The following is a 57,671-nucleotide window of genomic DNA, read 5'->3' as shown; positions in this document are numbered from 1 at the left end:
ATTCGCGTACTACGGCAATCCTGCCGTCACTCGATCGCGTCCATCCGCTAAGGTGTGCCTTAGTTAGGCATGCCTTACTGGCGCGACAGCGGTACGCCTCTCGTCAGATATCTCGATGTCGAGATAACTCTAGTACATGGCCGAGGAACGGTCATGCCCGGATGGGCCGCGATGACGCTCATCCGATCGCGACGTTTGATGAGGAAACCGGGCGTTTCGGTGCCCGTCGCCGCCCGGCCCGGCCGCTCCCGGGCCGGGCGGAGGTTCGACCGGGTGGGTGCACCCGGAAGCGTGCCGGCCGCGGGAGCGGAGCCGGGGCGCGGCGCACCACTGGCGGGACGCGGCGCGGAGTCGGGACGCGGGCGCTTACGCCGCGCTCGCCGCCTCGGCGGTGCGGACGAGCGCGGGTACCTCGCTGTTCAGCACGGACACCGGGAGGCCGTGCCCGGCGCCAGGGACGATCACACCGCGCGCGTGCGGCAGGCACCGGCGCGCCCTGGCCGCCGCGCGGGCGCAGTCGATGGCGCGGCTGTGCTCGCCCAGCACCAGCGTCGTGGGCACGGCGACCAAGCGCAGTTGCTCGTCCGTCATCTTCCTCGGCGGCAGCAGGCGCCAGCGGAAGCCTCCGCTCAGGGCTTCGAGGCCGACGCGGGTCTGCGCCGCCGCCACGTCGGGGGCCTCGCCGGTGTCGCCGATGAGGCGGCCGAACCAGCGGCGCCGGAAGTCGTCGGACTTCGTGACGGTCGCGACGACGGCGCCGAGCAGGAAGCGGGGCTTCACGGGGGACAGCGCCGCGACCGGTTCGACCAGGAGGAGGGAGGCGATCCGGGCGGGAGCCCGTACGGCCTGGTTGAGGGCGACCCAGGCGCCGTAGGAGTGCCCGACCAGGTGGACCCGGTCCGCGCCGAGCGCGGCGAGCACCTCCTCCAGCCAGGCCGCCATGGCCTCGGGCGTACGGATCGGGGCCGTCTGGACACTGCGCCCGGGTTCACCGACACGCTCCACCGCCACCACCGGATGCCCGTCGGCGGCGAACGCGGCGACGCAGGAGGCCCAGACGGCGGGTGTCGCGTTGGCCCCGCTCAGTAGGACGACGGGAGCGCCGTCGCCGGTCCCGTAACGGTGAATCCGGGTCGTGCCGAACCCGGTCTCGACGTCCCACTCCTCACGCGGCCCGGGCCAGAAGCCCATCGCGTGGTCGTACGCGGCGAGGAAGCGCTCGCGCGCCTCGTCGCCGGTGAAGCTGCTGATCTCGCTTCCCATGGGGAACACCCCTCCCACGGCCGGCCCCCCGGCCGACTCGGGGTGATCTTCCCAGGGCGATGGGGCGGGGCGGCGGGCGGGGCGGGTGGTGCCGTGACGGCGCACCGCTGGGGAACACACGAGGAACGTTCCCCAGTTCGAGTGAACGGCCTGTGGGCAGGTCCGCAGTGAGCAGTGATTGCAGTAGAAACGAGGCAGTCGTCATGCTGCTGTCACGATGTCCTCGGGAGGACCGAATGAGCGCACAGCCCCACATGTACGCGGCCGACGACCCCGAAACCGCGCTGAAGTATGCGATCCAGCACATCCGGGGGGACAACCGGGCGCAGATCGTGGAGGGGGTCATCGAACAAACCGTGCCGACATGGGACCACGAAAACGCAGCGGACCTGATTCGTGAACAGATCGGGCCCGCACTACGCAAACTCGGCTGCAGGGCCGGCTCGGGGAATCTCGACCTACCGGGCAGCCCCAACTGGTACGTCCCGGACCTCGCGGTAGTGCCTCAGGAGCTCGCAAAAGGCGGAGACGCTCTGGTCCCCGACCAGACCTTGCTCGTCGTCGAAGTCACCTCCGACTCCAACGGGGACACGGACAGGATCACGAAGCGCCGCCGGTACGCCGATTACGGGGCGCCCCTCTACCTGCTGGTCGACCGCCAGGACAAGACCTGCACCCTCTTCGCCGAGCCGGGCGAGCTCGGTTACACGAAGTCGGACGGACCCCACCCGTTCGGCACTCCCATCCACCTCCCCGAGCCCTTCGACCTCGACCTGGACACGTCGGAGTTCTGACCCGGCACTCCTGCGGATCAGCGGTCCGCCAGCCCCGTCCGCACGAGGGCGACCACCTGTTCGTCCGAGAGGCCGAGGGCGCGGGCATCGGTGATCAGGCGGCGGACGCCGTCCATGAGGCGGGCACGGTCGGGGGCGGTGGCGCCGGCCGTCACCACCGCGCCGCGGCCCCGGCGCAGTTCGATGAGGCCCTCCTCGCGAAGCCGCTGGTAGCCGCGGAGCACCGTGTGGACGTTGACGGCGAGCGAGTCGGCGAGGGCGCGGGCGGCGGGCAGGCGCTCGCCGGGGCTGACGGAGCCGTCGGCGATGGCGCCGCGTACGGCGGCGGCGATCTGGTCGCCGAGGGGCAGCGGCGAGGCGGGGTCGAGGCGGAGCAGCACGGGGTCAGCCTCCCTGGCCGGTGGGATCGTTCTCACGGTGGTCCGCGCGGACGGCGGCGTGGTCGCGGGCGACCGGCGCGTCGAGCGGCGCGGCGGCGGCCGAGTCGTCGGCCGTGACGGCGGATTCGCCGCCGGCGGTCCGGTGCGCGACGCGCGCCTCCCCGGAGCGCGGGACGAGCCCGCCGCGTCCGGGGCGCACAGAGTAGCCGCAGCGGCCGGAGTCCGCGATGTCGAGGAGGCCGGGCACCCCGTGGGCGAGGAGGATCAGGGGGCGCGCCGTGCGGGCCTTCGCTCCGGCGCGCCCGGCGCCGAACGCGCCGACGCACACGGCGAGCGCGGCGCCCGGTGGCAGCAGGAGTGTGGCCGCCACGTACGGAAGCGCGGCCGGGCTCGTGCACTCGTCGGCGCGCCCCGCGGTGCCGGAGTGTGTGGCCACAGGGTCCGGCGGCCGGCCGCGCGGGGAGCCGGACACGGCGCGGGAAGCCGCGGGAAAGGCCAGGTGGGGCGCCGGAACCACGACGCCGCGGCGTCGGCCGGGCGGGGAATGTGCGGGCACGTTCACCATGACCTCCAAGTTGTTCGCATAGTAGTAGAACAACTCCCTACGAGGAAGTAATCTCATATCTGAGATACCGTCTGACCCATGACAGACGCCTACCTCGCCCGAATCGGCAAGCTCATCCGCGATGCGCGACAGCACCGTGGTTGGACTCAGTCGCAGCTGGCGGACGCCCTCGGCACCAGCCAGAGCGCCGTCAATCGCATCGAGCGCGGAAATCAGAACATCAGCCTTGATATGATCGCCCGCATCGGTGAGGCGCTGGACAGCGAGATCGTCTCCCTGGGTTACGCCGGGCCCATGCATCTGCGCGTGGTCGGCGGCCGCCGGCTCTCCGGCTCCATCGACGTCAAGACGAGCAAGAACGCCTGCGTGGCGCTGCTCTGCGCGACGCTCCTCAACGCCGGCCGGACGACCCTGCGCCGGGTCGCCCGGATCGAGGAGGTCTACCGGATCCTGGAGGTCCTGGGCAGCATCGGCGTCAAGGCCCGCTGGATCAACGACGGCAACGACCTCGAGATCGTCCCGCCCGCCGAGCTGGACCTCGCCGCGATGGACACCGAGGCCGCCCGCCGCACCCGCAGTGTGATCATGTTCCTGGGTCCGCTGCTGCACCGGATGGACCACTTCAAGATCCCGTACGCGGGCGGCTGCGACCTCGGCACCCGGACCGTGCAGCCGCACATGACGGCCCTGCGCCACTTCGGCCTGGAGGTCACGGCCACGGACGGCACGTACCACGCCCAGGTCGACCGTTCGGTCGCACCCACGCGGGCGATCGTCCTGACCGAGCGCGGCGACACCGTCACCGAGAACGCCCTCCTCGCGGCGGCCCGCCACGCCGGCGTCACCGTCATCCGCAACGCGAGCTCCAACTACATGGTCCAGGACCTCTGCTTCTTCCTGGAGGAGCTGGGCGTCAAGGTCGAGGGCATCGGCACCACCACCCTGACCGTGCACGGCGTCGCCACCATCGACCGCGACGTGGACTACGCGCCGTCCGAGGACCCGGTGGAGGCCATGAGCCTGCTCGCCGCCGCCGTGGTCACCGAGTCCGAGCTGACGATCCGCCGGGTGCCGATCGAGTTCATGGAGATCGAGCTCGCCGTCCTGGAGGAGATGGGCCTCGACCACGAGCGCAGCCCCGAGTACCCGGCGGACAACGGCCGCACCCGCCTGCTGGACCTGACCGTCCGCCCCTCCAAGCTGCGCGCGCCGATCGACAAGATCCACCCGATGCCGTTCCCCGGCCTCAACATCGACAACGTCCCCTTCTTCGCGGCCATCGCCGCCTCCGCGCAGGGCCAGACCCTGATCCACGACTGGGTCTACGACAACCGCGCCATCTACCTCACCGACCTCAACCGCCTCGGCGCCGACGTCAAGCTCCTCGACCCCCACCGGGTCCTGGTCGAGGGCCCGACCCGCTGGCGCTCGGCCGAGATGATGTGCCCTCCGGCCCTGCGACCGGCCGTGGTCGTCCTCCTGGCGATGATGGCGGCGGAGGGCACGTCGGTGCTGCGCAACGTCTATGTGATCAACCGGGGTTACGAGGACCTGGCGGAGCGGCTCAACTCGATCGGCGCGCAGATCGAGATCTTCCGCGACATCTGAACGACCTCTGCCGCCGCACACCGCCCCGCCCGGCACCCGGCCGGCGGGAGGTGTGCGGCGGCAGAGGTTTCAGGTCACCGGCCGCCGGTCGCGGATTCGGCCAGTTTGGCCGCGTGGGTGAGGAGTTCTTCGTAGATCTCCGGGCGGTCGTCGTCGATGTACGGGTAGCCGACGCCGAAGTCGCCGCCGATCCAGTGGGCCGTGACGCCCGGGTTGGCGCTGTGGGTGCCGTCGCGGAGGAAGACGTGGGGGCTGCAGACGACTCGGTCGTCGCGGGCCGCCTCGTACTGCGCCATGACGGCCGCGCGGGCGGAGCCGGTGTCCAGGGCGGTGGCCAGGAGGCCCACGTCCACCGCGCCGGTGCCGCGCGCCACGTCGAGGATGACGTGGCGCAGCGAGACGCACCGGCCTTCGGCCCAGAAGGCGCGGCGCAGGGCCCGGTCGAGCTGTTCGCTCGCGGCCCAGCCCTGGGCCTTGGCGGCCTCGACGGCCTCCAGGGCCGGCAGCGTGGTGACGGGGTAGGTCCAGTCCGGGCCCTGCCACAGCCGCCAGCCCGCGTCGGGTTCGACGGCGCCCAGCACCGCGATCTCCGAGTCGACACCGGGGCGGGCGTTGACCTCGCGGTTGAAGAGCTCCAGCGGGAAGGCCCGTAAGTCGAACCAGATCCGCCCTTCGAGGCCGAGGCGGCGCCGGGTCTCGTGCAGCCGGTGGACGGCGACGTGGGCGAAGGAGCAGTTCAGATCGGTGAAGACGACGATCGTGTCGTCGCTGTCCGGCAGGCGCGGGTCATCGGGGGCCGTGTCGGTGGTGTCGAGGTGTGTGGTGCTCATGGTGTCTCCGATACTCGGATCAGACCCCACCAGCCCTCACTGACGCCCCAGTGCAGGTTGCCGGTGCGGTAGGCGTAGTCGCCGGGGTACTGGGCCCGGAGACGGATGGTGCGCGTGCTGCCCGTGGCCAGGGCGCCGATGGTTGACACGTACGTCCCCCGTCCGGTTTCGGACGCGTCCCACACCTGCCCGTGCACGGTAAAACATTGGTTGCGCATCCGGGAAGCCCCGATCGCCAGGTGGAGGGCCAGCCGGTCGCCCGGGCGGCAGCGCAGCAGTGGTGTGGGCGGCTCCGGGTCCGAGAGGGACGGAGTGAGCGGGTGCAGGGCGGCGGTGCGGTAGTTGTACGCCTTCTGTCCCATGTCGTCGGGGCTGTCGGAGAACAGGTCGGTCACCGGCTGGGTGAGGTCGCCGTCGTGGTAGAGGCGCAGTCCGTCCTGGGCGACGAGGACGAGTTCGCGCACCGCCTCCGCGTCGGGCCTGCGGACGACGGACTGTTCGCCGGTCCAGCGCTCGCGCCCGGTGACCGGGTCGAAGGGGGTGGCGTCCGACTCCTCCACCACCAGGGCGCCGACCAGGCCGCGCCGCATATGGCTGACGACGTCGGCCTGGTCGCGCAGCAGGACGACGCCGGGCTCGTCGGCGTACCAGCGGTAGGTACGGGCCCCGCCCGGCTTGACGGTGCCGTCCTCGTTGCGGCCGACGTGGGCGCCGTCGTGGTGGCGCACGTCGTAGCGCAGCAGGGTGGGGTGGAGGGAGACCCGGCCCGAGACGGTGCGGGTGCCGGGGTCCTCCTCGTTCATGACGGCGGGGTCGAGGGGGCTGGCCGGTGGCGGTCCGTCGAGCTCGTTGATCAGGGTGACCTCGACCCACTCCCCCGCGCGGCAGCGCAGCACCAGGGGACCGGCGTCGTCCGGGGCGCCGTCCACCGTGTACACGAGCCCGTAGGGATCGGTGCGCCGGTCGTTGTAGGCGATGACGCGGGAACGCGCCCGTACGGTGTACCGGCGCACGGCGCGGCGGGGCGGCAGCGGGTCCCGGCCGAAGAGGGCTCCCGGCAGGGCGGGCAGGTCGCGCTGCGGCCGGTCGTGCAGGCGGAGCAGGCCCCAGCAGCCCAGCCAGAGGTCGTTGGTCGCGCCGAAGGCCCACAGGTGGTCGCCTGGGCCGGTCCGGCGGTCGAGCCGCAGTTCGGCGACGTTGGAGATGCCGAAGGTCTGCTGGTCGCGCCAGGGCGTGTCGGGACGGCCGGCCCATTGGCGCCAGCGGCCGCCGTTCACGGTGAAGCTGTGCTGGAGGTCGTGCGAGCCCTGCAGGACGTGCAGGCGTACGTCCTCGCCGGGGTACGCGCGCAGCAGCGGGGTGCCGGGGTCGCCGTGGACATCGCTCGCGAACCAGTCGGCGGGGTCGCCGCCGCGCTCCGACAGCGGTTCACAGCGGTAGTTGACGCCCATCACGCCCTGGTCGTCCGGGGCTCCGGGGCGGGGCGGCGGGTTGATGGGCCCGCTGCCGTGGTCACCCTCATGGCCACCGGCCGCGACGGCGGAGGCCGTCGCGTGCCGCACCATCGGGACGAAGTCGCCGACGGCGAGCACGGCCTCGCGGTAGGCGGTGCCGTCGGCGCGCTCGACGACGGCCCGGGTGCCGCGGCGCAGCGGGGTGCCGCGGTCGTGGGGCGAGAACCAGGTGGCGTCCGCGGGCTCGGCGATGAGGGCGCCGAAGAGGCCGTGCCGCTGCCGGTAGTTGGCGAGCAGGTGGTCGTGGAAGAGGACGGTGCCGAACTCCTGGTCGACGTACCAGCGGTACGTCCAGGAGTTGTACCGGCCGAACGCGTCCTCGCCCTGGTCGGCCGTGGTGGTGGCGGAGATGTAGTTCCAGCCGATGGCCGAGCCGTCGGAGACGAGCGGGTCGTACTTCACGAGGTGTGTGTGCAGGCCGCATTCGGGCTGGAAGGGCAGCTCGTAGTCGAACGCGGACGCCGCCTGCTTTCCGGCCGGCAGGGCGTTGGTGAGGGTCATCTCCAGCACCTCGCCCTTGCGGGCGCGGATGACCAGCGGTTCCAGGGTGCGCTCGCCCCGGGCGAGCTGTCCCTGGAAGGCGGCGAGCCCGCCGGCCTCCTCGGTCTCCTCGGCGAGTGCGTAGAACATGCCGCGGTGGTCGTGCCAGGTGGAGCTGTGCGGCTTCCTGGGGTCGCCGTGGTAGTACAAGGTGCCCGTGGCGGCGACGAGGTGGAAGCGGCGCACCGGGGCGCCGGGCGGGCCCACCTTGGTGAACGCCTCGCCCGGCTGCGGGTCCGGGCAGAAGGCCGCCGCCTCCAGGGCGGTGGGTTCGCGGCCCATGCCGGCGGGCTGGTGCGGGGTGCGGGGCGGCCGGGGGTTCTTCTGCGGGAACGTGGCGGTGTCGGCCAGGAACGCCGGGAAGCCGGGCCGTTCGGGTGTGGGCGCCGGGGGCGCCGTGCGGCGCGGCAGCGGTGCGAGGGCGGTGACGGGGGTGCCGTCGGGGTAGGTGCCCGAGCCGTCCTGGAGGGTGTCGAAGATGCGGAACATGCCCCACATGCCCATGTGGAAGTGGACGTACATGTGGCAGTGCCAGATCGAGTCGCCCACCGCGTGCTGCGTCGAGCCCAGCCCGCCGACGAGGTCGAGGGTCATGCCCTCCTGGGGGCTGATGCTGACGGAGTCCACGATCGGGGAGTCGGCGTCGGCCGGGTCGAGCCGCCACTGGTGGAGGTGGGTGTGGAAGACGTGGGTGTCCCGCATGCCGCCGTGTACGAGCCGGATCACGGCCGGGTCGCCCGCGTAGCCGCGGAAGACGGGGGTGGCCGGGTCGCCGAACAGCCAGGAGCTGTGGTGCAGTTCCTCGCCGGTCTGGGCGTCGCGGACGGGGTCGAGCACACCGTCGGCGAGCATCTTGTGGTACTGGTACATCCGCCATTCCATCGGCTCGATGCGCAGGTTGACCGGCAGCATGGCGTTGTTGGGCAGGGTCAGGTCGTCGAGCGTGTCGGACCCGGAGGCGTCCGGGGGCGACCCCGCCGGCACGGCGGCGCCGCCACGGGCCCCGGCGCCGTGGCCGCCGTGGCCGCCGCCCCCGCCGTGCGAACCGTGCGAGCCGTGCGCCGGGGGCGCGACGGGGTTGTCGTTGCTCGGGTACTCCATCATGAACACGACGTATTCGCGGAAGCTGCGGTCCGGCAGGTGGACGTCGGCTTCCAGGCCCGTCGCCAGGGGGTCGCCGGTCACCGGGTCGGTCCAGGTGGCCCCGGGGGCCTCGACGACGACCGCGCCGACGAGGCCGTGGCTCTGCGAGCCCTCGCCGCGCGGGTCCGCCATGTCACCGAAGTGGAAGACGCCCTCGTGCTCGCACAGCCACTCGTACTCGCGGGTCAGGCCGGGCGGGACGCTGCTGTCCGGGTTGGCGCCGACGGCCGCGCCGTCCGTCGTCCGGGCGTCGTAGCGCACGCCCTGGAGTGTGATGCCGACGGGCCGCGGCAGTTCGTTGGCGAGCCGGACCCGCAGCCGCTCGCCGCGGCGCACGCGCAGCACCAGGGGCCGCGCCTTGGGGTGCGGGGCCGGTACGCGCTCGGGTTCGCGGGTCCAGTCGGGGAACGGCTCGGGCCACGAAGAGGCGACCTCGCGCAGTTCCTCCGCGTCGGCGGCCAGGACGTAGAGGGCGCCGTTGCGGTCGTGGTCGCCGAATCCGTTGTAGGCGATGGGGACGTTGAGGGCGACGACGTCGTAGGCGCGTACGCGCGCTCTGTCCGCGTCGGTCCCGGCTGGAATGGTGCTCTCGGTATTCATTTCTCCCCCGTCGGACTGGTTCTGTTCAGTGGATCCGTGCGGTCACGGCCCGGTGCGCCGGACGGCCGTGCTCTGGGCGAAGCGGGCCACGGTCGCGCCCGCCGAGACGACGGCGCCCTCCCAGCGGTAGACCTGGCCGAAGGCGTGCCCGTTACCGGCTCCGTTACCGGCTCCGCCGCCGGGCCGGGAGCGGCTGAACGACACGGCGATCCGGTCGCCGCGGCGCAGCGGCACGGGCTCGGCGATCGGCAGGTAGCAGTGCTTCCAGCTGTCGGACGTGGTGCGGGAGCCGATGTCGTCGCCGGAGATGTCGAGGGCCACGGTGTCGGACAGCGTGGCGACGAAGTAGCCCTTGAAGCCGGTGAGCACACCGTCCCGGCGGGCGGTGTAGACGAGCGGCACCCGGTAGTCGGTGCGCTCCGCGCCGCCGGGAGCGGTGAGGTCGTACGTCCTGACGACCCGGGGAGCGGCCAGGTGGCAGCGGATCGGGACGATCACGTCGTAGTAGAGGTCGAAGGGGCTTTCGGCGCCCCGGCGCCGCAGCAGTCCGGCGAAGGCCGCCGGGCCGCCGGCGTCCTGCGGGCCCGGGCCGGTGAGCTGGGCCTGGGCCCGCTCGGCGGCGACGGGGACGAGGTAGCTCTCGATCTGCCGGGGCAGCATGGTGCCGCCGGGCCGCAGGAAGCGGCGGCGCGCGTCGTCGAGGATCGCGGCGGCGTTCTCGTTGTCCGCGAGGTTTCCCATGATCTCGGAGAGGACGACGTCGACCCGCTCGGGCAGGTCGAGGTCGAAGGAGAGCCCGCACAGCGGGTGGAACCGGTCTCCGTGGCCGGCGGCCTTCAGCCGGTCGACGGCGTCCGCCAGCACGCTCTCGTTGAGGTCGATGCCGTAGACCCGCGCGGCGCCGGCCTCCAGTGCCCAGCGGGCGAGGATGCCGGTGCCGGTGCCCAGGTCGAGCACGGTGGCGCCGGGCCTCACCGCCTCGGCGATCGCCGCGCGGTAGGCGTTCATGCGCAGGTCGTCGCCGAGCATGAGGGAGTGGAAGTCGTCGCCCCATTCCAGGAGCTGTTCGGAGGCCGGGAGCCACACCTGTTCGGGCTCGTACTCCGGCGCACCGGTGGTGATCGTCATCGTTCCGTTCGTCCCTTCCGCGGGGCGTCCTCGCCGTCCGCCGGTCCGTCGCTGTACACCGTGAGCGCCTCCGTGGTCGGCCCCGCGACCGGGCAGCCCGTGGTGAGGTCGAACGAGGAGCGGTGGAGGGGGCAGATGATGCGCAGGGTGCGCGTATTGACATAGCCGTGGACGAGGCGGCCCTTGCGGTGCGGGCAGGCGGCGTCGATCACGAACTCCCGCCCGGCGACGCGGACGCGCAGCCGCTCGCCGTCCGCGAGCTCCCGGAGCACGGCGTCGTCGCTCACACCGCCTCCCGGGCCCGCTCGACGGCGGTGTCGAAGGCCGTGCCGATCAGGTCGGACATCAGCAGGGCGCCGGTCCACAGCTTGGAGGGGTCCAGTCCGCGCGCGTCCTCGTACTCGCGGATGGCGATCTGCATCTCCTTCATATGGAAGGTGTCGATGTGCAGGTGCTCGGTGTAGTAGCGGTCGTGCGCGATGCCCAGCCGCTCGCACGCCCTGGCCTGGGTCCGGAAGGCGTGCGGGATGCTCGCCTCCAGGTAGGCCAGCGCGCCCAGGAAGTACTCCGTGTGCGGGGCGCGCTGGGTGAGCCAGTAGAAGGAGTTGAGGAAGGCGTACGTCTCGTCGGAGGTCGTGTCGAGGAAGTCCTCCGGCTCCTGCGGGAGGCCGAGTTCCGCCAGCAGGTCCAGGTAGAGCTTCGAGTGCGCCTGGCGGAGGTTGCCGCAGCCGAACTCGTCGATGAGGACCCGCATCACCGCCATCTGCGCCTTGAGCGGCAGTCGTGGGACGGCGGGGAAGAAGTTCTGCGCCTCGGTCAGTCCGTCCAGCGCGAACTCGCGCACCACGTACCGGAACTGCGCGTGGGTGGCCTCCTCCGCCAGGTAGCGTGCCGTCGCGGTTCCCTCGCGCTCCCCGGCCAGGAGTCCTTCGAGCTCCTCGACCCACCGGGCGCGCGAGGGGACGGCGGGTGTACGGGCGTCGAGCGCGTCGACACGGGCGACGATCCAGTCCCGCTCCAGCTCCTCGACGGCCGCCGCGACACGGGCGTTCTGCACCGACCTGTTGTGGACGAACAGCGTCTTCTGCGCGCTGTCCGCGGGCGTGTCCATGGGCGTGGTGAGGGGTGTGGGCATGGGCGTGGTCACGAGACTCCTCCCGTCCCGGTGGTCCGTTCGGTCGTCAGCACGCCGCGGCGGTACAGCTCGCTCTTGAGCGCGCGGTACCAGTCGGGCCGGTCCAGACCGTGCCGCTCGCAGGCGGCGGCGAGCGCCGCGGTGTGGTCCGACACCGGCCCGGTGTGCAGGGCCGCGCACAGCGCGGGCTCGACGTTGGCGAGCGCCGCCACATGGCCGGCCACCCCCTCGGTCTCCGGCAGCAGGTGTTCCAGGCCCTGGAGCACGGGCACCCCGGGGCGCGCCGCGACGAGCGCGCGGGTGGCCGCGGGGTCGCCGGCGGAGTCCTTGACGGCGACGACCGAGGGCAGGGCGCAGATCCTCCTCAGGGTGTCCGGTCGCAGGTCGTTTCCCGAGACCTCGCGCTCGTGGTAGACGACGACGGGCAGCCCGCCCTCCCCGCCGAGCGTCTCGTAGTGCCGGTACATCTCCTCCTGGGTGACGTCCGGTCCGTACGGGGTCGGGGCGACGACCGCGGTGACGCCCAGGCCGGCGGCGGTCCGCGCGCGGGCGACCGCCTCCTCGGTCGTGGGGCGCTGGATCCCGGCCAGCACCGGCAGGCCCTCGCGGCAGCGGACGGTGGCGGCGACCATGTCGTGCCACTGCCGGTCGGTCAGGGCCCAGCCCTCACCGGTGCTGAGGGCGGGCAGGAGGGCGTCGACGTACGGCCGTACGGTCGCGACCAGCCGGCCGACGTCCTCCACGGCCACGTCACCGGTGCCGGTGAGCGGTGTCACCAGTGCCACGGTGACCCCTGTGTATCCGCTCGGGTGCCCCATGGCTTTCCCCGCTTCCTCCCGGTGGCCGTTCACAGCGCCTCGGTGGGCAGCCGCAGGGCCAGCGAGGCCCGGTAGAGCCGTTCGAGGGGCTCCGGGAACAGCGGTTCGATGGAGGGCGGCGCGGGCACGCGGACCGGTACGTCGTCGCGGCCGCTCAGCCGGGGGCTGACCGAGTAGAGGACGCCGCCGCTGCCGTGCACCATGCCCAGCAACAGCCTTTCGTGCGTGGGCAGATCGGACCAGGCGGCCGTGTCCAGGCCGTGGCGCAGGTCGGCCGGCTCGTAGGCCCGGCGTTCGATGCGCATGTCGGTGTGCAGGTTGTCCATGAAGGGGTAGTAGGCGTCCTGCGCCTCACGGGGGAAGTGCCAGACCAGGTCGTCGCAGCGGCCGACCTGCTCCCAGCTCATCCGTACCCGGCCGCCGAGGCGCTCGGCGAAGAACGCCTTGCAGGCGACGCGTACCCGGTCGTCCGCGCTGTTCATGCCCATGAACAGCGCGGCGTCGGCGTAGGCGGCACCGGCTCCGGCGTCCGCGCCGGAGGGCGCGGTGCGGGTGTCACCGGGCATGGCGGTCGAGGACCTCCCGCGTGCGGACCATGGCCTCGGCGAAGAGCCCGGGCTCGCGGGCCAGGGCGATGCGCACATACGCCTCTCCCTTGCCCGGCTGGCTCCAGAAGAAGTAGCGGCCGGGGAGCACATAGACGCCCTCGGCCGAGAGGAGACGCTGGAGTTCGCTGGCCGTGAGCTCGGGGTGGTCGATGCGGAACCAGGCCACGCTGACCTTCACGGTCGGTTCCTCGTAGCGCAGGATCGATCCGTCCAGGGCCTTCCGCGCGACGTCGCGGTTCTCGTCCAGCAGCCCGCGCACCGACGCCAGTTCGTCGCGCGTGGAGTCCTCGACGTACTCCGTCAGCATGTTCAGCACGAACGGCGAGACGTTGAGCAGGACGCTGGTGTGGAGGTTGTAGACCTCCTCGCGGATGTCGTCGCTCGCGGTGATCATGGCGCACTTGGCGTCCTGCACCGGCCAGGTCTTCCCGGTGTCCTCGATCGCGAGGTACCGCACTCCGGAGCGCTCCAGGAGCTCGTACACGTCGAAACGGGCGACCTCCGGGTCAAAAAGCGTGAAGGCGGCGAAGCAGAAGTCGATGAGCAGGAGTTTGTCGTGGTCCTTGCAGAAACGCACGACTTCTTCGAACCCCTTGTGCCCGTGCTTCAGAAGGCTGAATCCGGTGGGGTTGTTCGGGTCGACGAGGAACAGCGCGTCGGTACGGACCTGACGCCGGAGCCGGTCGTAGAGGGAATCCGGATCGTGCAGCACCGCTTCATCGATGGGATACAGCGGGACGTCCATATTCCGCAGCACGTCATAAAGGTTGTCGAAGCACGGCTCGATGAGTGTGACGTCCATACGCTGCTTTTTCAGGTACATGCCGGCGACCATGGTCGATATCGACGCGGCGTAGGACAGCATGGTCTTGTTCCTGGCGAGCGCGGTGGGCTGGCGGTGGAGGCGGAAGAACGCCTGCGTGAACCGCTGTTCGTAGGTGACCTGGAGGCCGTTCTCCGCCTCGTACCACAGGTCGGGGAGGCGCTCGACGATTCCGCGCTGGGTGGCGGACTGCCGCTGGTGGGTGTGGGCGTCGGCGAGGTTGAAGCGCGTGCGCAGGGCCTGGATCTCGTGCTGCGTCAGGTCCGGGAGCAGGCCGGAACCCTGGGCGGTGCCAGGGCCGGCCGTGGTGCCGTGCGGTGTCATTGCTTCCTCCGGTCACACGTCGGTCACACACGTCGTGGTGGTGGGCTGGCTGGGAACCCGCCGGGCGCGCGGCGGCCGTGAACGGCGGCCGGTACGGCGCGACTTGGGGCGGAAGTGGATCGGGGCGCGCTCGCGCCTGCGGGGCGCGCGCACCCCGCGGAGCGGGGCCGGGCGCGGGTGTCGCGGGCACGGGCGGGCGTACCGCCGGGGCCCGCACGGGGCGGGCGGGCGGAGCGGCGCGTGCTACGCGGGTGGTTCCGGCGTGCCGGAACGCGAGCCGGCGACCATTCGGCCGGCCAATGCGGTGCGGTGCGTGCGGGAATTACGAGCCCATGACGTGGGCTTACCGATCAGCGGGTCTCTCGGCGGCGGTACGGACCGGCATATGCCCCTGCCAATACTGTGTCGGCATATCGGTGGCAGCGGTTCCCCGCGCGTCGTTCACCGCCTTGCTGTGCACACGAATGTTCCGTGCAGACAAGGTGCTTCCTCCCCCGTAAACAGGACCGTAGGTCCGTTGACCGGGACTATGGCACACCCGTCAGCGCGAAACAAGGATGAAATGCGGGGATGAAATACCGGTGACAGGCGGCGAGTTGGGCACCCGCGAAAAGCGGAACACGGCACCCGGCACGGCGGACTCGGCCGGACTTGCGGCGACCGAGCTGACGCGGCGCACATGAGGAGGACCGCGCGGCGGCTCGCGCGAGCCGGTATGAGATGGAACACGCGGGAGCCGGGCAACCTGACGAAGTCACCGGGCGAAGAGCGCGGACATGACGTGGTCACGGGACGAAGGTGGCGGACATATGGACATGACGTGGCCGGACGGAGGCCGCGGGCCCGGCGTGACCACCGGACGAGGGCCCGGGCCACCGGACGGAGGCCGCGCATACGACAAAGGTGTGCACGGCGGGAGTCCCCACCGTGCACACCTCGGCCCGCGGCCGTACGGACCGCCCCCACCGGCGGGTCCGTACGGGCCGTGGATCCGGCCCGTTCCTCACCCGGCCCCCGACCACCTGTCGGACGACCGGCCTCCGGACGCGGCCCCGGGACTTCCCGGCCCCCCCCTCGGGCCCGCCCGGCCCTCAGACCTGCCTGATCGTTTCGAGATCCAGGCTCAGCTCGATCTCCTTGGACACCAGGATGCCGCCGGCCTCCAGGGCCATGTTCCAGGTCAGCCCCCAGTCCTCGCGGTTGACCTTGCCGCTGGCCGAGAACACCGCGCGGTCGTTGTCCCACGGGTCGCGGGCGTAACCGAGGTAGTCCACGTTCAGCGTGACGGAGCGCGTCACGTCCTTGATCGTCAGGTCACCCGTCATCGTCCCGGTGGTGCCCTGCCAGGTCACCGAGGTGGAGGTGAAGGTGGCCTTCGGGAACTTCTCGACGTCGAAGAAGTCGGCCGACCGCAGGTGGTCGTCGCGCGTCTTGTCGCCGCTGTCGACGCTCTTCATCTCGATGACGGCGGTGACCCGGCTGTCCTCGGGCCGCTCCCCCACCTCGACCGTGGCGTCCACGGACGTAAAGCGCCCGCGGACCTTGGTGAGCATGAAGTGCCGTCCGACGAAGCCGACTTCGGTGTGCCCGGCGTCGACCTTCCAGACCCCCGCGGACGGCAGCGGTACCCCGCCCACCTCACGGGTGGGCGCCGTGTTTTCACTCATGAGTTCACTTCCCCCTCATCGCCACCGGGTGCGACGGACTCAGGCGCCGGACTCGGTCGGCAGGCCGGCGCCGATCCAGTCCTGCTTGCCCTCGGTGTACTTGTAGACGTTCTGGTAGCCGAGCTCGGTGAGGCGCTCGGCGGCGATGCCCGAGTTCGCGCAGGTGTCGTTGGAGCAGTAGACGATGACCTCCGCCTGCTTGTCGGGCAGCAGGCCGGGCGCCAGCTGGTCCACCGCGTCGTGCGGCAGGTTCAGGGCGCCGGGCAGGTGCGCGTCCTCGTAGTACTCGGCGGGCAGCGCCTCGACGACGGCGACCTTGCCGCCCTTGATCTTCTCTTCCACCTCGGTACGCGTGATGTTGCGGGCCATGCCGGGACTCCTCACGGATGCGCTTCGTTGCGTGCATACGCACATTAACAGGTGCGTGCGCCCGCACACAAGCGCGGTTACACTTGTCCACGTGAACGACAGGGGAAGCGGACTCAAGGCCTGGCGAGCACTGCTGCTCGCCCACAGCGCGGCGGTGCGCGCCATCGAAAGCGACGTGCAGCGGGACGCCCGCGTCCCCCTGACCTGGTACGACGTCCTTCTTGAGCTGAAGGGCGCCGGCCCGGACGGCCTGCGGATGAACGAGCTGGCCGAGCGCGTCGTGCTCAGCCGCACCCGCGTCAGCCGGCTGGTCGACGAGATGGCGCGCTCGGGCCTGGTCCGTAAGGAGCAGGACACCGCGGACAAGCGCGTGGTGTGGGCCCTCATCACCGACGACGGCCGCGCCGCGCTGCGCGAGACGGCCCCCGTCTATCTGGAGGGCATCGAGCGGCACTTCTCCACGCACCTCACGGACGAGGAGGCGGAGGTCATCGCCTCCGCCCTGCTGAAGGTCTCCCGGGGCGGCCGGGACGAGCTCGGTTTCCGCTGACGCCGGGCGGGGGCCGCCGGCGGCCCCCGCTCCCCCGCCCCCTCGGACGGCCAGTTCCGGCTCGCGGGGGCGGTCGGGCCGGACGAAGCTGGCTGCATGAGCGAACCCTTCCCCCATCCGGACGACGCGGCGCACCCTCGCAGGCGGAGGCGCAGGAGATGGCCCTGGGTGCTGCTCGGTGTCGTACTGCTGCTCGCCGGCGGATGCGCGGCCCTCGTCATCGGGATCGCCCACGAGACCGACAAGACCGTCAAGGTCGTCTACGAGGTCACCGGGGACGCCAAGACGGTCAACATCGCCTATTCGACCTGGCGCGACGGCAGCCTGGTGACGGAGTCGGCGTCCTCGCAGGCGCTGCCCTGGCGCAAGGAGCTCTCGACGAAGGGCTTTGTGAAGGGCGGGCTGCTGGCCGTCACGATCGGCGGGGGCGGCGGCTCGGCGACGTGCGAGGTGACCGTGGGCGACGACGCGCCGAGGACCGCCCGGGCCACGGGTGCCGACGCGACGGCCACCTGCACCGGGTTCTGAGCCCGCGGCCCCACCGCGTACGCTCCCGGACCGGCAAGGTCTGGGCCGAGGGCCTGGGCCGAGGGCCGGAGCCCGAGGTCAGGGCTGAGGACCAGGGGCCGAAGATCAGAGCCGAAGGTCAGGGCAGCACCGCGAGGCCGTCCAGTTCGACGAGGGCGCCCTCGTCCCAGAGGCGGACGACCCCGATGACCGCCATGGCCGGGTAGTCGCGCCCGGCCAGCCGCCGCCAGCGGAGGCCGAGTTCGCGCGCGTGGGCGCGGTAGGCGTCGACGTCCGTGGTGTAGACGGTCACGCGCGCGAGGTCGCCGGGTGCGCCGCCCGCCGCGCGCAAGGCCGTCAGGAGGTTGGCGAGGGCCCGCTCGAACTGCTCGGGGAGGCCCGCGCGCAGCAGTTCGCCGTCGGCGTCCAGGGCCGTCTGGCCGGCGAGGAGGACGAGCCGGGACCCGGTGGCGACGACGGCGTGACTGAAGCCTGTGGCCGGGGAGAGCCCGGCGGGGTTGAGGCGTTCGAGGCTCATCGGTACAGCTCCTTGGCGATGATCGTGCGCTGGACCTCCGTGGCGCCCTCGTAGACGCGCGGGGCGCGCACCTCGCGGTAGAGGTGTTCCAGCAGGTGACCGCGCTGGAGGGCGCGGGCGCCGTGGATCTGCACGGCGGCGTCCACGACGTACTGGGCGGTCTCGGTGGCGAGCAGCTTGGCCATGGCCGCGCGGCCCGCGATGCCGGGCTCCCCCGCGTCGTACGCCGAGGCCGCCGCGTAGACGAGCAGGGCCGCGGCCTCCGTGCGGGTGGCCATCTCGGCGAGCTGGTGCGAGACGGCCTGGAGGTCCTTGAGGGGACCGCCGAACGCCCGGCGGCGGCCCGCGTGGTCGACGGCGGCGGCGAGCGCCGAGCGCGCCATGCCGACGGCGAAGGCGCCGACGCTCGGCCGGAACAGGTCGAGGGTGCGCATGGCGACACGGAAGCCGCCGCCCGCCTCGCCGAGGACGTCGTCCGGGCCGACCGGCACGGCGTCGAAGGTGAGACTGCCGATGGGGTGCGGGCTGAGCATGTCCAGGGGGGCGCCGGAGAGACCGGCGCGGTCACCGGGGACGAGGAACGCCGTGACGCCCCGGGCGCCGGGGGCCTCGCCCGTACGCGCGAAGACGGTGCAGAAGTCGGCCTCGGGGGCGTTGGATATCCAGGTCTTCCCGCCCGAGAGCCGCCAGCCGCCGCCGTCGGGCTCGGCGCGCAGCCGCAGGGCCGCCGCGTCGGAGCCAGCCTCGGGCTCGCTGAGCGCGAAGGCCGCGACCGCGCGGCCCGCGACGACCTCGGGCAGCCAGCGGGAGCGCTGCGCGGGAGTGCCGGACTGGGCCACGGGGCAGGCCCCCAGCCCCTGGAGGGCGAGCGCCGTCTCGGCCTCGGTGCACTCCCGGGCGAGGGATTCGCGCAACAGGCAGAGGTCCATGGCCTTCACGGGCCCGTCGGCGGGGAAGAGGCGGGCCAGCAGGCCCAGTTCGCCCAGGGCGGCGACGAGCGGGCGGTTGACCCTGCCGGGCCGCCCCTGTCCGGCCAGCGGCCGCAGCCGTTCCGCGGCGAGGCCGCGCAGTTCGGCGCACCAGGCGCGCTGTTCCGCGTCGAGTGCGAAGGGAGTGGTCAACGGTGGCCTCCTGTCTACCGATCGGTCCTCGACGGTCCGCGGCCGGGTCGCGCCGTGCCCGCCGTGTCGCACCGCCGTGCTGGTGCCGTGTTGTCGCACGGTGCCGTACGGGTGCCGCGCCGCGCCGCGCGGGTACCTTCCGCGCCGTGCAGGTGCCTGCCGTGCCGCGCGGGTGCCCTGCCCGGCCTCGCCGTGCCGGCGGACCCGTCCCGCCTTCCCCCGCCGACCGCTACGTTTTACGTCCGTTCCGTGTTCCGCCCGCTCGTCCCGCCACTCCCTCCGCGTCGATCACCTATCGCGCTCTGTTGACTGCCGTCACCAAGTCGCTACGCTGACAGCGGACCCGCATGGCTGGCAAGACCCCCGTTCACCTCCATTTTTTCCTCGGCGCGAGGGGGCGCATCCGCGATGGAGCTCAAGCCGTCGGCCCACGTCGACACCTTTCCGCGCGACCACCTCCCGCCCCCCGGACAGTGGCCGGACCTCCGCTTCGACCTGGCGGGCGCGGACGGCCCGCGCTACCCCGACCGGCTCAACTGCGGCACGGAGCTCCTGGACGCGACCGTGGCCCGGCTCGGCGGCGGACGGCCCGCCGTCCACGACGGCGCGGGCGGCGTCTGGTCGTACGGCGAACTCCAGGGTCACGTCGACCGGATAGCCCGTACGCTCGCCGACGACCTCGGCGTGGTGCCGGGCAACCGCGTCCTGCTGCGCGGGCCCACCACGCCCTGGCTGGCGGCCTGCTGGCTCGCGGTGATGAAGGCGGGCGCCGTGGCCGTGACCGTACTGGCCGCGCAGCGCCCGCAGGAGCTCGCCACGGTCTGCGAACTCGCCCGCGTCCGCCACGCCTTGTGCGACACGCGGTCGCTCGACGACCTCGTCAAGGCGTCCATTCCCTCCTTACGGATAACCCCGTACGGAGGAAATTCACCGGCCGACCTTCTGCGGCTCGCGGCGGAAAAACCCTCATCGTATGTGCCGGTGGACACCTCCGCCGACGACGTCGCCCTGATCGCCTTCACCTCCGGCACCACCGGCCGCCCGAAGGGCTGCATCCACTTCCACCGCGACGTGCTGGCCATAGCGGACACCTTCTCCGCGCGCGTACTGCGCCCCGGTCCCGACGACGTCTTCGCGGGCAGCCCTCCGCTCGGCTTCACCTTCGGCCTCGGCGGCCTGGTGATCTTCCCGCTGCGGGTGGGCGCGGCCACCCTGCTGGCCGACTGGTCGGGCCCGGAGGGTCTCCTCGACGACATCGAACGGCACCGCGTCTCCGTGCTGTTCACGGCGCCGACCGCCTACCGCGCCATGCTCAGCCGCGTGGGCGCCTACGACGTCTCCTCCTTACGGCGCTGCGTGTCCGCGGGCGAGCACCTGCCCGCCGCCCTCTGGCACGCCTGGCGGAAGGCCACCGGCCTGCGCGTCATCAACGGCATCGGCGCCACCGAGATGCTGCACATCTTCATCTCCGCCGCCGACGACGCCATCCGGCCCGGCACCACCGGCCTGCCCGTGCCCGGCTACGAGGCGCGCGTCCTCGGCCCGGACGGCCGGCCCGCCCCGGACGGGGAACCCGGGCGGCTGGCCGTCCGGGGCCCCACCGGCTGCCGCTACCTCGCCGACCCGCGCCAGCGCGACTACGTGCGCGACGGCTGGAACCTCACCGGCGACACCTACGTCCGGGAGCCGGACGGCTACTTCCGCTACGTGGCCCGCGCCGACGACATGATCGTCTCCGCCGGGTACAACATCGCCGGCCCCGAGGTCGAGGAGGCCCTGCTGCGCCACCCCGACGTCCTGGAGGCGGCCGTCGTCGGCCGCCCGGACGAGCGGCGCGGCGAGATCGTCGTCGCCCACGTGGTGCTGCGGGAGGGGGTGCCACGCACCGAGGAGACCGTGGCGGCCTTACGGGAGTTCACCAAAAAGGAGATCGTTCCGTACAAGTGCCCTCGCGAGATCGAGTTCACGGACGCCCTCCCCCGTACGCCCACCGGCAAACTCCAGCGCTTCCGCCTGCGCAACGGAGCTTTACAGTTTCCCCGTGACTGACCAGCAACCACTCCACACCCCTCGGTCCCTCATCGTCACTTTCTACGGCGCGTACGGGCGCGGGAGCGCCGACCGTCCGGCCGGCCGCCCGGTGCCGATCGCGGCCCTGATCAGGTTGCTGGGCGCGGTGGGCGTGGACTCGCCGTCGGTGCGGTCCGCGGTCTCCCGGCTCAAACGCCGCGGTCTGCTCGTCGCGGAACCCGCCCCCGACGGCGCGGCGGGCTACGGGCTGTCGGCCGCCGCCCGGCAGTTGCTCGACGACGGCGACCGGCGCGTCTACGGCCGTCCCGCCGGACGGGACACCGGATGGCTGCTGGCCGTGTTCTCGGTGCCCGAGGAGGAGCGGCACAAGCGGCACCTGCTGCGGTCGCGGCTGTCGCGGCTGGGCTTCGGCACGGCGGCGCCCGGGGTGTGGATCGCCCCCGCCCACGTCCACGACGAGACCCGGCACACGCTCGAACGGCTGGAACTCGCCCCCTACGTCGATCTGTTCAAGGGATGCCATCTGGGCTTCGAGCCGACCGTGGAGGCGGTCGGCCGCTGGTGGGACCTGCCGGCGCTGGCCCGGCAGCACCGTGCCTTCCTGGACGCCCACGAGCCCGTCCTGCACCGCTGGGCACGGCGGCGCGCGCTGCCGCCGCAGGACGCCTACCGGGACTACCTGCTGGCGCTGGACTCGTGGCGGCGGCTGCCGTACGCGGACCCGGGGCTGCCGGCGGGGCTGCTGCCGGAGGACTGGCCGGGTGTGCGGTCGGCGAAGGTGTTCGCGGGGCTGCACGCGCGGCTGCGGGACGCGGGGGCGGGGTTCGTGGAAGGGACGCTGTCCCCCGGCCGTCTCTCCCCGTGACCGGAGCCATGTCCCGTACCGCTCCCGCTCGGGGTGCTTCGCGGGCCGGGCGGGCCCGGCGTCTCAGGCCCGCCTCCCCGTCGGCGGTTTGCGGCTGCCCGCGCGGTACGGGGCCGGCCACGGCGCGCCCGGGCCCGTGTAGCCCTGGTCGGCGGCGGCGTGCAGGGTCCAGTGGGGGTCGTAGAGGTGCGGGCGGGCGAGGGCGCAGAGGTCGGCGCGGCCGGCCAGGATCAGCGAGTTGACGTCGTCCCAGGACGAGATGGCGCCGACGGCGATGACCGGGACGCCCGCCTCGTGCCGGACGCGGTCGGCGAACGGCGTCTGGTACGAGCGGCCGTACGCGGGCCGCTCGTGGGGGACGACCTGGCCGGTGGAGACGTCGAGGGCGTCCGCGCCGTGGGCGGCGAAGGCACGGGCGATCGCGACGGCGTCCTCGTCCGTGGTGCCGCCGTCCGCCCAGTCCGTGGCGGAGATCCGGACGGTCATGGGCCGGTCGGCGGGCCAGACGGCCCGTACCGCGTCGAAGACCTCCAAGGGGTACCGCAGCCGTCCCGCGAGGTCGCCGCCGTAGGCGTCGGTGCGGTGGTTGGTGAGCGGGGAGAGGAACGAGGAGAGCAGATAGCCGTGGGCGCAGTGGAGTTCGAGGAGGTCGAAGCCGGCGCGGGCGGCGGCTTCGGCGGAGCGGACGAACCGCTCGCGCACCTCGGCCATGGCCGAGGTGGTGAGGGCCCGCGGCGCCTGGCTGACGCCGGGCTTGTACGGCAGCGCCGAGGGGGCGACGACGGGCCAGTTGCCGCGAGGGAGCGGTTCGTCGATGCCTTCCCACTGGCGCCGTGTCGAGCCCTTGCGGCCGGAGTGGCCGAGCTGGACGCCGAGGGCCGTGCCGGGCGCCCGGGTGTGCACGAAGTCGGTGACGCGGCGCCAGGCGCTCTCGTGCTCCGGCGCGTACAGGCCCGCGCAGCCGGGGGTGATCCGGCCCTGTGCGCTCACGCAGACCATCTCGGTCATGACGAGCCCGGCGCCGCCGAGCGCGCGGGCGCCGAGGTGGACGAGGTGGAAGTCGCCGGGGGTGCCGTCGACGGCGGAGTACATGTCCATCGGGGAGACCACGACGCGGTTGCGCAGGGTCAGGCCGCGCAGCCGGAAGGGCGTGAACATGGGCGGGGTGCCGGGCGGGACGCCCGCTTCCGCCTCGACGGCGGCGACGAAGGCCGGGTCGCGCAGCCGGAGGTTGTCGTGGGTGACGCGGCGGCTGCGGGTGAGGAGGTCGAAGGCGAAGCGGCGCGGCGGGCCGCCCGTGTGGAAGGAGAGGTCCTCGAACCACTCCAGGCTGGCGCGGGCGGCCCGCTGGGTGGACTCGACCACCGGGCGCCGCTCGGCCTCGTACGCGGCGAGGGCCTCGGGGACGGAGGTCCCCGCCCGGAGGTGGCCGGCGAGCGCGAGGGCGTCCTCGACGGCGAGCTTGGTGCCGGAGCCTATGGAGAAGTGGGCGGTGTGCGCGGCGTCGCCGAGCAGGACGGTGTTGCCGTGGGACCAGTGGGCGTTGACGACGGTGCGGAAGGCGGTCCAGGTGGAGCGGTTGGCGCGCAGGGGGCGGCCGCCGAGGGCCTCGGCGAAGTACTTGCCGCAGGCTTCCACGGAGGCGGCCTCGTCACAGGTGTCGAGGCCGGCACGGCGCCACACCTCCTCGCGCATCTCGACGACGACCGTGCTGGCGCCCTCGGACGGGTCGTCCGACGGGCGGGAGTAGGGGTAGCCGTGGAGCTGCATGAGGCCGTGCTCGGTCTCGGCGACGTCGAAGCGGAAGGCGTCGAACGCGAAGTCGGCGGAGAGCCAGATATAGCGGCAGCGATGCGTGGTGAGGGTGGGGCGGAAGTGCTCCCGGTGGGTGTCGCGGGTGCGGCTGTGGACGCCGTCCGCGGCGATGACGAGGTCGTACGAGCGGGCCAGCTCGGCGGCGGGCGGCGCCTCCGCGCGGAAGCGGAGGTCGACGCCGAGCCCGCGGCAGCGCTCGTGGAGGAGCGCGAGGAGCCGACGGCGGCCGAGGGCGGCGAAGCCGTGGCCGCCGGAGCGCAGGGTGGTGCCGCGGTGGACGACGTCGATCTCGTCCCAGCGGACGAACTCGCGGCGCAGCGCGGCGTAGACGTCGGGGTCGGCGCTCTCGATGCCGCCGAGTGTCTCGTCGGAGAGGACGACGCCGAAGCCGAAGGTGTCGTCGGGGGCGTTGCGCTCCCAGAGGGTGATCTCCCGGGCGGGGGCGTGACGTTTCAGCAGGGCGGCGGCGTAGAGCCCGCCGGGGCCGCCACCGATGACCGCGACGCGCCGGGCCAGGGGGGACTTCGCGGGTTCCTCCACCGGAGTCACCGTCCCCGCCACTCGGGCGGCCGCTTCTCGGTGAAGGCGGCGTGGAACTCGGCGTAGTCGGCGCTGTTCATCAGCAGCGCCTGGGTGGCCGCGTCGAGTTCGACGGACGCGGCGAGCGGCATGTCGAGTTCGGCGGTGAGCAGGGCCTTGGTCTGGGCGTGGGCGAGGGCGGGGCCGTCGGCCAGGCGGCGGGCGAGGGCCGCGGCCTCGGTGTGGGCCTCGCCCTCGGCGGTGAGCCTGCTGATCAGGCCGATGCGTTCGGCCTCGGGGGCGGCCACGGGTTCGCCGAGCATCAGCAGCCGGGTGGCGTGGCCGAGGCCGACGACGCGGGGCAGGAGGTAGGCGGCGCCCATGTCGCCGCCGGAGAGGCCGACCTTGGTGAAGAGGAAGGCGAAGCGCGCGGTGGGGTCGGCGACCCGGAAGTCGGCGGCGAGCGCGAGGACGGCGCCGGCGCCGGCGGCGACCCCGTGCACGGCGGCGATCACGGGGAAGGGGCACTCGCGTAAGGAGCGGACGACCTGTCCGGTCATGCGGTTGAAGTCGAGGAGCCGGCCGGTGTCCATGGCCAGGGTGGCGCCGATGATGTCGTCGACGTCGCCTCCGGAGCAGAAGCCGCGGCCCTCGCCACCGAGCACGAGGGCGCGTACGGAGCCGTCGCGGGCCAGTTCGGGGAGCAGGTCGCGCAGGTCGGCGTAGGCGCCGAAGGTGAGGGCGTTGAGCTTGCCGGGGCGGGCGAGGGTGACGGTCGCGACGCCGGCGTCGAGGGTCAGGCGCAGGTGCCGCCAGTCCTCGGTGGGGGTCCGGGTCGCTGAGCCGGTGAAAGGACTCATGGGGCGGCGGCCTCCTTCAGCCGGGGCTGTCGGGCGAGTGCCTGTGCCGTGAAGTTATCACCGGTACGTGACTGTCGTCACGGGTACGCGATAGCGCCTGGCGGTGCGGGCGGGTGGGGCGGCGGGGTGTTCCCCCACCCGCCCCTTCCCGAACCGGGGGCAGGCCCCCGGCCCCCGGTTCCGCGCCGGCGCGCGGTGGCCTCGGACTCCCCCAGCTACCGCTGGGAGGTGCCCACAGCCGGGCTGGATTTCGCCGATGCCACCCTTCACCGAAAGGCCGGAGCCACCGCGATCCAGCCCTCGCGGCACTTCCTAGTCCCGCGCCAGCGTCGCCACCAGTACCGCCTTGATCGTGTGCATCCGGTTCTCCGCCTGGTCGAAGACGACCGAGTGCGGGGACTCGAAGACCTCGTCCGTGACCTCCAGGGACGTCAGGCCGTGCCGCTCGTGGATCTCCCGGGCGACCGTGGTGCCGAGGTCGTGGAAGGCCGGTAGGCAGTGCAGGAACCTCACCGCGGGGTTGCCGGTGGCCCGGAGTACGTCCATGGTGACGGCGTACGGCGCGAGCAGGGCGATCCGCGCGTCCCAGACCTCCTTGGGCTCCCCCATCGACACCCAGACGTCCGTGGCGACGAAGTCCGCGCCCCGCACGCCCTCGGCCACGTCCGCGGTGAGGGTGATCCGGGCGCCGCTCGCACCGGCCAGCCGGCGGGCCACGGCGACGATCTCCGGGTCGGGCCACAGCTCCTCCGGGGCCACGATCCGCACGTCCATGCCGAGGAGGGCGCCGGTCACGAGGTAGGAGTTGCCCATGTTGTACCGGGCGTCGCCGAGGTAGGCGTAGGCGACGTGCTCCAGGGACTTGGCGGTGTGTTCGGACATGGTGAGGACGTCGGCGAGCATCTGCGTGGGGTGCCACTCGTCGGTGAGGCCGTTGAAGACGGGCACCCCGGCGTGCGCGGCGAGCTGCTCCAGGATGTGCTGGCCGTGACCCCGGTACTCGATCGCGTCGAACATCCGGCCGAGTACCCTCGCGGTGTCCTTGACGGACTCCTTGTGGCCGATCTGGGAGCCGGCCGGGTCGAGGTAGGTGGTCCGGGCGCCCTGGTCCGCGGCGGCGACCTCGAAGGCGCAGCGGGTGCGGGTCGAGGTCTTCTCGAAGATCAGCGCGATGTTCCGGCCGTGCAGCAGGGGCTCCTCGACGCCCGTCGCCTTGGCCGCCTTGAGCTCGGCGGCGAGCTCCACGAGGCCGTGGAACTCCTCGGCGGTGAAGTCCGTCTCCTTGAGGAAGTGGCGGCCCTTGAGGTCTGTCGCCATGGGGTGGGCTCCTAGCTCACGACTGCGGGAAATTGGAACTGTATACGATTACCCGCATTGCTATGCAGTCGGGTGGGCGGGAACGCCTCCCGGACCCGGGGCCCGCGCGGCCGGCGCGCCCACCGGATCCCGCTCCAGGGGACAGCTCATACAGCGCGGCCCGCCCCTGCCGCGCCCCAGCTCGCTGCCCGGGATCGTGATGACTTCGATCCCATTTTTACGCAGATGGGTGTTGGTCGTCGCGTTCCGCTCGTAGGCGACGACCACCCCCGGCTCGATGGCCAGCACGTTGCAGCCGTCGTCCCACTGCTCCCGCTCCGCCGCGTGCACGTCCTGCGTCGCGGTGAGCACCCGGATCGAGTCGAGCCCCAGGGCCGCGGCGACGGCCCGGTGCATATGCTCCGGCGGGTGGTCGGAGACCTTCAGCTCGCGCTCGCCCGCGCCCGGCTCGATCGTGTAGGAGCGCAGCATGCCGAGCCCCGCGTACTGCGTGAAGGTGTCGCCGTCCACCATGGTCATCACCGTGTCCAGGTGCATGAACGCCCTCCGCTTGGGCATGTCCAGCGCCACGATCGTGCGGGCCGAGCCCGCGGCGAAGAGCCGGTGGGCGAGCATCTCCACCGCCTGTGGCGTGGTCCGCTCGCTCATCCCGATCAGCACCGCGCCCTCGCCGATCACCAGGACGTCGCCGCCCTCGATCGTCGAGGGGTAGGCCGCCTGGCCCTCGGACCAGACGTGGAAGCCGCCCGGGGAGAACATCGGGTGGTACCGGTAGACCGCTTCGTAGTGCACCGTCTCGTGCCAACGGGCGGGCCAGCGCATGGCGTTCACGCACACACCGTCGTAGATCCAGGCGGAGGTGTCCCGGGTGAAGAGGTGGTTGGGCAGCGGATTGATGAGGAAGTCGTCCAGCTCCATGGCGTGGAAGCGGACGGAGACCGGCTCCGGGTACCGCTCCAGGAACTCCCGCTTGGTCATCCCGCCGACCAGCCAGGAGCCCAGCCCGGCGGCCGGCAGCCCGTCGAAGGCCGCGCGCAGGTGGCCGGTGGCGAGCGGGCCGTACTCCTTCTCGTCGAAGACCCGGTCCAGGACGAGCGCGCGCGCCGCCGGCTGCTCCAGGCTCTCGTCCAGCAGGTCCTGGAAGAAGTGGACCTCGACCCCGCGCTCGCGCAGCACGTCCGCGAAGCCGTCGTGCTCGGCGCGGGCGCGCCGCACCCACAGGACGTCGTCGAAGAGGAGGGCGTCCTTGTTGGACGGGGTGAGCCGCTTCAGCTCCAGACCGGGGCGGTGCAGTATGACGCGGCGCAGCCGCCCGGCCTCGGAATCGACATGGAATCCCATCTCCCCATCCTGACCCCGGCCGGCCGTGATCACGCAGATCCGGCGCGGGACACGGCCGGGGTGGGTCCGGGAGAGGGGCGCGGGCCCGGTGGTGACGGCCACCGGGACCGCGCTCCCGGCTACAGCCGGGGGTCCACCGGCTCGGACTCCAGCGCCAGGACCGCGAAGACCGCCTCGTGGACCCGCCACAGCGGCTCCCCGGCCGCCAGCCGGTCCAGCGCCTCCAGGCCGAGCGCGTACTCGCGCAGGGCGAGCGAGCGCTTGTGGCCGAGGTGGCGGTCGCGCAGCCGGGCGAGGTTGTCGGGGCGGGTGTACTCCGGGCCGTAGACGATCCGCAGGTACTCCCGGCCCCGGCACTTCACGCCGGGCTGGACGAGCCGGCCGTCCGCGCGCTCGGCGAACCCCTGGAGGGGCTTGACGACCATGCCCTCGCCGCCCTCGGCGGTCAGCTCCAGCCACCAGCGCGTGCCGGCGGCGACGGATTCCTCGTCCTCGGTGTCGACGACGAGACGGCGGGTGGGGGCGAGCAGGCTGTTCCGGTACGCGGCGCCCCCGTCGCCGGTGGCGGCGGTCCGCTCCGCCGCGATCATCCGGTCGATCAACGCCAGCTGCTCGTCGTGCGGGAGCCGGGCCAGGCTGCGGCCCTGGACGGCCAGGATCTGGAACGGTGCCATACGGATGCCGTCGAGGCCGTCCGTGGCCCGGCCGGCCCCGGTGGCACCGCCGTCCTCCGCCGCCCGGCCGTCCGCCGTGCCGTCCGGGGCGTCCTCCGCGCCCGGGGCACCCGGGGCCCCGTACGCCCCGGTGGTCTCGCCTCGACGGGCGCGCGCGGCGTCGCCGACCGGCCAGCAGTACCGGCGGTACGCCTCCGTGAAGGCCAGGGCGTCCTCGGCCCGCTCGCGCTGCCGGCCGAGCAGCGCGGAGACGTCCACGCCACGGGCGGCCGTGGCCTCCAGGGCGGCGAGCGCGGCGGGCAGGGCCGCGCCGGACGCGGCGCCGACGGCCGCGTACTGATGGCGCAGCAGCCCGGCGGCCTTCAGCGACCACGGCATGAGCTCGGTGTCCAGCAGCAGCCAGTCGGTGCCGAGCTCCTCCCACAGGCCGGCCCCGCCGACGGCCTCGCGCAGCCGGCCGAGGACCCGGGCGGCCGTCGCCGGGTCGTCGAAGAACGGCCTGCCGGTACGGGTGTGGATGACGCCGGCCGCGCCGTCGGTCGCCCCGAAGCGCTCTCGCGCCACGTCCGCGTCACGGCAGACGAGCGCCACCGCGCGCGACCCCATGTGCTTCTCCTCGCACACCACGCGGCGCACGCCGTCGGCGCGGTAGGCGGCGAACGCCTCGGCCGGGTGCTCCAGATAGCCGTCCTCCTTCGACGTCGCGCACGGCGCCATGGTCGGCGGGAGGTACGGCAGCATCCGGGGGTCGACGGCGAAGCGGCTCATCACCTCCAGGGCGGCCGCGGCGTTCTCCTCCTTCACGGCCACCCGGCCCATGTGCCGGGTCTCGACGACCCGGCGGCCCGTGACGTCCGTCAGGTCGAGCGGGCGGCCGTCGGCCCCGCCGGGCGCCTCGCTCCGCAGCGGCTTCGACGGCTCGTACCAGACCCGCTCGGCGGGTACGTCCACGAGCTCGCGCTCGGGCCAGCGCAGGGCCGTCATCCGGCCGCCGAAGACGGCGCCGGTGTCGAGGCAGATGGTGTTGTTCAGCCAGGTGGCCGACGGGGTCGGGGTGTGGCCGTAGACGACCGCGGCGCGGCCTCGGTAGTCCTCGGCCCAGGGATAGCGCACCGGCAGGCCGAACTCGTCGGTCTCGCCGGTCGTGTCGCCGTACAGGGCGTGCGAGCGGACCCGGCCGGAGGTGCGGCCGTGGTACTTCTCGGGCAGTCCGGCGTGGCAGACGACGAGCCCGCCGCCGTCGAGCACGTAGTGGCTGACCAGCGACTCGATGAACTCCCGCACCCGCTCGCGGAACTCCGGGTCGGCCGCGTCCTCCCGCTCCAGCTGCTCGACGGTCTCGGCGAGGCCGTGCGAGTGGCGGACCGCGCGGCCCTTGAGGTGACGTCCGAGCTTGTTCTCGTGGTTGCCCGGGACGCACAGGGCGTGCCCGGCGGCGACCATGCCCATGACCAGGCGCAGCACGCCGGGGCTGTCGGGGCCGCGGTCGACGAGGTCGCCGACGAAGACGGCGGTACGGCCGTCGGGATGCGCGGCGTCCACCGGCCGGCCGGCGCCGTCGCGGACGAGGGCGTATCCCAGCTTCGTGAGCAGGGTCTCCAGCTCGGAGCGGCAGCCGTGGATGTCGCCGACGATGTCGAACGGGCCCGTGAGGTGGCGCAGGTCGTTGAACCGGCGCTCCAGGACGACCTCCGCGGACTCCGCCTCGGCGACGCCGCGCAGGATGTGCACCTTGCGGAAGCCCTCGCGCTCCAGGTGGCGCAGGGAGCGGCGGAGTTCGCGCTGGTGGCGCTGGACGACGTGGCGGGGCAGGGCGGCGCGCTCGGGGCGGGCGGCGTTGCGGGCGGCGCAGACGGACTCGGGCATGTCGAGGACGACCGCCACGGGCAGCACGTCGTGCTCGCGCGCCAGCCGGACGAGCTGCTTGCGGCTCTCGGGCTGGACGTTGGTGGCGTCGACGACCGTCAGCCGGCCTGCGGCGAGCCGCTTGCCGGCGATGTACTGGAGGACGTCGAAGGCGTCGCCGCTGACGCTCTGGTCGTTCTCGTCGTCGCTGACCAGGCCGCGGCAGAAGTCCGAGGACAGGACCTGGGTGGGCTTGAAGTGGCGGGCGGCGAAGGTGGACTTGCCGGATCCGGAGGCGCCGACGAGGACGACGAGGGAGAGGTCCGGGACGGCGAGGACGCGGGCCTTCTCCGGGCCGCCGCCGGGGGCTGCCGCCGGGGTGGCGGGGCTGGTGGTCATTCGGCGGTCGCCTCCTTCGTGAGGGTGGTGGTCGTGGTGGTCGTGGTGGTCGTGGTGGCAGCGGTGCCGCCGCGGTCCGGCTCGGTGTTCCGCTTGTGGAAGACGGCCATCTGCGTGGGCGCCCCCACCTCCGGGTCGTCGGGGCCCACGGGGGTGAACTCGACTCCGTATCCGTGCCGTTCGGCGACGGCTCCGGCCCAGGAGCGGAACTCCTCGCGGGTCCACTCGAAGCGGTGGTCGGGGTGGCGGGCGTGCCCGGCGGGGAGGGTCTCCCAGCGCACGTTGTACTCGACGTTGGGGGTCGTGACGACGACCGTGGCCGGGCGGGCCGCACCGAACACCGCGTACTCCAGGGCGGGCAGCCGGGGCGGGTCGAGGTGTTCGACGACCTCGCTGAGCACGGCGGCGTCGTATCCGGTCAGCCGCCGGTCGGTGTAGGCGAGGGAGCCCTGGAGGAGCTCCACCCGGGCCGCCTGGCGCTCGGTCATCCGCTCCAGGCCGAGCCACCGGGCCGCGTCCCTCAGGGCGCGCACGGACACGTCGACGCCCACGACCTCGGTGAACCGGGGGTCCTTGAGCAGCTCGCCGATCAGCTTGCCCTGTCCGCAGCCGAGGTCGAGGACCCGGGCGGCACCGGCGGCGCGCAGCGCCCCGACGACGGCCTCGCGCCGCCGCGCGGCCAGCGGGACGGGCTTCCCGGCGGTGTCCCCGCCCTCGCCGACGCCGCTACCGGCGGCCTCGCCTCCGACGCTCCCGGCGGCGCTGTCGACGGGCGCGCCGACCGCGTTGTCGAGGCATTCGGGCTCGGTGTCGTCGGCCTCGGCGAGCCGGGCGAGGGCGTCGCGGGTGAGGGCCCGGCGGCGGGCGAGGTAGCGGTCGGTGATCAGCAGCTGTTCGGGGTGGCGCTCCAGCCAGCCCTCGCCCGCGCGCAGGAGCTTCTCCACCTCGTCGGGCGACACCCAGTAGTGCTTGGAGTCGTCGAGGACCGGGAGGAGCACATAGAGATGGCGGAGGGCCTCCGCGAGGGTCAGCTCGCCCTCAAGCACCAGGCTGACGTACCGCGAGTCGCCCCACTCCGGGAACCGCTCGTCCAGCGCCAGCGGATCCGCCGTCACGGACCAGCCCAGCGGGGCGAAGAGCCGCTCCACCAGGCCGGCGCCCCCGCGCGCGGGCAGGACGGGCACCTCCACGCGCAACGGCCTCGGCACACCCGGCAGTTCCGGCCGGGCGGCGCACTGACCCTTGACGGCGCTGCCGAAAACGCTGCCGAGGGCGACCGCGAGCAGCGAGGACGCCGCGTACGGGCGGTCGTTGACGTACTGGGCGAGCGCGGAGTCGGGCGCCGCACCACGCCCCTTGCCCCTGGCGCTCCGCACCAGCGCCACGGGATCGATCTCCAGCAGCAGTGCAGCGGTGCAACGCTCGGCCGTCGCCTCGGGGTAGAGGACATGGGCCGTGCCGTGCGCGGTGGAGAACCGCTGCGCGCGGTCGGGGTGCTTGTGCAGCAGGAAACCGAGGTCGGTGGCGGGGGATCCGGCGGTGCCGGTGGTACTCATCGTCAGGAACACCCGCCCGATTATCGTGGCTTGTGCCCGCCTTTTCCCAGTTCTTTTCGCCCTGCGCCCCCGGGGACGGGCCTGCGGCCCGCCCGCCCGGACGAGGTGCCGCGCCCCGCCCGGGCGGAGGCCCGGCGCCCACCGGCGGGGCCCCTCGGGCCGCCGCCTCAGTGGCGGAGGGCACGGGCCAGATCCGCGATGAGGTCGGGGCCCACACGGCAGCAGCCGCCTATCAGGCGGGCGCCGGCGGACCGCCAGCCCGCGACGCGGTCCGGGGCGAAGGTGGGGCTGCCGCGCCAGGCCCGCGCCCGGGCGTCCCACTCCTCGCCGCTGTTGGGGTAGACGACCACGGGCTTCCCGGTGGCCTCCGCGGCGAGCTCGACGGCCCGGTCGACGTCGGCCGGCTCACAGCAGTTGACGCCGACGGCGATCACCTGGTCGTTCCCGGCGGCGAGCGCGAAGGCGTCGCGCAGCGGCTGGCCGGCCCGGGTGCGCTCGCCCGCGACGCTGTAGGAGAGCCAGACCGGCAGCCCGCAGGGCCGCACGGCCCGGAGCAGGGCCTCGGCCTCGTCGACGTCAGGGACGGTCTCCAGGGCGAGGGCGTCCGGGGCGGCCTCGGCGAGCGTCTCGACGCGCGGCCGGTGGAACCGCTCCAGCTCGGCCACGCCCAGGCCGTACCGGCCGCGGTACTCGCTGCCGTCGGCGAGCATCGCCCCGTACGGCCCGACGGAGGCCGCGACCCAGGGCGGGGCGCCCTCCCCGCCCCCGGCCTCGCGGGCCAGCGTCACACTGCTCCGCAGCAGGGCCGCGGCCTTCTCCCGACCGACGCCCCGGCGGGCGAAGCCCTCGAACGTGGCTTGATAGCTGGCGGTGATGAGCACCTGTGCGCCCGCTCGCGCGTAGGCGGCGTGCGCCGCGCGGATCTGCCCGGGGTCGTCGGCGAGCAGCCGGGCGGACCACAGGGCGTCGGACAGATCGCACCCCTGCGCCACGAGCTGGTTGGACAGACCGCCGTCCAGGACGAGCGGTCCGCCCGCCAGCGCGTCGGCGAGCGGTACGGCGGGAGCGGGCGTCACAAGCACTCCTCGGGGTTCGGTGGTTCTCCTGGGCGGCCGCCGGCGGGTCCGGCGCGGCCGCGGTCTCAGCCGAGCTGGGAACCGACCTCCGAGGAGATCAGCTCCAGGTGGTCGAGGTCGTCCAGATCGAGGATCTGGAAGTAGATCCTGGACGAGCCCGTCCCGGCATAGCGGCCGATCTTGTCGACCACCTCGGCGGGCGAGCCGGCCAGGCCGTTCGCCTTGAGCTCGGCCACGTCCCGGCCGATGACGGCGGCCCGGCGCGCCACCTCGGCGTCGTCCTTGCCGACACAGGCGACCAGGGCGTTGGAGTACACCAGGTCGTCCTTCTTGCGGCCGATCTCCTCGGCCGCGGCCCGCACCCGGGCGAACTGCCGCTCGCTGTCCTCGACGGAGGCGAAGGGGATGTTGAACTCGTCCGCGTACCGCGCGGCGAGCCGGGGGGTGCGCTTCGCGCCGTGGCCGCCGATCAGGACCGGCACCTTGCCCTGGGCGGGCTTGGGCAGCGCCGGGGAGTCCGACAGCTGGTAGTACGTGCCGTCGAAGTCGAAGGTCTTGCCCACCTCGGTCTCCCACAGCCCCGTGACGATCGCGAGCTGCTCCTCCAGACGGCCGAACTTCTCCTTCGGGAAGGGGATGCCGTACGCCTTGTGCTCCTCCTCGAACCAGCCCGCGCCCAGGCCCAGCTCGACCCGGCCGCCGGACATCTGATCGACCTGTGCCACCTGGATGGCCAGCACGCCGGGGAGCCGGAAGGTGCCCGCGGTCATCAGCGTGCCGAGCCGGATGCGCCGGGTCTCCCGGGCCAGGCCCGCCAGCGTGATCCAGGCGTCGGTGGGGCCGGGCAGGCCGTCGGCGGAGCCCATGGCGAGGTAGTGGTCGGAGCGGAAGAAGGCGTCGAAGCCGAGGTCCTCGGCGGCCTTGGCCACGGTGAGCAAGGTGTCATAGCTCGCCCCCTGCTGGGGCTCGGTGAAGATACGCAGATCCATGCCCCCATCCTGCCTTGCCGAACAGGCGTCAACCGCCCACACCCTGCCCCGCCCCACCCTCCCCGGTCGGGTGAATTCGGCCCGCCCGGGACGGGTGGCGGGGGCCTCGCCAGTGTCCGCGGGGACCGGTGATCGTTGGCTCGGGCGGAGCCGGACCGCCCGGCCCGCGCACCGGTGTCCCCTGCCGGAGGCGACGACCGCAACGCCGCCCGCCCGCACCGGGAGGGCCAGGGCCGAGGAGGCCGCGATGACCCAGGAAGCCGTGCCCGAAGAAACGGTGCCCGCACAGGCCGCTCCCGCGCAGCAGGGCGCGCCCAAGGGCCTGCTTCAGCAGATGGAGGAGCTGATGGCGGCGCTGAACGCCGATCTGTCGCAGCTCGACGCCGATCTCCAGTCGCCCGGCGAGCGCTCCGCGCACAGCGGCGGAGGCGGTGCCGGCTGAGCGTCCGCCCCTCACGCGGCGCCTCCCTCGCGCTCGCGCAGGGCGAGCCGTCTCTGTAACCAGCGCACCCGGTCGCTCGTCTCGTCGGCGGCGTCGATCGCCTCCATGCACTGCCAGTACAGGGCGTCCTCGTCCGACGAGCAGGCGACGCCCACCAGGGCTATGCCGACCTCCCCTAGCAGGCCGCACAGGCCCGCCAGCGCGATCCAGGGATCGCGCACCTCGCTGAGGTGCGCCGCCCGTATCGCCCCGGCGCGCAGCGTCTGACGCAGCGCGCCGGAGGCGCGGGCGCCCGCCTCGCTCAGACCGCCCGCCGCGGCCCGTGCCTCGAACGGCCCATGGACCGCGAGGTGGCTTCCGATTGCACCCGCCAGGGCCTGTGTCTGCCATGCCTCGCCGACGATGTCCTGCACGGCCCTGGCCTGCGCCAAAGCCGTCCGGGTGGCTCCGATGAGCCGCGTTGCGTCCATGTCCGGTCCCCCACTTTCCGACACTGCCGCCCTGCTTGCCGCTTCTCACTACTCAGCGTGACGGCTAACCGCCGGAAACGCCAGGGGAATTCAGAAATCTGTGGATACCAGATGCGCTGTGGAGAACTCAATCACTCCGGAGAGTGACGAACCGCCAGATCTGGATCCACTCGCTCCGGTACCGGCTCATCCGGCTCACTCCGGCTCAGTTCGATTCGACGGCGCCGCCCCTCCCGACCGGTCGGCACGGGGGAACCGCCGCTCATTACGGTCGATCTTCGCCGCCAGCGCGGACGCCGCGTCCACCCCCAGCGCGTGGCAGAACTGGAGCAGGTACGCCAGGACGTCCGCGACCTCGTCCTCCACCCGGCCCGCCGTCTCCGGGTCCTCCATCACCGCCGCCGACTGCTCCGGCGTCAGCCACTGGAAGATCTCCACCAGTTCGGCGGCCTCGACGCTCAGCGCCGTCGCGAGGTTCTTCGGGGTGTGGAACGGCTGCCAGTCCCGGGCCGCCGCGAACTCCGCCAGCCGCAGCTGGAGGGCCTCCAGCTCGCCGGGTCCCCCGGAAGGCCCGGCGGAGGACCCACCGGAAGCACCCGGCGCCCCGGTACCGGTTTCCTCAGGCACACCGGTTTCACCGGACGGACCGACTTCACCGGCCGCGTCGGCCCTACCAGCCGCGTCGGACCCACCGGACACCTCGGCCCCACCGGCCGCGCCCGCCGCCTCCACCACGGCCCCCCGGCTCACCCGCACCGCCTCCGGCGACCGGGCCGCGCCCGACGGCCGACCCGCCCGCCCCTGCTCATACTCGTTCCACTTTTCGCTCACGCCCCAGGTCTACCACCGACACCCCCGGCTCCCCCGTCCCCCGGGCCTCACCCCAGACATCCCCCTCGGGCTCCCCGGCACCACCCCGCACCGTCCCCACCAGCCGCACATGCCCCCGCTCGCACATCTGCCGGGCCACCGTCAGCAGCTCGCGCGCCTGCACCGGGTCCAGGCACCGGTCGAGACCGTCCGCGAGCACCGTGAGCGCCTGCCGCGCGGGCAGCACCTCCGCGACCGGGTCCATGTCCAGCACTCCCGGCCCCGTCATGAGCACCAGGCACAGGGCCAGATAGCGCAGCTCGCCGTCGCCCAGCCGCTCCAGCGGTGTGGCGGCCCCCGCGGCCCGGCCCAGGACCGCCCGCACGAGCCCGCCCTCCAGGACCTGCGGCGCGAGCTCCTCCACCGGGCCGCGGCAGCCCGCCCCCACCGCCGCCACCAGGGCCTCGTGCCGGGTGGCGCACTCGTGGCGGGTGCGGGCGAGGACCGCGGCGACGTTGTCGCACGCGCCGCGCAGCAGTCCGTCGCGCGCCGCGACCGGGGCCCGCATCAGCTCCGGGCGGGGGTCGCAGACGAAGACGGAGCGCAGCGCCACCACGACCTGCTCGGCGGCGTCGAGGACCAGCCGCTGACCGGCCGTCTTGCCCGCGACCCGCAGGGGCAGCAGCGCCGTGCCGAGCCGGTCGTCCGGCAGGGGCGCGCGCGTGACGGGGACGGCACCGGCCGTGTGCCAGGCGGCCTCGACCCGGCGCAGCCCGGGGTCGCGCAGGGCCGTGGACAGCAGGGTGCGTCCCCCGCCGGTCAGCCGTTCGCCGACCATGCGGAGCTCGGGTTCGGCCTGGACGGCGATGTCGAGCAGGACCGGGCCCGCCGGGCCGTCGACGGTGCAGCCGATGCGGAACCCCCGCCGGCCCTGGGCGTCCGGACGGGCCCGGTGCGGTACGCACGCGGGGGCGCCGCCGGCCACGGAGGCGAGGGCTTCCTCAAGGGTGTCGCCGCCCGCGAGCCGGGCGAGGGCCTCGTACGCCTGGAGGGCGCTGGACTTGCCGCTGCCGCTCGGCCCCCGGAAGAGCGTCAGCGGCCCGAGGGGGAAGACGGTGTTCCGATGCGTCCGGAAAGCGGAGAGGCGCAGTTCGGTCACCGCGGGCCGCCGGGGCGGCGGAGCGGCGGCCGGAAGCGGCGGTCGGGCACGGCGTACGTCCATGCCCGGACCGTATGTGCCGGCCGGTCAGCCAAACCGTTTTAGCTGATCACTCTTCCTACGATCGGGGTACCCCGAGGCCACCTCCGTGCCTTCGGGGGCGAGGAGGAAGACATTGGTGTCGACCCGGTGCATGCCGCTGCCCAGGCCGAAGACGACACCGCTGGAGAAGTCCAGGATCCGCTTGGCGACGTCGGTGTCGGCGCTGGTGAGGTCCAGCAGCACCGGGACGCGGGCGATCAGGTGCTCGGCGACCTCACGGGCGTCGGCGAACACCTGGACGCGCAGCACGACGAGCTGACGCCGGTTCGGCTCCGGTTCCTCCTCGGGCAGGGCCCGGTGGTTGGGCCAGGACGGCCAGGCGTGGCCGCGCAGCGGCACGACCTCGGCCAGGCCCTCCCACTGCTCATCGGTGGCCTCGGACCTGTTCACCGGATCACCCCTCCGGGGAACGTGGTGGCTATGTACATCCCACAATCCTAGGGACAAACGCCCCGCTGGGCCGAATGACACACCGTCCGGGCCCGGCGGAAGGGGTCACGGGCCGGCTCACGGGCCGGGGCTCCGGGCCCGGGTGACGGTGTCTCGGTCAGGCGGCTCGCGGTGCCAGTCCGCGCAGGGCGAGGTCGACGAGCGTGTCGGTGTACGCGTGGCTGAGCGGGGCCTCGCCCATCAGCCAGCGGAAGGCGAGGGGGCCGGTGAGGAGCTCCAGGGCGACGCGGAGGTCGATGCCCTCGGCGACCTGGCCGGCCCGCCGCGCGGCGGCCAGGCGCTCGACGTAGAGCTGGAGTTGGGGCTCCAGGATGCAGCTGACCAGTTCGGCGCCGAGGGTCGCGTCGGCGATGCCGGCGGCCGCGAGGGCCCGGGCGGGCAGGTCGTAGCGGGGGTGGCTCATGGTGTCGGCGGCGGCGCGGAGCACGGCCTTGAGGTCGGCGGCGAGGTCCCCGGTGTCGGGGATGTCGCGGGTGACCCCGGTGGCGTCCTGGCAGAGGTGGACGACGGCGTCCCGGAGGATGGCGGCCTTCGACGGCCACCAGCGGTAGACGGTCTGCTTGCCGACCCCGGCGCGGGCGGCGATGGCCTCGATCGTCAGCTTGGGGTACCCGACCTCGCTGACGAGCTCGAGGGTGGCTCCCATGATCGCGTGGTGGGACCGGCGACGGAGCCGCGTGGCGGAGGGTGCGCAGTTGGAGGACATGCCGCGTAGCCTAGACCTCGGCGAACCGATACGTATCGTCTTGACAAGACGATACGTATCGTCCAGACTCATGGACATGCCGAGACGGAACGCCTCGGCTTACCGACGGAAGGAGAACCCTGATGGGCAAGGGATCAGGAAACATGCTGGGCGTCGGCGGCACCCGCGCCAACCTCTCCCGCAGCGCGATGCGCGGCGGTAAGAAGGGTGGGGCTCCCAAGAGCGGCCTCGACCCGATGGAACAGAAGCGGGAGCTGCTCCGCAAGCTCAAGGAAGCGCGGTCCACCGATGAATCCCCCGCGTCGTGAGGACCCTTCCATGAGAGGGCCCGGCCGCGTACGGGGAGCCCGTACGCGGCCGGTTCACCCCCCGGCCCGAGGGTGCCGGCGGCCGTCCGGCCGGCGTCCGCTCCGGGCGGGACGGGCGGGACGGGCCGGACGGCCCGGGTCCCCGGCCCGGTCCTCGCGGCCGTCCCGGTACGCGCGGTACAGCGCCGCCCAGTCCTGAGCCGTGAGGTCCTTGAGCCGGTCGTCGGGCCGCACCCCGGCGCCGCGCGCGAACCGCGCGTGGCCGCGGCGCAGCACCTTGTGCGCCGCGTCGCCGACGGTCATCCGGCCGGTGTCGAAGAACTCCTGGGCGAACCGCTGATAGGCGGCCCGTTCGGACCACGGCACGGACGGCCGGCGGCGGGGCGCCACGAGCAGGGTCGACGTGTCGGCCCGCGGTACGGGGCTGAACTCGTGGCGGGAGAAGGCGAGCCCCTCGCCGAAGGCGTACCAGGGCTCCCACTGGGCGTTGAAGAGGTTGCCTCCCCAGACCCCGGTGCGTTTGCCCACGTACTCGCGCTGGAGCAGGAAGACTCCCCCGCGCATCAGATCAGGCCCCAGGTCGAGGCAGCGCCTCAGAATTCCGGTGCCGGAGACGAAAGGCAGATTGCCTATCAAACGGACGGGCTGCCGCGGCAGCCGTAAGGTCAGAAAGTCCTCGTTGACCACGGTGACGTCCGGGAGCGATTCCGCGGCGAGCCGGCGCGCCCAATGGATGTCGATCTCGACCGCGAGTAATGGACGTCCCGCCGCGGCCAGCGCCTTGGTCACCCGGCCGGATCCCGCGCCTATCTCGACGGTAAGCGCACCGGCCGGAAAACCGGTCGGGAAGTACGAATCCTCCAGCTGTTCGGAGAACCGGCGGGCGGCGGCTGCGGACCGGAAGAAATTCTGGCCCCACTCCCTCCGCGCGGCATTGCGCGACGCGGCGGGCCCGGGGGCGGATCTCGGGGGAACCAGCGGTTTCGAGCTCACCCCCGGAACGTACCTTTCCATGATCCGAAGGTCCATCAATTGACAGTGCAGGCAACGGAAATCAGCCATCATCGGACGCGAGGGTTCCGGCAGCCGACCGGGTGCTGGACCGGGATTCCGGCCCACGCTCCGCTCCTGTCCGGTGAATTTCCGGACAAGCCGGTGAAGTCCTCTGTTCACGGCGGATTTCCGGGCCCGGCGACACGGTTCCCGCGATCTTCGGGGCTCTCCCGGAAAACCCTTGCCGAAAAGTTTTTTGATCCTCTAGACTCGGCTCCATGGGATCCCTGTGACAGCCGAAGATACGGCCGCGTAGAGCTCGACTCCGCCGCCGTATCCCTCCGTGCACTTCTCGAAAACGCCGCAGCGACGCCACCCAGCGCGTCATGTGCCGCTTCGGCCTTCCCGCCGTGCCCTCGCGCACCTCAGGACGGCCCAGTGCGCGGAAACGACCACATTCCCGGCTGCGAAAAGGAGGCCCCCGCGTGCGAACCGCGCAACTAGCCCTGCACGACATCACCAAGCGCTACCAGGACCGCGTCGTACTCGACCGGGTCGGTTTCACCGTCAAGCCGGGCGAGAAGGTCGGTGTCATCGGCGACAACGGCTCCGGCAAATCCACCCTGCTCAGGCTGATCGCCGGACGCGAGCGGGCCGACAACGGCGCGCTCACGGTGGTGGCCCCCGGCGGCATCGGCTATCTGCCGCAGACGCTGGAGCTGCCGCCGGAGGCCACCGTCCAGGACGCCGTCGACCTGGCCCTGGCCGAGCTCCGCGAGATCGAGGCGGGCATGCGCCGGGCCGAGGCCGAGCTGGCCGAACGGCCGTACCAGGCGGGCCAGGACGCCGGTCTCACGGCGCTCCTGGAGACCTACGCCGCCCTGGTCGAGCGCTACCAGGCCCGGGGCGGCTACGAGGCCGACTCCCGGGTGGACATCGCCCTGCACGGGCTCGGCCTGCCGGGCCTGGACCGCGGCCGCAAGCTGGGCACCCTGTCCGGCGGCGAGCGGTCGCGCCTGGCCCTGGCCGGGACGCTGGCGTCGGCACCCGAGCTGCTGCTGCTGGACGAGCCGACCAACGACCTGGACGACCAGGCCGTCGGCTGGCTGGAGAAGCATCTGCGCGGGCACCGCGGCACGGTCATCGCCGTCACCCACGACCGGATGTTCCTCGACCGGCTCACCACCACCGTCCTGGAGGTCGAGTCCGGCTCGGTCACCCGCTACGGCAACGGCTACGACGGCTATCTGACCGCCAAGGCCACCGAGCGCCAGCGGCGGCTGAGGGAGTACGAGGAGTGGCGCGCCGAGCTGGACCGCAACCGCGATCTGGTCACGTCCAACGTCACCCGGCTGGACGCCATCCCCCGGAAGATGCCGTTCGCGGTCTTCGGGCACGGCGCGTTCCGGACCCGTGGGCGCGGGCACGGCGCGATGGTGCGGATCCGCAACGCCAAGGAGCGGATCGAGCGGCTGACCGAGAACCCGGTCGCGCCGCCGGCCGACCGGCTGTCGTTCACCGCGCGGATCGCCACGGCGGCCGCGGAGGAGGCGGAGCACCTGGTGGCCGAGCTGTCCGGCGTGCGTGTCGAGGGTCGGCTCGGCGTCGACTCGCTGGCCGTCCGGCCCGGCGAGCGACTGCTGATCACCGGGCCCAACGGGGCGGGCAAGACCACGCTCCTGCGGGTGCTGTCCGGGGAACTGGCCCCGGACAGCGGCTCGGTGCGGGTGTCCGGCAAGGTCGGTCACCTGCGGCAGGAGCAGCCCCCGTGGCCGACCCGGCTCACCGTGGCGCAGGCGTTCGCGCAGGGGCGGGTCGGCTCCCCCGACGAGCACGTCGAGTCGCTGCTGTCCCTCGGCCTGTTCAGCCCGGACGACCTGCGGCAGCGGGTGGGTGAGCTGTCCTACGGGCAGCGGCGCCGGATCGAGCTCGCGCGCCTGGTGACCGAACCGGTGGACCTGCTGCTGCTGGACGAGCCCACCAACCACCTCTCCCCGGCGCTCGTCGAGGAGCTGGAAGAGGCGCTGACGGACTATCAGGGCGCCGTGATCGTGGTGACGCACGACCGTCTGATGCGGTCCCGGTTCGACGGCGCGCAGCTGATGCTCGACGAGGGGCGCATCGCCGAGTTCAGCGCGGCCTGACACCACCGCGCCCCGCGCGGGCGGTGGTTCGGAGGGGCGGATCCGCACCGGATCCGCCCCTCCGACTGTGTCACCTTCTCGTGTCGGCGTGATACGGGCTGCCTCAGGATGGGCCCCCCTGATCTCCAGGATCCGGACGTCACGTCCTGCCCTGATCCCAAGGAACGAGAAACCCGATGCTCCCTCGCGTCGCCCGCCTGCCCTCGCTGACCGGACTGCGCTGGTTCGCGGCGTTAGCGGTATTCGCCTGCCACATCTTCCAGCAGGGCATCTTCGCCGACCAGAAGCTCGGAGCCGAGCTGGCGAAGTTCACCCCGCTCGGCTCGATCGCCGTGTCGTTCTTCTTCGTGCTGAGCGGCTTCGTCCTGACCTGGTCGGCACGGGGCGGGGACTCCGTCCCGGCCTTCTGGCGGCGCCGGTTCGCGAAGATCTACCCGCTGCACTTCGTCACCCTGTGCATCGCCGGCGCCATCATCCTCGGCCTCTCGGAGCCGGTCCTGCCGGGCGGTTCGGTGTGGGACGGGCTGGTGCCCGATCTGCTGCTGCTCCAGTCCTGGCTGCCCGAGCCGTCCGTGATCTCCGGCTTCAACACGCCGAGTTGGTCGCTCTCCTGCGAGATGGCGTTCTACCTCTCGTTCCCGCTGTGGTTCCGGCTGTTCCGGCGGATGTCCGGGACCCGGCTGTGGTGGTGGGCCGGCGGGCTCGCCGCGGCGGTCGTCTGCGTGCCGTTCGTGGCCGCGCTGCTTCCGGAGAGCGCCGAGGTCGCCCCGGGCATGCCACTGAACGAGCTGTGGTTCGTCTACTGGTTCCCGCCCGTCCGCGCCCTGGAGTTCGTCCTCGGCGTCGTGATGGCGCTCATCCTGGGCAAGGGCCTGTGGCGCGGCCCCGGGGTCGGGCTTTCCGCGCTGCTGCTCGCCGGCGGCTTCGCCCTCACCCAGGCCGTCCCCTCGATGTTCACCCTCCAGGCGGCGACCGTCGTCCCGGCCACCCTGCTGATCACCGCGGCGGCGGACGCCGACGTGCGCGGCCTGCGCACCTGGGGGCTGCGGTCCGCGGTGCTGGTCCGGCTGGGCGAGTGGTCGTTCGCCTTCTACCTGGTCCACTTCATCGTCATCCGCTACGGGCACCGGCTGCTCGGCGGCGACCTGGGCTACGGCAAGCAGTGGGACACCCCCGGCGCGATCGGTGTGGCCCTGCTGGGGGTGGCCGTCGCCACCTGTGCCGCCGCGCTGCTGCACACCTTCGTGGAGAAGCCCGCCATGCGGCTGCTGGGCGGGCGCCGGGGTGCCGCCGCGCGACGGGACGTCACCGCGCCCGCCCCGGCGCCCGTACCGGCCGCGGGCACCGCCCCGGAACAGACGCCGGACCCGGACCCGGCACGCGCCTGACCGCAGAACGCTGCCCTGGAAACCCTCCGAAAGGACCGTGAGCGTGGCAGACCAGACCGCTCTCAGCCCCGCCCTGCTGGAGTACGCCCGGAGCGTCTCCCTCCGCGACGACGCGCTCCTGCGCGAGCTGTACGAACTGACGGCGCGCCTGCCCGGCGGCCGTGCCATGCAGATCATGCCCGAGGAGGCGCAGTTCCTCGCGCTGCTCGTCCGGCTCACCGGCGCCCGGAAGGTGCTGGAGATCGGGACGTTCACCGGGTACAGCACGCTGTGCGTGGCCCGGGCCCTGCCGCCCGGCGGCCGGCTCGTCACCTGCGACATCAGCGACAAGTGGCCCGGTGTGGGCGCCCCGTTCTGGGAGCGGGCCCAGGTGGCCGACCGGATCGAGCTGTGTGTCGGTGACGCCGTGGAGACCCTGGCCGGGCTGCGGGCCGCCGGCGGCGACGGCACGTTCGACCTGGTGTTCGTCGACGCCGACAAGACCGGGTACCCGCACTACTACGAGGAGGCGCTCGCGCTGGTGCGCCCCGGTGGTCTGATCGCGGTCGACAACACGCTGTTCTTCGGCCGGGTGGCCGACCCGGAGTGCCGGGACCCGGACACCGAGGCCGTGCGCGCGCTCAACGAGCGGCTGCGGGACGACGCGCGCGTGGACATCTCGCTGCTGACGGTGGCCGACGGGATCACGCTGGCGCGCAAGCGCGAGTGACGGTCCGCGCACCGCATGGGGAAGGGCCCACCGCCGGAGCGGTGGGCCCTTCCCCATGGGTGTCAGTGCCGGGTCACCGCCCGGTGCGCGTCGGCGAGGCGCTCCAGGTCGGGGACGATCCCGGCCGGCGCGGGGTCGGCGAGCATCTCCTCGCGCAGCCGCCGGGCGCCCTCCCGGATCGCGGGGTCGTCCACGGCCGCGCGCACCGCGTCGGCGAGCTTCTCCGCCGTGAGCTCCGCGGGCGGCAGGTTGAAGCCGGCGGAGAGTCGCTGGAGCTGCTGTGCCTTGATCGGCGCGTCCCACAGCGAGGGCACGACGATCTGCGGGACGCCGTGCAGCATGGCCGTGGACCAGGTGCCCGCCCCGCCGTGGTGGATGATCACCGAGCAGCTGGGCAGCAGCGCGTCGAGGGGGACGAAGTCCACGGGCACGACGTTGCCGGGGAGTTCGCCGACGAGTTCGCGCTGCGACGCGTCCAGGGTGGCGATCACCTCGATGTCCAGCCGCCCCAGCGCCGCCAGGAGCTGCGGGTAGGAGACGGCGTCACGGCCGTAGGTCTCGCGGGCGGAGACGCCGAGGGTGAGGCAGACGCGCGGCCGGGCGGGCGGCTCGGCGAGCCAGGGTTCGATGACGGCGCGGCCGTTGTAGGGGACGTAGCGCATGGGCACCGTGGTCTGGCCGAGGTCGAGGCGGGTGCTGCGGGCACCGGGGTCGATCACCCAGTGGCCGAGCACGTCCCGTTCGTCGTAGGCGCACCCGTACCGCTCCAGGGTCCAGCCGAGCCATTCGGCGAGAGGGTCCTCGCGGAGCTCGGGCGGCTGCTCCTCCCATGCTTGGAGGAAGCGCTTCCGGGAACGGCCGATGGTGTCGGGCCCCCACAGGATGCGGGCGTGGGCGGCCCCGCAGGCGCGGGCGGCGACGGGTCCCGCGTAGGTCCAGGGCTCCCAGACGACGAGGTCGGGGCGCCAGTCGCGGGCGAAGTCGACGACGGCGTCCATGGTCGCCGCGCCGTTGAACGGGGCGAAGCACAGGGCGGACATCATCGTCTGCTGGCCGAGGAGGTACTCCCAGGTGGTCTCCTCCGGGGCCTCGTGCTCGGTGAACTCGAAGCCCTTCTGGTAGGGCACGAGGTCACCGCCCATCTCGGCGAGCAGTTCGACGGCCGGCCGGTCGTCGCCCACGGGGACGGCGGTCAGACCGGTGGAGGTGATCACGTCGGTGAGCGAGGGCGGGCTGGCCACCCGGACCTCGTGGCCGGCCGCGCGCAGCGCCCAGGCCAGTGGCACCAGGCTGTAGAAGTGGGTGTTGTGGGCGAGTGAGGTCAGCAGGACGCGCACGGTGACTCCGGGCTCTCCTAGGGCGGACGGTGCGGTGGGGCCCGTACGGCACGGCGAGGGGTGCGCGGTACGGGCGGTGACGTGCGGTCAGGCCCGGACGGGGCAGCGGGCGTAGGCGCGCAGGACGGGCGAGCGGGGCCGGGTCAGGGCCGGGCCGGCGGCGCTCAGGCCGGGCAGGGCCGCGGCCATGGCCTGGACGGCGGTGGTGGCGGCCAGGCGGACGAGCGGGAGGGCGAGGGCGAAGTGCGGGCCGTCCGGGCCGCCGAGCGGGTCCGGGCCGGGCAGGTCGCGGCCCGCGACGGCCAGCACGACGACGTGGCCGTCGGCGGGGACGCGGCGGCCGGCGAGTTCGACGTCCTCGTGGGCGACCCTGCTCTCCAGGCGGAAGGCGGGCTCTTCACGGAGGGTCCGGTCGACGGCCTCCGCCGCGGCGGGCGGCCGCTCGGCCGCCTCCCAGGCGCCCGGCCGGCCGAGGAGCCGCAGCACCGTGCCGGTGACGGCGGTGGCGGCGGGCTCGGGGACGCCGAGGGCGAGGAGGAGCGCGACGCGCTCGACGTCGCGGGGTGCGACGCCGTCCTCCAGCAGGCGCCCCACGGCGTCGTCGTGCGTGCCGGCCCGCCCCTTCGCGCGTCTCGCGGCGACGAGTTCCCGGACGAGGCCGGCCACCTCCTCGACGGCGGTGGCGGAGTCCCGGGCGACGGCGAGCGTCTGCGGGGTGAACCGGCCGTCGAGCTGGGGCGCGCACCGGGCGAGCAGCCCGGCCGCGGCCTCCCGGTCGCCTTCCGGGACGCCGAGTATCCGCAGGACCAGGCCGGCGGCGAAGGGCCGGGCCAGGTCGGCGACGAGGTCGAAGCCGGTGCCCGCGGCGGGCAGGTGCCGGCGGAGCAGCCGGCGGGCCGCGCCGGACGCGTCGCAGGACCCCTCGGCGAGTGCGGTGTGCCCGAGCACCGGCCCGGCCGCGGCGCGCAGCCGGGCGAGTTCGGCGCGCTCGTGGCCGGGGAAGGCGGCGGAGAGCGGTAACAGGTCGGCGTCCGGGCGGCCGCCCGCCCGGTCCAGGGTGCCGAAGCGCGGGTCGGACAGGACGGCCGTGGCCGTGGCGGGGTCGGCGGTCACCCAGGTGCCGAGCCGGTCGCTGCGGAACCACGGCCCCTGGGCGCGGACGAGGTCCTCGTAGGGGGCCGGGTGGTCGGTGCCGGCGCGCAGGATCAGGGCGTACGGGTCGCCCTGGTTGCCCGCGAACCATTGGCCGGCGCGGCTCAGCTGGAGCCTGCGGCCTAACTCGCGGGTGGCGTCGTCCGTGGCGGTGGTGGGCATGGCTTCCTCTCGTGGGCCTTGCGGGGGCGGGCGTGCGGGCTCGCGGGGGCGGGGCGGGGGTCTTGTGTGGGCAGGGGGCGTGTGTGCCCTGCGGGCGGCCTTTCCCCCTACCCGCCCTCCCGGAACCGGGGGCTTCGCCCCCGGGCCCCGGTGGCCTCAAGCGCCGGCCGGGCTGAAATCGGCCCGGGTGCCGATGAACAGGCCCCGGCCGGACGGGCCGCCCTCCTGGTAGAGCACCCGGCAGCCGGCGCGCTCGAAGGCCCGCTCGTAGGCGGTGCGCGGGAACAGGGTGATCGTGTGCTCCTCGGTGAGGTGCCGGATGCCCTCCCCGGGGCGGGCGATCAGGTAGTGCACCTCGATCCGGGTGGCGTCGCCGTCGCGGACCGAGTGGGAGACGCGGCTGATGGTGCGGTCGCCCGCCTCGGTGACGCTGGCACCGATGTAGCCGGGGGTGAAGGAGTCGGGGAACCACCAGGGTTCGACGACGATGACGCCGCCGGGTTCGAGGTGGGCGGCGAACCGGGCGAGGGTGGCGTCGAGTTCGGCGCCGTCCCGCAGGTGGCCGATGGAGCTGAACATGCAGATCACGGCGTCGAAGCGGGAGGTGAGGGCGAAGGAGCGCATGTCGCCCTCGTGGAGCGGGATCCCGGGGTTGCGGCCCGCCGCGATGGCGAGCATGTCGCGGGAGATCTCCAGGCCCTCGACGCGGTCGAAGAGGCCGGCGAGGTGGCGCAGGTGCTGGCCGGTGCCGCAGGCGACGTCGAGCAGGGACGTGGTGCCGGGCCGGTGGGCCCGTACGAGGGCGGCGATCTCCCCGGCCTCGCTCCGGTAGTCCTTGCCCTTCCCCTCGTGGACCAGGTCGTAGACGGCCGCGATGTCGTTGGCGTACATCAGTGTTCTCCTCCGCGGGGCGGGGTGGGCGTGGGCTCTCCGGGTCGCGGTGAGCCCAGCCAGTCGTGGACGGCCGAGGCGGTGTGTGCCGCGTGTTCGGTGAGCATGGTGAAGTGGTTGCCGGGCACGTCGAGGACGGTCCGGGCGAAGGGGACGCTCGACCGCCAGTCGCCGTGGCCGCCGTCCTCGGGCCAGTCGCGCATCGGTTCGCCGGCGCGGACGAGCAGGACGGGGGCGCGCAGCGGGGTGAGGCGGGTGCCGAGCAGCAGCCGGTGGTAGCCGGCCATGGCGGTGAGGCGGTGTTCCTCCAGTGGCACGGGGGTGCGTTCGAGCGCCCAGCGGAGGAGGTCGTCGCGCCAGACGCCCATCGCGCCGGGGTCCTCCGGGCGGTAGACGTCCATGAGGACGACGGCGGTCGGACCGGTGCCGCGGGCCTCCAGGTGGGCGGCCAGGGCGTGGGCGATGTTGGCGCCCGCGGAGTGACCGGCGAGCGCGAACGGCGTGCCCGCGGCGTGTGCGAGGAGGGCGTCGGCCTGTGCCGTGAGCAGGGCGTCGAGGGTGGCGGGCAGGGGTTCGGCGGGGTCGCCGAAGCCGGGCAGGGGCAGTGCGGCGACCGTGCGGGCGCCGCTCATCGCGGTGGCGAAACGGGTGTACTCGGCGGGGCTGGAGGTGGCGGCGGTGCCCACGCAGCAGTACAGCGCGGGGCGGGCCGGGCCGGTGGCGAGGACGACCGGGGCGAGGCGTCCGGGGCGGGGGTCGTCGTGGGTGAAGGCGGGCCGGAAGCCGGCCAGGGAGGCCATGAGGTCGACGGCCTCGGCGGACCGGCCCTGGGCGACGGCGGTCCGGAAGGTGGTGAGGAGGGTGCCCTCCGGCGAGGCGTGCGCGGGCACGGCGGCGGGTCCGCCGGCCGCGAGCGCGGCGAGGTGGTCCGCGAGGGCGGCGGGGTCGTCGTGGTCGAAGACGAGTCCGGCGGGCAGGTCGAGGCCGGTGGCCTCGGTGAGCCGGGTGCGCAGCCGGACGGCGGCGAGGGAGTCGAAGCCTAGGTCCCGGAAGGGGGTCCGCTCGTCGATCCGCTCGGTGCCGGGGTGGCCGAGGACGGCGGCGACGTGGGCGCGTACCAGTTCCAGGGCGAGCCGTGGCCGGTCCTCGGGGCGGGCCTCGGCGAGGCGGGGCGCGGCGGGTACGCGGTCGGGGCCGTCGTCGGAACCGGCCGGCGGGGCCGTACGGGCCTGCGGGATGTCCGAGATCAGCGGGCTGGGGCGGAAGGCGGTGAACCCGGGGGCGAACCGCGCCCAGTCGAGGCCGGCGACGGTCAGGGTGGTGTCGGCGTCGTCCAGGGCCTGCTGGAGGGCGTCGAGGGCGGTCTCCGGGGGCAGGGGTACGAGTCCGTGCCGGTCGAGGTATCCGTCGGGGGCGAGTTCGACCATGCCGGTGCCGCCCCAGACGCCCCAGGCGACGGAGGTGGCCGGGCGGCCCTGGGCGCGGCGGCGTTCGGCGAGGGCGTCGAGGTGGGCGTTGGCGGCGGCGTAGACGGACTGACCGCCACTGCCCCAGACCGCGGCACCGGAGGAGAACAGCACGAACGCGTCCAGCTCGGCGTCCGCCGTCAGCTCGTCCAGCAGCTCCGCGCCCACGGCCTTCGCGGCCAGGACATGCGCCGCCTCCTCGGGAGTCACCTCACCCAACGGCGTCACCTGCGGCACACCCGCCGCATGGAACACCGCACGCAACGGCACACCCAGCTCCTCGATGCGGGCCAGAAGACCGGCGACCGAGTCCCGGTCCGCGACGTCACACGCCGCGAACGTCACCTTGGCGCCCAGTTCGTTGAGTTCCCCTTCGAGCGCGGCGGCGCCGGGGGCCTCCGCGCCCCGGCGCCCGGCCAGCACGAGGTGTTCGGCGCCGTCGCGGGCGAGCCGGCGGGCCACGTGCCCGCCGATGCCCCCGGTGCCGCCGGTGACGAGGACGGTGCCGCGCGGCCGCCAGGCCGTGCCGCCGGCCGGTGGGGCCGCGGACAGCAGGCGGCGGCCGTACGTGCCGGAGGGGCGTATCGCGACCTGGTCCTCGCCGCCGGCGCCGGAGAGCACCCCGGCGAGCCGCTTCCAGTCCCGTTCGGCGGGCTCGGCGGGCAGGTCGACGAGACCGCCCCACCGCTCGGGTGCCTCCAGGGCAGCGACCCGGCCGAGGCCCCACACCCGGGCGCCGGGGCCGCCGGGCACCTCGCCGGGCGCCACCGCGACCGCGCCGCGTGTGACGGCCCACATCCGGGCCGGCACGGCGGAGTCCGCCATCGCCTGGACCATCAGCAGCACCCCCGCCGTTCCGTCGTCGAGTCCCGGCCGCCCGGCCGTCGGTGCTCCCGCCGGGTCGGGGAGCACCAGCACGCCGGCCAGGCCCGCGGGTTCGTCCGCGAGGGCGGCCAGCCGGGCCGCCAGGCCCGCCCGGTCCCACTCCCCCACGTCCGGCACGTGCCGGAGGACGTCCGCGCCGGCCGCGCGCAACGCCCGTTCGGCGGCGTCCCCGGCATCCGTGCGGTGCCCATGTTCGACCATGAGCCAGCGTTCCGAGGGGGTGAACCTGACAACGTCTGCGGGGAGGGCCCGCCAGCCGACGCGGTAGCGCAGGCCCTCCGTCCGGGCGGCGGCCCGGTGGCGTGCGCGCCAGGCGGCGAGGTGCGGGAGGACGGCGCGGAGCTGTTCCTCGACACCGGCGGCGTCCGGGCCCAGCCGGGCGGCCGCCGTCCTCGCGTCGCCGGCGCGCACGGCGTCCCACAGCGCTTCGTCGTCCCCGCCGTCCGATGCCGCCGGGCGGGAAGAGGCGGCCGCCGGTTCGAGCCAGTAGCGGGTGTGCTGGAAGGCGTACGTCGGCAGGTCGACGGCCCGGGCGCCGGTGTCGCGGTACAGGGCGCCCCAGTCGACGTCGGCGCCGTGGACGAAGGCGGTGGCGACGGCCCGCAGGACGGTCGTGGCCTCGGGGTGACCTCGGCGCAGCGCGGGGGCGGTCGCGGTGCCCTCCTCGTCCGCCAGGCACTCCTCGGCCATGCCGGTCAGGGTGGCGCCGGGGCCGAGTTCGACGAAGGTCGCGGCGCCGCGGGCGCGGGCGGTGCGCACGGCGTCGGCGAAGCGCACGGGTTCGCGCACGTGGCGGGTCCAGTAGGCGGGGTCGGTGAGTTCGGCGACGGTGGCGAGGGCGCCGGTGGAGTCGGAGACGACGGGCAGCCGGGGCGGGTGGTAGGTGAGGGTCGCGGCGACGGCGTGGAAGGCGGCGAGCATCGCGTCCATGCGGGGCGAGTGGAAGGCGTGGCTCACCGTGAGCCGCTTGGTACGGCGACCTCCGGCGGCCAGTTCCCGGGCCGCGTCCAGGACGGCGGGCTCGTCGCCGGAGAGGACGACCGAGCCGGGTCCGTTGACGGCGGCGACGACGGCTCCGCCGCCGGTGACGGCCTTCAGCCCGGCGGCTTCCCGCTCGGTGGCGCGTACCGCGAGCATCGCCCCGCCCTCGGGAAGCTCCTGCATCAGCCGACCGCGGGCGGCAACGAGCGTGGCGGCGTCCGGCAGCGAGAGGACGCCCGCGGCGTGGGCGGCGGCGAGGCCGCCGACCGAGTGCCCGAGGAGGACGTCCGGTACGAGCCCCCAGCTCTCCAGGAGCCGGAACAGGGCGGTCTCCAGGGCGAACAGGGCGGGCTGGGTGTAGGCGGTGCGGTCGAGCAGGGCGGCGTCCGGCGTGCCTGGTTCGGCGAACATCACCCGGAGCAGGGGGCGTTCGAGGTGCTTGTCGAACTCGGCCGTCGCCTCGTCGAGCGCCCGGGCGAAGGCCGGGTACGCCGCGTACAGCTCGCGGCCGGCGCCGGGGCGCTGGGCGCCCTGGCCGGAGAAGAGGCAGGCGGTGCCGCCGCCGCGCCGCGCGACGCCGGTGACGAGGGTCTCCGGGATCCGGCCCGCGGCGAGGCCGGCCAGCTCCGCCCGGGCCGTACGGGAGTCGGTGACCAGGGCGACGGCGCGGTGTTCCAGGATCTCCCTGGTGGTGGCCAGGGAGTGGCCGGTGTCGGCGGGGTGCGCCGCGTCGGCCACGCCCGCCAGCCGGCCGGCCTGGCCGCGCAGCGCCGGTCCGGTGCGGGCGGTCAGCACCCAGGGCAGGGGCTGTGCCGGGTGGGTGTCCCGGCCGGCGGGGGCGGTCTCCTCGGGGGCCGGGGGTTCCTCGATGACGACGTGGGCGTTGGTGCCGCTGACGCCGAACGCGGAGACGGCGGCGCGGCGCGGGCGGTCCTCCCGGCCGGCCCAGGGCCGGGCCTCGGTGAGGAGCGCGACCGCCCCGGAGTCCCAGTCGACCTGGGACGAAGGGGCGTCGACGTGCAGGGTGCGGGGCAGCAGGCCGTGCCGCATGGCCTGCACCATCTTGATGACGCCGCCGACACCGGCGGCGGCCTGGGCGTGCCCGATGTTGGACTTGAGCGAGCCCAGCCACAGCGGCTCGCCCTCGCGCTCACGCCCGTACGTCGCCAGCAGGGCGCCCGCCTCGATCGGATCGCCCAACGGCGTCCCCGTACCGTGCGCCTCGACGGCGTCGACCTCACCCGGCGTCAGACCCGCGTCCGCCAAGGCATCCCGGATGACCTTCTGCTGCGCCGGACCACTGGGCGCCGTAAGCCCGTTGCTCGCGCCGTCCTGGTTCACGGCGCTGCCCCGCACCACCGCCAGGACACGATGGCCGTTGCGGCGGGCGTCGGACAGCCGCTCGACGAGGAGCATGCCGGCGCCCTCGGCCCAGGCCGTGCCGTCGGCGGCCTCGGCGAAGGGCTTGCAGCGGCCGTCCGGCGCGAGCCCGCGCTGCCGGCAGAACTCCACGAACACCGTCGGGTCGGGCATCACCGCGACCCCGCCGGCGAGGGCGAGGTCGCACTCGCCCCGGCGCAGCGACTGGACGGCGAGGTGCAGGGCCACGAGCGAGGAGGAGCAGGCGGTGCCGACGGTGAGCGCGGGGCCCTCCAGGCCCAGGGTGTAGGCGATCCGGCCGGAGAGGACCGCGTCGGCGTTGCCGGTGAGGAGGTAGCCCTCGGTGCCCTCGGGGGCGCGGGAGGTGTCGGTGACGTAGCCGGTGTGGGCGGCGCCCACGAACACCCCGGTCCGGCCGCCGCGCAGCGACCGGGGGACGATCCCGGCCCGCTCCAGGGCCTCCCAGGAGGTCTCCAGGAGGAGCCGCTGCTGGGGGTCCGTCACCAGGGCCTCGTGGGGCGAGATGCCGAAGAAGGCGGCGTCGAAGTCGCCTGCGCCGGTGAGGAATCCGCCCTCGCGGCAGTAGGTGGTGCCGGGCGTGCCGGCGGGCGAGTAGACGGCGGCCTCGTCCCAGCCGCGGTCGGCGGGGAACCGGGTGATCGCGTCCACGCCGTCGGCGGTCAGCTCCCACAGTTCGTCGGGGGTGGTGACGCCACCGGGGTACCGGCACGCCATGCCGACGATCGCGACCGGCTCGTGGGCGGCGGTGACGAGCTCACGGTTGCGGCGGCGCAGCCGCTCGGCCTCCTTGACCGAGGTGCGCAGCGCGTCGAGCACTTCGTCCATGGACGGTGACATCTTCGGGTCCTCGTCTGTTCGCTTGTTCGCTGTGGTGGGGGTCGTCCGGGTCCGGCGGTCAGTCGCCGGCCGCGCCGGAGCCGGCCTTGGCCAGCCGGATGAGCTCGTCGGCGCCCAGTTCGTCGATGGCGGTGTCACCGGCGCCGGTGTCGCCGTCGGCGTCGGCGTCGGCGTCGACGCCGGCGCGCGCGGGCTCCGGTCCGTCCGGTGCCGTGCCGCCGGTGAGCCCGTCGAGGAGGGCCGCGCCGAGCCGGTCCACGGTGGGGTGGTCGAAGATGACGGTCGCGGGCAGGGTGAGGCCGGTGGCCTCGGCGAGCCTGCCGCGCAGCCGGACGGCGGCGAGCGAGTCGAAGCCGAGCTCCTTGAACGCGACGTCGTGGCCGATGCGGCCGGTGCCGTCGTGGCCGAGGACCTCCGCGGCCACGGTGCGGACGAGGTCGACGAGCACCTTGGCGCGCTCGCGCGGGGTGAGGGCGTCGGCCAGGAGGCGGCGCAGGCCGTCGGAGGCGTCGGAGGCCGGGGCCGCGGTCCGCAGGGCGCGCACCTGAGGGATGTCCGAGATCAGCGGGCTGGGGCGGAAGGCGGTGAAGCCGGTGACGAAGTGCTCCCAGTCGAGGTCGGCGACGGTGACGCAGGTGTCGTCGAGGTCGAGGGCGCGGCGGAGGGCCTGGATGCCCTGTTCCGGGGACATGGGGGCGAGGCCGCGCTCGGCGTAGAAGTCGGTGACGCCGTCGTCCGCGCCCATCCCGCCGCCGCCCCAGAGCCCCCAGGCGACGGAGGTGGCGGTGCGGCCCCGGGCGCGGCGGCGTTCGGCGAGGGCGTCGAGGTGGGCGTTGGCGGCGGCGTAGACGGACTGACCACCGCTGCCCCAGACCGCGGCACCGGAGGAGAACAGCACGAACGCGTCCAGCTCGGCGTCCGCCGTCAGCTCGTCCAGCAGCTCCGCGCCCACGGCCTTCGCGGCCAGGACATGCGCCGCCTCCTCGGGAGTCACCTCACCCAACGGCGTCACCTGCGGCACACCCGCCGCATGGAACACCGCACGCAACGGCACACCCGACTCCCCGATACGCGCCAGAAGGCCCTTCACCGAAGCCCGGTCCGCGACGTCGCACGCCGCGAACGTCACCTTGGCGCCCAGGTCGCCGAGTTCGGCCTCCAGTTCGGCGGCTCCCGGCGCGTCGGCGCCCCGGCGGCCCGCCAGGACGAGGTGTTCGGCGCCCTCCCGGGCGAGCCAGCGGGCCACGTGCCCGCCGATCCCCCCGGTGCCGCCGGTGACGAGGACGCTGCCGCGCGGCCGCCAGGCGCGGTGCGCCGTGCTCGCGCCGTCGCGGGCGGGGAGCATGCGGCAGCCGTACGCGCCCGACGCGCGCAGGGCGATCTGGTCCTCGCCCGTCGCCCCGGACAGGACGCCGACAAGCCGCTCCCAGTCCCGTTCGGCGGGGTCTGCGGGCAGGTCGACGAGGCCGCCCCACCGCGTCGGGGCCTCCAGGGCGGCGACCCGGCCGAGGCCCCAGAGGCGGGCGGCCGTCGGCGAGGGGGACTCGCCGGGTCCGACGGCGACGGCGCCGCGGGTGGCGATCCAGACGCGGGCCTCGGAGGCGGCTTCCGTGACGGCCTGGACGACCCGCAGGGCGGTCGCGGTGCCGTCGTCGAGCGGCTGGTCCCCGGTGGTGGCGACGGGGGGCAGCAGAAGTACGCCCGTGAGTCCGCCGGCGAGTCCGGCGAGGCGGTCCGCGAGCCCGGCCCGGTCCGCGCCGGCCGGGTCCAGGGTGTGCCGCAGGACCGTCGCCCCGGCCGCGCCGAGGGCGGCCCCGGCGGCGTCGGCCGCGGACGCCTCGGTGGCCGGGGTGTCCACGAGCAGCCAGCTGCCGGTGGGCGGGGTGGTGCCGGTGGTGTCGAGGGCGGTCCACGCCACTCGGTAGCGCCAGGACTCGGCCGGTGCGGCGGCCGGGGGCGCGGCGCGGCGGGCGACGGTGGTCGGCAGCCAGAAGCGGTCGCGGCGGAAGGCGTACGTGGGCAGGGGGACGCGGCGGGCGCCGGTGCCCTCGAACAGGGGGTTCCAGTCGACGCGGACGCCGTGTGCGAAGGCGGCGCCCACGGAGGCGCGGAACCGGGCGAGGTCGCCTGAGTCCCGGTAGAGGGTGCTCAGGGCGGTGGCGCGGACGCCCTCGGCGTCGGCGACCTCGTCGACCGCCGCGCCGAGCAGCGGGTGCGGGCCCATCTCGACGAACGTGCGGTGGCCCTGGCGCAGGAGGGTGCGCAGGGTGGCGGCGAACTCGACGGGTTCGCGCATGTTCCGGTACCAGTAGGCGGCGTCGAGTTCCTCGGGGGCGTGCTCGGCGGCGGTGACGGTGGAGAAGAACGGCAGCCGCGCGGCGGTGGGCCGCACCCCGGCGAGGGTGCCGAGGAGTTCGGCGCGGAACTCCTCCACCTGGGGCGAGTGGCCGGCGAAGTCGACGCCGGGCAGCGGCCAGCGCAGCACCCCGTCGGCGGAGAGCCGTGCGCCGAACTCCTCCAGGGCGGCGGCGTCTCCGGCGACGGTGACGGACGCGGGGCCGTTGACGGCGGCGACGGAGACCCGGTCCGCCCAGGGGCCGATGAGCTCGCGGACCCGGTCGGCGGGTGCCATGACCGAGAGCATGCCGCCGTTGCCCGCCAGCCGGCCCCAGAGCCTGCTGCGTTCGGCGATCACCCGGGCGGCGTCGGCCAGGGAGAGCGCGCCGGCCGCGTGGGCGGCGGCGACCTCGCCCTGGGAGTGCCCGACGACCGCCGCGGGCCGCACGCCGTGCGCCTCCCACAGGGCGGCGAGGGACACCATCATGGTGAACAGGACGGGCTGGACGACGTCCGCGCGGTCGGTCGGCGGGGCGCCGGGGATGCCCCGGAGGACGTCGAGGACGTTCCAGTCGAGGTGGGGCGCGAGGGCGGTGGCGCACTCCTCGGCCTTCGCGCGGAAGGCGGGGGCGTCGGCGAGGAGCCGGGCGCCCATGCCGGGCCACTGGGAGCCCTGGCCGGGGAAGACGAAGACGGGCGCGCGGTCGCTGCCCGCCTCGCCGAGGGTGACGTCCTTGTCCGCGCGGCCCTCGGCGACGGCCTGGAGCCGGGCGATCAGCGCCTCTCGGTCGTCGGCCAGGACGGAGGCCCGGTGCGGGAGCGCGGCGCGCGTGGTGGCCGCGGACCAGGCGGCGTCGGCGGGGGTGAGGTCCGGGTCGGCGGCGAGGTGCGCGGCGAGCCGGCGGGCCTGCTCGCGCAGGGGTTCCGCGCCGTCGGCGGACAGCGGGAGGACGGTCGCGGGGGCGACCGGGGCCTGTTCGGACAAGGGCTCCACGCCGCGGGCGGACGGCCGGGGGGCGGTCGAGGAGGGCCGGGCGGACGGGGCCTGTTCGCGTGAGGGCTCCGGCCCGTCCGCGGCGAGCGGGAGGCCGGACCCGGCGGACCCGGCGCCCGGGACCGCGGCGGCGACCGGGGCCTGTTCCAGGATGACGTGGGCGTTGGTGCCGCTGACGCCGAAGGAGGAGACGGCGGCGCGGCGCGGGCGGTCGTCCCGGGCGGGCCAGGGCCGGGCCTCGGTGAGGAGCGCGACCGCCCCGGAGTCCCAGTCGATGTGCGACGAGGGGGCGTCGACGTGGAGGGTGCGGGGCAGCAGGCCGTGCCGCAGCGCCTGCACCATCTTGATGACGCCTGCGACTCCGGCGGCGGCCTGCGTGTGCCCGATGTTGGACTTGAGCGACCCCAGCCACAGGGGCTCGCCCTCGCGCTCACGCCCGTACGTCGCCAGCAGCGCGCCCGCCTCGATCGGATCGCCCAACGGCGTCCCCGTACCGTGCGCCTCGACGGCGTCGACCTCACCCGGCGTCAGACCGGCGTCGGCGAGGGCGTCCCGGATGACCTTCTGCTGCGCCGGACCACTGGGCGCCGTAAGCCCGTTGCTCGCGCCGTCCTGGTTCACGGCGCTGCCCCGCACCACCGCCAGGACACGATGGCCGTTGCGGCGGGCGTCGGACAGCCGCTCGACGAGGAGCATGCCGGCGCCCTCGGCGGGGCCGAAGCCGTCGGCGGCCTCGGCGAAGGGCTTGCAGCGGCCGTCCGGCGCGAGCCCGCGCTGCCGGGAGAACTGGACGAAGAGGGCGGGGTCGGCGAGGACGGTCGCGCCGCCCGCGAGGGCGAGGTCGCACTCGCCCCGGCGCAGCGACTGGGCCGCCAGGTGGAGGGTGACCAGGGAGGACGAGCAGGCCGTGTCGACGGTCAGCGCGGGGCCCTCCAGACCGAGGGCGTAGGCGACGCGTCCGGCGGTGAAGCTGACGATGCCGGCCAGGAGCTGCGCTTCCAGCTGGGCGTCGAGGTCGGCTTCGGGGTGTCCGGCGGCCTTCTGGTAGCCGCTCTCCCAGGCACCGGCGAAGACGCCGGTGCGACTGCCGCGCAGGGAGCGCGGGTCGATGCCGGCGCGTTCCAGGGCCTCCCAGGAGGTCTCCAGGAGGAGGCGCTGCTGCGGGTCCGTGGCGAGCGCCTCGTTGGGGGAGATCCCGAAGAGGCCGGGGTCGAACTCGTCGGCGCCGCGGACGAACCCGCCCTCGCGGCAGTAGGTGGTACCGGCCCGGTCCGGGTCGGGCGAGTACATCGCCTCCAGGTCCCAGCCGCGGTCGGCCGGGGCCGGCGCCACGGCGTCGGTGCCCGTGCGGAGCAGCTCCCACAGGTCCTCCGGGCCCCGGACGCCGCCGGGCAGCCGGCAGGCCATGCCGACGACGGCGACCGGCTCGTGGGCC

Annotated in this window: 44 protein-coding genes and 1 pseudogene (1 of these 45 cut by a window edge); 11 read left to right on the top strand and 34 right to left on the bottom strand. The window is 73.9% G+C overall.

What is annotated here, in order from left to right; translation table 11 throughout:
* Nucleotides 1-366 precede the first annotated feature (366 nt).
* Nucleotides 367-1,263, bottom strand: a complete 897-nt coding sequence (locus LUZ64_RS17280; protein WP_095581494.1) for an alpha/beta fold hydrolase — start codon at nt 1,261-1,263, stop codon at nt 367-369.
* A 236-nt stretch (nt 1,264-1,499) separates the two neighbouring features.
* On the opposite strand from LUZ64_RS17280, the gene LUZ64_RS17275 reads away from it, so the two are divergent.
* The gene (locus LUZ64_RS17275) at nt 1,500-2,057 is read left to right on the top strand and encodes a Uma2 family endonuclease (protein WP_095581495.1); all 558 of its coding nucleotides are present in this window, start codon (nt 1,500-1,502) and stop codon (nt 2,055-2,057) included.
* Nucleotides 2,058-2,074: 17 nt separating this feature from the next.
* Here LUZ64_RS17275 and LUZ64_RS17270 read toward each other — a convergent pair whose 3' ends face one another.
* Together LUZ64_RS17270 and LUZ64_RS17265 are read right to left on the bottom strand one after the other, a co-directional pair.
* A complete protein-coding gene (locus LUZ64_RS17270; RefSeq protein ID WP_095581496.1) occupies nt 2,075-2,437 on the bottom strand; it encodes a GntR family transcriptional regulator in 363 nt (120 codons plus the stop codon).
* A gap of 4 nt (nt 2,438-2,441) precedes the next feature.
* Complete coding sequence (locus tag LUZ64_RS17265; protein ID WP_143593134.1) at nt 2,442-2,807, bottom strand: hypothetical protein; 366 nt, start codon at nt 2,805-2,807, stop codon at nt 2,442-2,444.
* Nucleotides 2,808-3,080: 273 nt separating this feature from the next.
* Between LUZ64_RS17265 and LUZ64_RS17260 the strand changes: the two genes are divergently transcribed.
* Nucleotides 3,081-4,610, top strand: coding sequence for a helix-turn-helix domain-containing protein (locus LUZ64_RS17260; protein ID WP_095581498.1), 1,530 nt, complete (start codon nt 3,081-3,083; stop codon nt 4,608-4,610).
* Nucleotides 4,611-4,684: 74 nt separating this feature from the next.
* Here the strand turns inward: LUZ64_RS17260 and LUZ64_RS17255 are convergent, their stop codons facing one another.
* The 10 genes from LUZ64_RS17255 to LUZ64_RS17210 form a co-directional block, all read right to left on the bottom strand.
* Entirely contained in the window at nt 4,685-5,440 is a 756-nt protein-coding gene (locus LUZ64_RS17255; RefSeq protein WP_095581499.1) for a DsbA family oxidoreductase, read from the bottom strand.
* Nucleotides 5,437-9,237, bottom strand: coding sequence for a multicopper oxidase domain-containing protein (locus LUZ64_RS17250; protein ID WP_095581500.1), 3,801 nt, complete (start codon nt 9,235-9,237; stop codon nt 5,437-5,439). Before LUZ64_RS17250 ends, LUZ64_RS17255 begins: the two co-directional genes overlap by 4 nt.
* A gap of 42 nt (nt 9,238-9,279) precedes the next feature.
* A complete protein-coding gene (locus LUZ64_RS17245; protein WP_095581501.1) occupies nt 9,280-10,365 on the bottom strand; it encodes an L-histidine N(alpha)-methyltransferase in 1,086 nt (361 codons plus the stop codon).
* Nucleotides 10,362-10,652, bottom strand: coding sequence for a Rieske (2Fe-2S) protein (locus tag LUZ64_RS17240; RefSeq protein WP_095581502.1), 291 nt, complete (start codon nt 10,650-10,652; stop codon nt 10,362-10,364). The genes LUZ64_RS17245 and LUZ64_RS17240 overlap by 4 nt, the downstream gene beginning before the upstream one ends.
* Nucleotides 10,649-11,512, bottom strand: a complete 864-nt coding sequence (locus LUZ64_RS17235) for an iron-containing redox enzyme family protein (protein WP_232389820.1) — start codon at nt 11,510-11,512, stop codon at nt 10,649-10,651. Before LUZ64_RS17235 ends, LUZ64_RS17240 begins: the two co-directional genes overlap by 4 nt.
* A complete protein-coding gene (locus tag LUZ64_RS17230; RefSeq protein WP_232389821.1) occupies nt 11,509-12,285 on the bottom strand; it encodes a dihydrodipicolinate synthase family protein in 777 nt (258 codons plus the stop codon). Before LUZ64_RS17230 ends, LUZ64_RS17235 begins: the two co-directional genes overlap by 4 nt.
* A gap of 62 nt (nt 12,286-12,347) precedes the next feature.
* Nucleotides 12,348-12,884 carry a DUF6190 family protein gene (locus LUZ64_RS17225; RefSeq protein ID WP_095581504.1) on the bottom strand — a complete coding sequence of 179 codons (537 nt, stop codon included), beginning with the start codon at nt 12,882-12,884 and terminating at the stop codon, nt 12,348-12,350.
* Nucleotides 12,874-14,073 carry a pyridoxal phosphate-dependent aminotransferase gene (locus tag LUZ64_RS17220; RefSeq protein WP_095581505.1) on the bottom strand — a complete coding sequence of 400 codons (1,200 nt, stop codon included), beginning with the start codon at nt 14,071-14,073 and terminating at the stop codon, nt 12,874-12,876. Before LUZ64_RS17220 ends, LUZ64_RS17225 begins: the two co-directional genes overlap by 11 nt.
* Nucleotides 14,074-15,164: 1,091 nt before the next feature.
* Nucleotides 15,165-15,740, bottom strand: coding sequence for a YceI family protein (locus tag LUZ64_RS17215; protein WP_095581506.1), 576 nt, complete (start codon nt 15,738-15,740; stop codon nt 15,165-15,167).
* Between the two features lie 39 nt (nt 15,741-15,779).
* Nucleotides 15,780-16,109 (bottom strand): rhodanese-like domain-containing protein, encoded by a 330-nt coding sequence (locus tag LUZ64_RS17210; RefSeq protein WP_095581507.1) that lies wholly within the window; start codon nt 16,107-16,109, stop codon nt 15,780-15,782.
* A gap of 91 nt (nt 16,110-16,200) precedes the next feature.
* Between LUZ64_RS17210 and LUZ64_RS17205 the strand changes: the two genes are divergently transcribed.
* Nucleotides 16,201-16,659: a MarR family winged helix-turn-helix transcriptional regulator gene (locus LUZ64_RS17205; RefSeq protein ID WP_232389822.1), complete on the top strand. Its 459-nt coding sequence runs from the start codon at nt 16,201-16,203 to the stop codon at nt 16,657-16,659.
* A 96-nt stretch (nt 16,660-16,755) separates the two neighbouring features.
* Nucleotides 16,756-17,187, top strand: a complete 432-nt coding sequence (locus LUZ64_RS17200; protein ID WP_095581509.1) for a hypothetical protein — start codon at nt 16,756-16,758, stop codon at nt 17,185-17,187.
* A gap of 118 nt (nt 17,188-17,305) precedes the next feature.
* On the opposite strand, the gene LUZ64_RS17195 is transcribed toward LUZ64_RS17200, so the two are convergent.
* Together LUZ64_RS17195 and LUZ64_RS17190 are read right to left on the bottom strand one after the other, a co-directional pair.
* Nucleotides 17,306-17,704 carry a RidA family protein gene (locus LUZ64_RS17195; protein WP_095581510.1) on the bottom strand — a complete coding sequence of 133 codons (399 nt, stop codon included), beginning with the start codon at nt 17,702-17,704 and terminating at the stop codon, nt 17,306-17,308.
* A complete protein-coding gene (locus LUZ64_RS17190) occupies nt 17,701-18,825 on the bottom strand; it encodes an acyl-CoA dehydrogenase family protein (protein WP_095581511.1) in 1,125 nt (374 codons plus the stop codon). The genes LUZ64_RS17195 and LUZ64_RS17190 overlap by 4 nt, the downstream gene beginning before the upstream one ends.
* A gap of 408 nt (nt 18,826-19,233) precedes the next feature.
* Here LUZ64_RS17190 and LUZ64_RS17185 point away from each other — a divergent pair, with 408 nt between their 5' ends.
* Together LUZ64_RS17185 and LUZ64_RS17180 are read left to right on the top strand one after the other, a co-directional pair.
* Nucleotides 19,234-20,874, top strand: coding sequence for an AMP-binding protein (locus LUZ64_RS17185; RefSeq protein ID WP_095581512.1), 1,641 nt, complete (start codon nt 19,234-19,236; stop codon nt 20,872-20,874).
* Entirely contained in the window at nt 20,867-21,721 is an 855-nt protein-coding gene (locus tag LUZ64_RS17180) for a PaaX family transcriptional regulator (protein ID WP_095581513.1), read from the top strand. Before LUZ64_RS17185 ends, LUZ64_RS17180 begins: the two co-directional genes overlap by 8 nt.
* Nucleotides 21,722-21,784: 63 nt before the next feature.
* Here LUZ64_RS17180 and LUZ64_RS17175 read toward each other — a convergent pair whose 3' ends face one another.
* The 8 genes from LUZ64_RS17175 to LUZ64_RS17140 form a co-directional block, all read right to left on the bottom strand.
* Complete coding sequence (locus LUZ64_RS17175) at nt 21,785-24,076, bottom strand: bifunctional salicylyl-CoA 5-hydroxylase/oxidoreductase (protein WP_232389823.1); 2,292 nt, start codon at nt 24,074-24,076, stop codon at nt 21,785-21,787.
* A 5-nt stretch (nt 24,077-24,081) separates the two neighbouring features.
* Complete coding sequence (locus LUZ64_RS17170) at nt 24,082-24,915, bottom strand: enoyl-CoA hydratase family protein (protein WP_095581515.1); 834 nt, start codon at nt 24,913-24,915, stop codon at nt 24,082-24,084.
* A gap of 312 nt (nt 24,916-25,227) precedes the next feature.
* Nucleotides 25,228-26,232, bottom strand: a complete 1,005-nt coding sequence (gene argF / locus LUZ64_RS17165; protein WP_095581516.1) for an ornithine carbamoyltransferase — start codon at nt 26,230-26,232, stop codon at nt 25,228-25,230.
* A gap of 60 nt (nt 26,233-26,292) precedes the next feature.
* Complete coding sequence (locus tag LUZ64_RS17160; protein ID WP_095581526.1) at nt 26,293-27,573, bottom strand: arginine deiminase; 1,281 nt, start codon at nt 27,571-27,573, stop codon at nt 26,293-26,295.
* Between the two features lie 119 nt (nt 27,574-27,692).
* The gene (locus tag LUZ64_RS17155) at nt 27,693-30,491 is read right to left on the bottom strand and encodes a polynucleotide kinase-phosphatase (RefSeq protein ID WP_095581517.1); all 2,799 of its coding nucleotides are present in this window, start codon (nt 30,489-30,491) and stop codon (nt 27,693-27,695) included.
* Nucleotides 30,488-32,059 carry a 3' terminal RNA ribose 2'-O-methyltransferase Hen1 gene (locus tag LUZ64_RS17150; RefSeq protein ID WP_095581518.1) on the bottom strand — a complete coding sequence of 524 codons (1,572 nt, stop codon included), beginning with the start codon at nt 32,057-32,059 and terminating at the stop codon, nt 30,488-30,490. Before LUZ64_RS17150 ends, LUZ64_RS17155 begins: the two co-directional genes overlap by 4 nt.
* 155 nt (nt 32,060-32,214) lie before the next feature.
* Nucleotides 32,215-33,123, bottom strand: coding sequence for a homocysteine S-methyltransferase (mmuM, locus tag LUZ64_RS17145; protein ID WP_095581519.1), 909 nt, complete (start codon nt 33,121-33,123; stop codon nt 32,215-32,217).
* A gap of 65 nt (nt 33,124-33,188) precedes the next feature.
* Nucleotides 33,189-34,112 carry an LLM class F420-dependent oxidoreductase gene (locus LUZ64_RS17140; protein ID WP_095581520.1) on the bottom strand — a complete coding sequence of 308 codons (924 nt, stop codon included), beginning with the start codon at nt 34,110-34,112 and terminating at the stop codon, nt 33,189-33,191.
* Nucleotides 34,113-34,359: 247 nt separating this feature from the next.
* Between LUZ64_RS17140 and LUZ64_RS17135 the strand changes: the two genes are divergently transcribed.
* On the top strand, nt 34,360-34,554 hold the full coding sequence (locus LUZ64_RS17135) for a hypothetical protein (RefSeq protein ID WP_095581521.1): 195 nt from the start codon (nt 34,360-34,362) through the stop codon (nt 34,552-34,554).
* A gap of 11 nt (nt 34,555-34,565) precedes the next feature.
* Here the strand turns inward: LUZ64_RS17135 and LUZ64_RS17130 are convergent, their stop codons facing one another.
* The 5 genes from LUZ64_RS17130 to LUZ64_RS17110 form a co-directional block, all read right to left on the bottom strand.
* Nucleotides 34,566-35,024 carry a DUF6099 family protein gene (locus tag LUZ64_RS17130; protein ID WP_095581522.1) on the bottom strand — a complete coding sequence of 153 codons (459 nt, stop codon included), beginning with the start codon at nt 35,022-35,024 and terminating at the stop codon, nt 34,566-34,568.
* Nucleotides 35,025-35,219: 195 nt separating this feature from the next.
* Nucleotides 35,220-35,573, bottom strand: a complete 354-nt coding sequence (locus tag LUZ64_RS17125) for a nucleotide pyrophosphohydrolase (protein WP_095581527.1) — start codon at nt 35,571-35,573, stop codon at nt 35,220-35,222.
* Between the two features lie 256 nt (nt 35,574-35,829).
* Nucleotides 35,830-37,056: an AAA family ATPase gene (locus tag LUZ64_RS17120; RefSeq protein ID WP_232389824.1), complete on the bottom strand. Its 1,227-nt coding sequence runs from the start codon at nt 37,054-37,056 to the stop codon at nt 35,830-35,832.
* Between the two features lie 24 nt (nt 37,057-37,080).
* Nucleotides 37,081-37,485, bottom strand: coding sequence for a cell division protein SepF (locus tag LUZ64_RS17115; protein WP_095582070.1), 405 nt, complete (start codon nt 37,483-37,485; stop codon nt 37,081-37,083).
* Nucleotides 37,486-37,642: 157 nt separating this feature from the next.
* Nucleotides 37,643-38,251, bottom strand: coding sequence for a TetR/AcrR family transcriptional regulator (locus LUZ64_RS17110; RefSeq protein ID WP_095582069.1), 609 nt, complete (start codon nt 38,249-38,251; stop codon nt 37,643-37,645).
* A 122-nt stretch (nt 38,252-38,373) separates the two neighbouring features.
* On the opposite strand from LUZ64_RS17110, the gene LUZ64_RS17105 reads away from it, so the two are divergent.
* Nucleotides 38,374-38,559, top strand: coding sequence for a DUF6243 family protein (locus tag LUZ64_RS17105; protein ID WP_095582068.1), 186 nt, complete (start codon nt 38,374-38,376; stop codon nt 38,557-38,559).
* Nucleotides 38,560-38,613: 54 nt separating this feature from the next.
* Here LUZ64_RS17105 and erm read toward each other — a convergent pair whose 3' ends face one another.
* Nucleotides 38,614-39,573 (bottom strand): 23S ribosomal RNA methyltransferase Erm, encoded by a 960-nt coding sequence (gene erm, locus LUZ64_RS17100; protein WP_232389825.1) that lies wholly within the window; start codon nt 39,571-39,573, stop codon nt 38,614-38,616.
* A 464-nt stretch (nt 39,574-40,037) separates the two neighbouring features.
* Between erm and car(A) the strand changes: the two genes are divergently transcribed.
* From car(A) to LUZ64_RS17085, 3 genes are all read left to right on the top strand, one after another.
* Nucleotides 40,038-41,696 (top strand): ABC-F type ribosomal protection protein Car(A), encoded by a 1,659-nt coding sequence (car(A), locus tag LUZ64_RS17095; RefSeq protein WP_095582066.1) that lies wholly within the window; start codon nt 40,038-40,040, stop codon nt 41,694-41,696.
* 176 nt (nt 41,697-41,872) lie between these two features.
* Nucleotides 41,873-43,084, top strand: a complete 1,212-nt coding sequence (locus LUZ64_RS17090; protein ID WP_095582065.1) for an acyltransferase family protein — start codon at nt 41,873-41,875, stop codon at nt 43,082-43,084.
* 43 nt (nt 43,085-43,127) lie between these two features.
* Nucleotides 43,128-43,793: an O-methyltransferase gene (locus tag LUZ64_RS17085; RefSeq protein ID WP_095582064.1), complete on the top strand. Its 666-nt coding sequence runs from the start codon at nt 43,128-43,130 to the stop codon at nt 43,791-43,793.
* Between the two features lie 62 nt (nt 43,794-43,855).
* Here LUZ64_RS17085 and LUZ64_RS17080 read toward each other — a convergent pair whose 3' ends face one another.
* The 5 genes and pseudogenes from LUZ64_RS17080 to LUZ64_RS37160 all read right to left on the bottom strand — a co-directional run.
* Nucleotides 43,856-45,130: an activator-dependent family glycosyltransferase gene (locus LUZ64_RS17080; RefSeq protein WP_095582063.1), complete on the bottom strand. Its 1,275-nt coding sequence runs from the start codon at nt 45,128-45,130 to the stop codon at nt 43,856-43,858.
* A gap of 87 nt (nt 45,131-45,217) precedes the next feature.
* Nucleotides 45,218-46,444 (bottom strand): cytochrome P450 family protein, encoded by a 1,227-nt coding sequence (locus tag LUZ64_RS17075; RefSeq protein ID WP_095582062.1) that lies wholly within the window; start codon nt 46,442-46,444, stop codon nt 45,218-45,220.
* Between the two features lie 156 nt (nt 46,445-46,600).
* Entirely contained in the window at nt 46,601-47,335 is a 735-nt protein-coding gene (locus LUZ64_RS17070; RefSeq protein WP_095583171.1) for a class I SAM-dependent DNA methyltransferase, read from the bottom strand.
* Complete coding sequence (locus LUZ64_RS17065) at nt 47,335-52,884, bottom strand: type I polyketide synthase (protein WP_372471952.1); 5,550 nt, start codon at nt 52,882-52,884, stop codon at nt 47,335-47,337. Before LUZ64_RS17065 ends, LUZ64_RS17070 begins: the two co-directional genes overlap by 1 nt.
* Before the next feature lie 79 nt (nt 52,885-52,963).
* Nucleotides 52,964-57,671, bottom strand: a pseudogene (locus LUZ64_RS37160) (type I polyketide synthase); its annotated part runs 53 nt beyond the window's last position; the annotation flags it as partial.

Source organism: Streptomyces albireticuli (assembly GCF_021228125.1).
In the GTDB taxonomy this organism is placed as follows: domain Bacteria; phylum Actinomycetota; class Actinomycetes; order Streptomycetales; family Streptomycetaceae; genus Streptomyces; species Streptomyces albireticuli.
This window is presented reverse-complemented; position numbering and strand designations above follow the sequence as displayed.

Excerpts from the sequence above, each read along its gene's own strand:
- LUZ64_RS17280 (WP_095581494.1), bottom strand. The coding sequence starts at position 1,263 with ATGGGAAGCGAGATCAGCAGCTTCACCGGCGACGAGGCGCGCGAGCGC.
- LUZ64_RS17275 (WP_095581495.1), top strand. The coding sequence starts at position 1,500 with ATGAGCGCACAGCCCCACATGTACGCGGCCGACGACCCCGAAACCGCG.
- LUZ64_RS17260 (WP_095581498.1), top strand. The coding sequence starts at position 3,081 with ATGACAGACGCCTACCTCGCCCGAATCGGCAAGCTCATCCGCGATGCG.
- LUZ64_RS17255 (WP_095581499.1), bottom strand. The coding sequence starts at position 5,440 with ATGAGCACCACACACCTCGACACCACCGACACGGCCCCCGATGACCCG.
- LUZ64_RS17250 (WP_095581500.1), bottom strand. The coding sequence starts at position 9,237 with ATGAATACCGAGAGCACCATTCCAGCCGGGACCGACGCGGACAGAGCG.
- LUZ64_RS17245 (WP_095581501.1), bottom strand. The coding sequence starts at position 10,365 with ATGACGATCACCACCGGTGCGCCGGAGTACGAGCCCGAACAGGTGTGG.
- LUZ64_RS17225 (WP_095581504.1), bottom strand. The coding sequence starts at position 12,884 with ATGCCCGGTGACACCCGCACCGCGCCCTCCGGCGCGGACGCCGGAGCC.
- LUZ64_RS17220 (WP_095581505.1), bottom strand. The coding sequence starts at position 14,073 with ATGACACCGCACGGCACCACGGCCGGCCCTGGCACCGCCCAGGGTTCC.
- LUZ64_RS17215 (WP_095581506.1), bottom strand. The coding sequence starts at position 15,740 with ATGAGTGAAAACACGGCGCCCACCCGTGAGGTGGGCGGGGTACCGCTG.
- LUZ64_RS17210 (WP_095581507.1), bottom strand. The coding sequence starts at position 16,109 with ATGGCCCGCAACATCACGCGTACCGAGGTGGAAGAGAAGATCAAGGGC.
- LUZ64_RS17200 (WP_095581509.1), top strand. The coding sequence starts at position 16,756 with ATGAGCGAACCCTTCCCCCATCCGGACGACGCGGCGCACCCTCGCAGG.
- LUZ64_RS17195 (WP_095581510.1), bottom strand. The coding sequence starts at position 17,704 with ATGAGCCTCGAACGCCTCAACCCCGCCGGGCTCTCCCCGGCCACAGGC.
- LUZ64_RS17185 (WP_095581512.1), top strand. The coding sequence starts at position 19,234 with ATGGAGCTCAAGCCGTCGGCCCACGTCGACACCTTTCCGCGCGACCAC.
- LUZ64_RS17170 (WP_095581515.1), bottom strand. The coding sequence starts at position 24,915 with ATGAGTCCTTTCACCGGCTCAGCGACCCGGACCCCCACCGAGGACTGG.
- argF (WP_095581516.1), bottom strand. The coding sequence starts at position 26,232 with ATGGCGACAGACCTCAAGGGCCGCCACTTCCTCAAGGAGACGGACTTC.
- LUZ64_RS17160 (WP_095581526.1), bottom strand. The coding sequence starts at position 27,573 with ATGGGATTCCATGTCGATTCCGAGGCCGGGCGGCTGCGCCGCGTCATA.
- LUZ64_RS17155 (WP_095581517.1), bottom strand. The coding sequence starts at position 30,491 with ATGACCACCAGCCCCGCCACCCCGGCGGCAGCCCCCGGCGGCGGCCCG.
- LUZ64_RS17140 (WP_095581520.1), bottom strand. The coding sequence starts at position 34,112 with ATGGATCTGCGTATCTTCACCGAGCCCCAGCAGGGGGCGAGCTATGAC.
- LUZ64_RS17135 (WP_095581521.1), top strand. The coding sequence starts at position 34,360 with ATGACCCAGGAAGCCGTGCCCGAAGAAACGGTGCCCGCACAGGCCGCT.
- LUZ64_RS17130 (WP_095581522.1), bottom strand. The coding sequence starts at position 35,024 with ATGGACGCAACGCGGCTCATCGGAGCCACCCGGACGGCTTTGGCGCAG.
- LUZ64_RS17120 (WP_232389824.1), bottom strand. The coding sequence starts at position 37,056 with ATGGACGTACGCCGTGCCCGACCGCCGCTTCCGGCCGCCGCTCCGCCG.
- LUZ64_RS17110 (WP_095582069.1), bottom strand. The coding sequence starts at position 38,251 with ATGTCCTCCAACTGCGCACCCTCCGCCACGCGGCTCCGTCGCCGGTCC.
- LUZ64_RS17105 (WP_095582068.1), top strand. The coding sequence starts at position 38,374 with ATGGGCAAGGGATCAGGAAACATGCTGGGCGTCGGCGGCACCCGCGCC.
- erm (WP_232389825.1), bottom strand. The coding sequence starts at position 39,573 with ATGGAAAGGTACGTTCCGGGGGTGAGCTCGAAACCGCTGGTTCCCCCG.
- LUZ64_RS17090 (WP_095582065.1), top strand. The coding sequence starts at position 41,873 with ATGCTCCCTCGCGTCGCCCGCCTGCCCTCGCTGACCGGACTGCGCTGG.
- LUZ64_RS17075 (WP_095582062.1), bottom strand. The coding sequence starts at position 46,444 with ATGCCCACCACCGCCACGGACGACGCCACCCGCGAGTTAGGCCGCAGG.
- LUZ64_RS17070 (WP_095583171.1), bottom strand. The coding sequence starts at position 47,335 with ATGTACGCCAACGACATCGCGGCCGTCTACGACCTGGTCCACGAGGGG.